Genomic DNA, 57,671 nt, shown 5'->3' on the forward strand with positions numbered 1-57,671 from the left:
TCTCGATGTGTACGACAATGTCGCGTTCGGTTTGCGGCTGAAGAAGGTGCGCGCCGATGAGATCGACTGGCGCGTGAAGCGCATGCTCGAACTCGTGCAGCTATCGGGCCATGCGAGCCGCTGGATACACGAACTAAGCGGCGGGCAGTCGCAGCGCGTGGCGCTGGCGCGCGCACTCGTCAACGAACCCGATGTGCTGTTGTTGGACGAACCGCTCGCCGCACTCGATTTGAAGATTCGCCATCACATGCTGCGCGAGTTGAAGCGGATTCATCAGGAAACGGGCACGACTTTCATCTACGTCACGCACGATCAGGACGAGGCGATGGTGCTGTCGGACCGCGTGGTGCTGATGAACCATGGGACCATCGAACAGCTCGCCGCGCCCGAGGCCATGTATGCGGCGCCGGAAACGCTCTTCTGCGCGCAGTTCTTCGGTGAGACGAATATCGTGGCGGGACGGGTAGAATCGGTCGATGCGAATCTGGCGTCAGTGTCGGCAAAAGGCGGCGGCACGATTCGCGGTGCGGCGCGCGGCAGCATGAGCGGCGACGACGTGTCCTTGTCCATCCGGCCAGAGTGCATCAGCTTGTGCGCGGACGATAGTGCAAATGTGCGGGCGCCGACCATTAATTCGATGCTTGGCACTTTGCAGGACATCGCGTTCATCGGCAGCCGCGTGGTGTACCGCGTGGAAGGCGCATCTGGCGATGTGATGACGTGTCAGACGGCGCGGCCTTCGTCAGGCATCGCGCTGGAGGTCGGGCATCGCGTGCGATTGGGGTGGAATGACGACGCGGTGGTGGTGTTGAGGCGCTGACTGGAGCGGGTTGAATGCCCCGGAGGCTTCCGGGGCATTGCATTGAGAAATCCCGAGCAGATTCCCTGCCCTGCCCCGATCACGCCCTTTACGCCACCGCCGCCGCTCCCGCCTTCGCCACTTGCGCATCCTGCGGCGCTTTTACTCCCGACACACCCACCGCTCCGACCACCTGTCCATCGACCACGACGGGCACGCCGCCTTCCAGCGCTCCCCGCAGCGGCGCACTGAGGAACGCCGTGCGTCCGCCGTTAATCATCTCCTCATAAACCTTCGATTCGCGGCGTCCGAGAGCCGCCGCGCGCGCCTTCTCGATGCAGATTTCCGACGAAACTGGCGTGCAGTTGTCGAGCCGCAGAAACGACAGCAAATGTCCGCCGTCATCGACAATTGCGATTGCCACCGGCCATGCATTGCGATTCGCCTCAGCGGCGGCTGCATCTAGCATGGTCTTCAGCTCGGCTTCGGTCAGAACCGGCTTGCTCTTCATTCACGTCCTCCATATACGAAAACGCCGTCGCGCAAGACACGCAACGGCGCGCGGTATTAACACCGCTTTATCGCTAAATTACAGTCTGCATTCGGCCCAAAGGAACGGCTTCACGTTTTCCTTCGCGAGCGTCACGCCGAGGCCCGGCTTGTCTTCCACCGCGAGACGGCCATCCTTGATGCGCGCTTCCGGCGGATTTTCGAGCACCTGTACGTAGTTTGGGGCATCGCTGAAATACGGGTAGATTTCGAGCGTCATGAAGTTGGCGAGCGTGACGGACACTTGCAGCGTGCCCGCCGTGCACAATGTGCTCGCGCAGTTGTGCGGCGCGACTCTCAGGTTGAAGGCTTCGGCCATCGCGGCAATCTTCTTGGTTTCCATCAGGCCGCCTGTGTTGCCGATATCCGGCTGCACGATATCCACCACCTGCGGCTCCAGCACTTTGCGGAAGCCATACCGTGTATAAAGACGCTCGCCCGCCGCGATCGACATATTGGTCGAATCGGCAATGCGCCTAAGCGCGCCAACATCAAAGGCATCGCACGGTTCTTCCAGCCAGCGGATGCCCAGGTCTTCGTAACGCTGGCACAGGCGGATGGTTTCATCGGTCGTCAGGCCTCCGCTCAGATCGAGCATGATCTCCACATCCGATCCGACGAACTCCACCAGCTTCTTCACGCGCTGATAAGCCAGTTCGGTGAATTCGCGATCGTGTGCGCGGCGGGTCACGTGCTTCAAGCGGCCCAGATGGTCCTGCGTGGCCAGCGGGTAGCACTTGAGCGCCTTGTAGCCGTCTTCGATCGGACGGGCAGCCGCTGTAGCCCATTCTTCCGCACCGAGGCAGTGATAATTCCAGCCGTTCGCGTAGACCGGCACGTCATCAAAAATCTTGCCGCCGAAAAATTCATACACCGGCAGGCCGGCCGCCTTTCCCTTGATATCCCACATCGCCTGCTCGATCGCGCTGATGCCCGCGAAGGTGATCGCGCCGCCGCCCTTAGCCCAGAACGACATATCGTACATTTCCGACCACAGTTGTTCGATGCGCGCCGGATCGTGGCCAAGCACCAAACGCTCGACGAGATCCTTGATCATCCCGGCCGCCGCCGTGCTGCCGATGCCGTAAGCAATTGCCGCTTCGCCGATGCCCGTCACACCCTCATCCGTCATCAGTTCGACGATGACAGGATTCACATATCCGCTCTTAATCAGATAGACATTTGCGCTTTGAATCTTCATAGTGCCTCAGGTTGTTGCCCGGTCCCACCGGCGCCACCCCACGCGGACGGGCAACGAGACCGGAAGATAATGTTCTGGGGTTGAGTGCTTGCGTTCGTGCTAACTCTTGCTTCTTGTGCTCAGGCGGCGAGCGCCACAACCGGCCGCGCGCAGTCAACATCGACGAACACGGGCTGGCGTATGTGCAGATCCGACAGAATTTGCGACATCACATCGTTGCCGCGCGCATACGCCTCGTTCATCTGCCGCACGCTGAGCGATAGGTTATCGCCGCGCGCATCCAGATTTAGCAGCAGCAAGACCGCCGCGTTTGATCCCGGCTGCGAGAACAAGGCCTGCGCAAGCCGGCCCTGCGGATCGAACAGTGAGGTGTCGATCCACGCAGCGTCCGCTTCGCGTGCTTCGAGGAACACGGCGGTCGGCAGCGCCGATGACGGACGGCCGCGCACCAGCGCGACATGTTCGGCGTGCGTCACGCCATCGCGGAACGTAATGCGCTCAAAGGAGCCGAAGTCGCTCATCACCGTGCGCCGAGCAGATACCCACACGCGCGCGTCGTAGCGCCTGCGATACTCGACAAGACTCTTGACGGTGCCCACGCGAATGCCGTGACGCTGCCCGAACTCGAGCAGATCCGGCAGGCGCGCCATGGTGCCGTCGTCGCGCATGACTTCGCAGATCACGGAGGCGGGCTCGAAACCCGCGAGCCGCGCGAGGTCGGTGCCCGCTTCGGTGTGGCCCGTGCGTTCAAGCACGCCGCCAGCCTTGGCGCAGAGCGGGAAAATATGGCCCGGACACACGATATCGGCGGGTGACGCGTTGCATGCGACGGCGGTAAGGATGGTGGTTGCGCGATCGTGCGCAGAAATACCGGTCGTCACGCCGCGCGCCGCTTCGATGGAGACCGTGAACGCCGTCTCGTGTTGCGAAGTATTGCTAGCGACCATTGGCTTCAGATCGAGCTGGCGGCAACGCTCCTGCGTGAGCGTCAAGCAGATCAGGCCGCGCGCTTCACGCGCCATGAAGTTAACGATCTCCGGCGTCACCGCTTCGGCGGCGATCACGAGATCGCCTTCGTTTTCGCGGTCTTCATCGTCGACCAGGATCACCATGCGTCCGCGACGAATCTCGTCGATCAGCACATGGGCAGGGGTGAGTTGGTTCAGCATAGGCATAGCTCGCTTCCGGTCTTAAGGCGCTTCGTTTCTCTTGGAGGACCGCCACGCGGCCCGGCGATGGTGATATTGCAAGGCCTATGCCAATTTGCCGGGCTAAGTCGCAGCACCGTTCACGCGCGCATTGCATCCGAAGCACGCGTTTCCGGGTCTCATTCATGAGACTTCACGCGATGCATTCGCACGACTGCGACGCGCTTCTTGTGTCCTCAGTGAGATCGCTGGAGTCGACAAGTGCATACGCGCTGTGGTTGTGAATCGACTCGAAGTTCTCCGCCTCGACCACGAACGATTCGATTCCCGCGAAGTTATAGAGTCGATGCGCGATATCGCGCACCAAGTCTTCGACGAACTTGGGATTCTCGTAAGCGCGCTCGGTCACGTACTTCTCGTCGGGACGCTTAAGCAAGCCCCAGAGTTCGCACGATGCTTCCTGCTCGGCGATCGCAATCAGTTCTTCGGGCGCGATATCGCCGGTTACGGTCGCGGTGATCGTGACGTGCGAGCGCTGGTTGTGCGCACCGTGCCGCGAGATCTTCTTCGAGCACGGGCATAGACTGGTCACGGGCACCAGCACTTTGAGCGTGATACGCGCGTCTTCACGCGTGATCTCGCCGGTCATCGTCACTTCGTAATCCATCAGACTCGATACCTGCGAGACTGGCGCGGCCTTCTCCAGAAACAGCGGAAAGCTCACGTCGATGCGGCCCGCGTGCGTTTCGAGCGCTTCCTGCATCGACGTCAGCAGCGCGAACAGACTGCGGGTCGAAAGCGCGGCCGTATGCCGTTCGAGTAGTTCGATGAAGCGCGACATGTGCGTGCCCTTCTGTGATGCGGGCAAATAAACATCCATATTCCAGACACCGACGGTCGTCGCGCTCGCTGCGCCGCGCATGCGTACGGCAACGGGACGGCGAATGCCGCGCACGCCGACGCGGCGTATCGCGATGCGGCGGTTATCGGGAAACGCCTGGACGTCGGGCATGAGGAAATTCGGATCGATGTTGTTCATGAGGATGGTTCCACGAGTGAATGCTTGCAAAACATGTTCTGCAAGATGTGGACCATTCGATCGGCGATGACCTAGTGCGATGAACATCAGTCCGTCTCAGCATCTGATGAGAAATCGTCGCGCCCGTGAGACAGGTCTTTTTGCACTCGTCGCGATCGGACGGAATTTGCCGTGTTTTCAGACGCTTACGCGCGAAAACGTGATTGGCATACGACTTGCCTTTTTCAGGGCAAGGCCCGGACGGCCTTGCATTCATCCAACCCGTTGCTCAAGGAACTAGAATGAAACTTGGCCTTTTCATGATGCCGCTTCATGACCCCAAGCGGAATTACACCGAACTGCTCAAGCAGGATCGCGAAGCGATCATCATGGCCGACAAGCTTGGCTATGCCGAAGCCTGGGTCGGGGAACACTATTCATGCAGCGCGGAACCGATCGCAAATCCTCTGCAGTTCTTCGCATCGCTGGTCCACGCCACGCGCGATATTAAGTTCGCGACGGGCGTGATCAATCTGCCGCAGCATCATCCCGCAGCCGTGGCGGGCGACGTCGCGCAATTTGATCATCTCTCGCAGGGTCGCTTCATCATGGGCGTCGGTCCCGGCGGTCTGGTCTCCGACATGGAGCTATTCGGGACCAGCGAAAAGAATCGCGCCGAGATGGTCGTGGATTCGGTCGAAATCATCCACAAGATCTGGTCGGGCGACGCACCGTACAACATCAAGGGCAAGTACTGGGACGTCGTGATCGACAAGAACGTGCATCCATCGATCGGCTTCGGTCCGATGCTCAAGCCGTATCAGCAGCCGCATCCGCCGCTGGCGATCTCCTGCATGAGCCCGAACTCGAGCAGCGCCAAGCATGCGGCCATGAAGGGCTGGGGCGTGGTCTCCGCCAACTTCATCCCGCCGGTACACGCGAAGTCGCACTGGGAACAGTACGCGCTGGGCTGCGAGCTGTCGGGCCGTCTCGCCGACCGTTCGCAATGGCGCGTGGCTCGATCAATTCTTGTCGCCGAAACCGACGAACAAGCAGCCGAGTATCTGGATGGTGAATCGAGCTATTCCTGGTACTACGACTACATTATCGAAGACATGGCGCTCTTCAATATGCTGGGCGTGCTGAAACCGAGCGCCGACATTCCCGACGCCGAAGTCACGGCGAAGAAGTGTCTTGACTGGATGGTGATGTCCGGCTCGCCGAAGACCGTGCTCGACAAGCTGGTTGCGTTCGTCGATTACGTCGGCGGCCCGTTCGGCACGCTCCTCGCCACGCAGAAGGACTGGGACCAGCCAGAAGTTCACAAGACGTCGATGCGCCTGCTCGCCACTGAAGTGATGCCGAAGCTGCGCGCATATTGCGCGGACCTCGAATCATCGACGGTGTAAACGGCTAGATTGAAGCAGGACACGCTGGCGTTCGCATCGGCGATGCGAACGCCAGCGTCGTTTAGAAGCGGCTTGCGCTGAACGGACGAATATCGATGGACGGCTCGCGGCCCGCGATCATGTCCGCGACGAGTTGCCCGGTTTTAGGCGCACCGGTAAGTCCGAGATGGCCGTTGCCGAACGCATAGAACACATTGTAATGACGCCGTGCACGATCGATCACCGGCATGGAATCCGGGAAACATGGGCGATTGCCCATCCAAGCCGTTGCATCGGAGGTATTCACGCCCGGCAGCAGGTCTTCGATGGTTCTGACGAGCGCATCCGTGCGATCGTAATTCGGCGCGGCCGCGAGACTGTCGAACTCCACCGTGCCCGCGATTCGCAACCCCGTCTCCAGCGGGCTGATGAAGCATTTCCGATCCACTGCGACCACCACGCGCCCTATGTTCACGTGCGGCGCGGGAAACGTGAGGTGATAACCCCGTTGCGTCTGCAGCGGCAAATCGTCGCCGAGTTGGCGGGACAGTTCGCGCGACCATGCGCCCGCCGCGATCACTACCGCGCGTCCCGTTACGCGCCCTGCATCCGTTTCTACACCGCGCACGACGCCCGCGTCGAGAAGAAAGCTCTTCGCTCGTGCGTGGATCAGCGTGCCGCCGGCAGCGGCGAAACTCGTGGTAAGGACATCGACGAGACGGGCCGGATTGACGACAAGACCCTCGTTCGGAAGGAACACCCCGCACGTGTAGCGCGGGCCGACCGCAGGTTCAAGATCGTCGATCTCCCTGCGGCCGACATAGTCGAGCGCCACGCCACAGTCGCGGCGCAGCGTCCACGCGCCGGCGTCTTTGTTGCGATACGCCTCGGACGGATAAAGCTGAAGCTGACCAGTTTCGGTGATCAGGTCAAGCGCGCCGATATCGCCGAGCAGGCGCTTGTAGAGCGGGATCGAGTCTTCGAGCAAGGGCTTGAGCGCGCGCGATATCCGCTCGACCCGCTCCTGCCGCGAGGCGAGCACGAAGCGCAAGAGCCACGGCATCACGCGCGGCCAGTAGCGCGTGGTCACGTGCAAGGGCGATTGCCGATCCAGCAGCCAGCCCGGCACTTGCTGGAACACGCCTGGCATGCCAAGCGGTGCGACCGAGCCGGCGCTGATGCTGCCCGCGTTGCCGAAGGAACATCGAGCATTGGCGATGCCGGGATCGATCAGTGTGACGGCAAGTCCATCGCGCAGTAGCGCGTGCGCGGTTGCCAGGCCGACCAACCCGCCGCCGACGACGAGGAGCCGGCCGGCGCGGCTCTGGCCGAGGACGGAGTCTTCATTTGGCAGCATCCGGTGAGGCTTCCCTCAGTTCGATGGTGGTGTCGCGCGTTTGCGTGCCCGCCATTCCGGCGGGCGGTCCCGGAAAGCGGCGGCGCTCCAGGCCAAACCAGCCCACCGCGAGCACCGCGAACAGACCGACGAAATAATGCCGAAGAATTTCGGTTGGCGGCTGCAAACCCACCCACACGATAAACATGCCCCCTACCACCGCGACGACGCCGCAAGGTTTCGACCAGACACCGAGACGAAACGGTCCGTAGCTGCGCTCCCTGGCGAACATCGCGGCGAGGATCGCCATGCCGTAGCAGATCTGATAGAAAAGCGCGGTGCCCGCGGTGAGCGCCGCGAAAGCCGGCGAGTATAGCGTGACCGCGACACCCGCGACCGCGCCCGACCAGATCGCCACGGCCGGCGTGCGGAACGAACGCGAGACCTTCGCACAGCTTTTTGGCAGGCCACCGTCGCGCGCGAACGAGTAAAGCGCGCGCGAAAATCCGGTCATGCAGCTCGCACCGCACATATAAACGGAAATCGCAATGGACAAGCCGACGAAGTGTTTGAGCCATTGCGGCGCCACTACTTCTTCATAGAGCCGGAGAAAGCCGTCGGGACCCTTGCGCGCAATCTCTGCGGGGTCGTGCATTGCGAGACCGAAGATCACGAACAGCACGAAGCCTAGAATGACCGAGAAAAGGACGGAGTTCTTCATCGCCTTTGGCACTGCGCGCGTCGCATCGACCGTTTCCTCGGAGACGTGCGCGGACGCGTCGTAACTGGTGACGAGCCACATCGGCAGCAACAGCGCGTAGCCGCAGACCAGCAGCAGATTCGTCGTGTGCGGCACCACATTGCCGCCCGCCTCGCCAGTGTTGTTCACGAAGTCAAACAGATGCGCGAGATTGGCAGGTTGAATGTTGTACAGCATGATTCCGCACAGTGCCGTCGCGCCGACGAACGTAATGTATGCGCCGATCTCCACGAGCCGCGACAGAGTGCGCACGCCGATATGGTTGAAGACGGCCCAAGTCAGCATGAGCACGGAGACGCCGAGCAATTGCTGAAAATAGCCCCATTGCGAGGTGTCAATCTTGAAGATCTCAGTAAGCACCATCTGGTTGAATACCAGATAGGTCGCCACCGCCGTGCCGCCGACCGAGAATACATAGGCAAGCAAATTAATCCACGAGGTTGCCCAGCCCCAGCCGCGGCCGCCTAGCACTGACGACCAATGATAAAGGCCGCCCGCTGTCGGTATCGCCGAGCTGATCTCGCCGAGTGACAGTGCGGTCGCGAGCGCGATCACGCCACCGACGAGCCACATCGCCGTGAGTCCGAACATGCCCGCGGAGCCAATGCCCTGCTGCATGTTCACGCTCACGCCAAAGAACACGCCTATCACCATGAACGATACTGCGAAGTTGCCGAACGCGGACATGCGGCGCGACAACTCCTGCTCGTAGCCGAACCGCTGCAAGGTTGCCGCATCCTCGCGCAAGATGTCTTCCGTCCGCTGATTGCTCATAACGATGTCTCCCGTTGCCTTCTGTCGTTCCACAGGGGAAGCATATGTTGCGCTAACCGCCTTGCGCAGTGCAATGCAACGGCCATGCCAAGCGCCTTCCCGCATGGCGGGCGTCCTGCGCGTGCCTCGCGAAGCCAGCAGGGACAAGGAAGCTAGGGTACATGCGATGCGACCGATGCCGCGGGGTCTCGGTGCGGCTGTCTCAGCGTTGAGAAATCTCAGGTGCGCTCAGGCGTACCGCTGCGACGTCCTTTCGCTCACCGCCGCATGTTTCGAAGACTGTTGGGCATTGCCCCTACTTCACTGGAGACGAATCGGGCTGGACTCCGGGGTCGTAGCATTGGAGGAACACAGGAGAACAGGCGCACGAGTTAGACAGCAAGTGGATGTCAGACCGTCCACACCTGCTCTACTGCTTTCGATGTCTTGTGCTCAATCCCGTTGATATAGCCGCCCCCCGGGTTGGAAGCGGATATGGCTCGACACCGACATCGCCGCCTGCGAGGTGCACTGAACAACACTCGAGCAATTTCCAGCAACCATTGCGCGGCGAGCACGAAACATGGATCGGCTGCTTATTCTGTTAAGCAAGTACCGGCAGAGGCTCCAAATCGCCTGACCTACGGTGTATCGCAGAATCAGTACACCCAGTAGCAGAATTAAAGCCCCTCATCAGCATTTAATCTCGACGGCACGTCGATCTTCATGTCGATGGGCGTGATGTTCATCGCTCACGCGTATGGCGTGCCGATCGCCCTGGATCACCAGATCGGCATTCTGCTGCTCATGCTGCTCACGTCGAAGGGCGCGGCCACAGTGTCGGGCGGCTCGTTCGTCGTCTTCGCGGCGACGGTCACGTCCACGGGCATCCTTCCGGTCGAAGGCCTCGCGCTGATCTTCGGCGTGTACCGCTTCCTGTCGATGGCGATCGCCACTTGCAATACCATTGGCAATAGCCTCGCGACGGTCGTGATCGCCAAGTGGTCGCGGACTTTCGATGCTGCTATCGCGGACGGCATCTGCACCCGGAGCGCTATCCTGAAACTGCGCGGGCTGACGAATACCTGGCCGACGGCAATTTGTCGCCCGAAGACATGAACAATCCGAATCGCATCCACACGGCATTCCGCATAAAGGTGCCCGCAACACGCCTTAACGTGAACTTGATGTCTCAACGGAGCGCGGACACGCCACCGCGCTCAACTCAAAAAACCCATGGGTCACATCATGACTGCACCATCGCGCGTCGAGCATGACGCTATCGGTTCCGTCGAGATCCCGTTGAATCGATAATGGACACGCAGACGCAGCGTGCCCTCGGTCCTAGGAAAGCGCAGGGAGCCATGCTGACGACACACAGTGGCCGTCGTGGCGCCTGTGCATCTCGGTTAAAGCCGAATATCTACGGGTTTTCGCGTTGTAGCCTATGCTACAGCGTGTTAAGGTGGCTAAACCGGCCGGCCAGGTAGCGCCCGCCGGTTTACCGTTAGCCGCCGATCAGCGCGATCAGTCGCACGACCCCGATACATAGGTAGGAAATGGCTTCAATCCATTCCTCCGCCGTAGCAGTTGCCATGTGCTTACCTCCACAGGTGGGTTCATGACACGGACGAGACCGATGCTGGCCCTGAGAAAGCATGCAATCGGTATCTCGTCCTCTTATCCGAAAGCCGGCCAGCGCCGGCTTTCTTCATTCTGGCAAATCAACTGCCCACAACAATCCTACTTGCTTTGCGCCGTAAAAACGTGGGGCCGCGCGCATACGGTCCGGCGCGACCACATCAATTAGAACCCGCCTCGGACCCAATAACAACTGGCCGATCAGGATAAGTCCGATCGTCCTCAGCGTGACACTCTTCATTTTTCCGCGTTTTCAGCGAAGCGCCGGTTGCCTGGTGCATCGTCACACCATGATGAGTCACCTGCTCCGAAGAAGCGACACGCTCGCCTTGTGTCCAGCGTGAGCACATTCGACCTGCGCATGTTTTCGAAAACGTCGAGGTTTTTTGCATCAGTACCGTCATCATGCGCATGACGCTGCTGCAGTTCCACGCGTGGGTTTTGCGTAATCGCGCGAACGACAACGCGTCAAAAGCTTCTTTGACTTCGCCCAAGGGCAGTTTGGAGGCAGGCGCCATGCGATTCGATGCTCTATCATCGAGGCGGTCGTTATCTCGTGAGCATCGTATGGAGAAGGCTGTACCGAACGTGCTGTATAAGTATCGCCACTTCGATGAGCGCTCGATGAAGCTTATCTGTGGCGACCTTGTTTATTACGCTGACCCGAACACGTTCAACGATCCCCTCGATACAAAACCATGCGTTGAAGCTGATTGTGACGTTCAGGTTTTGGAGCACGCCGTATCGGAGCTGGTCAGACGTCGCATCGAAAGCGCGTTGAAAGCAAATGCCCGCGCCATTCGGTATCGTGGACCGAGAACAATGGATCACATCGCGAAGCTTGCTCGTTCTGAGGCAGATCAAAATCTCAAAATGCTTCGTTACCAAGCCACCGATCCTGAAAATGTGAACCAGGCCGAAGCGTATGTTCACCTGCTCTCTTACGCTATGGAGCGTGAGCTTCTCCATCAGTCCGACAAGGGGATTTTGTCGCTTGCTAAGCGATATAACTGCCCGCTGATGTGGAGTCACTATGGCAATCAACATGGGGGACTTTGCATTGGCTATAGCGTGCCCGTGGAGTGTCGATCGAACATTCATCGCGTTATTTACGGCGGCAACCGAAAAGTTAGCGCAAAGGCAGTTGCACAGATGGTGTCAGGTGATGCAGACGCGCGCGTAGCCGTTGATGAGGCCGTGTTGTTGAGAAAGGCGCAGGACTGGCGCTATGAGAAAGAGTGGCGTCTGCTCGGACCACGGGGCGAACGCGACTCTCCCCTGGAACTTGTTGAGATCATTTTTGGAATGCGGTGTGATCAAACCGTGATTCACACGGTGGCGAGCGCGCTGGAGGGACGAGCGCGGCCGGTCAAGCTGTATCAAATGCAAGAAGTTGCCGGAACGTTCGGGCTAAAGCGCGCTAAGGTCGATCTTGACGAGCTCTCGGTGTATTACCCGCGGCGCGCTTTATCCGCTGGCGAAGGTTTCGAGGCCATCGAAGACGAACCATCGAAAAAAGATCCAACAGAATACGCCCGCGCAAGGCGGGCGCTGAACTGAGCCGTTCCAAGCACCGAGACGGCGCGGCGACTATACGCGAATCCAGTTACGGCTTCGCTGGATCGTCCGTGGCGCATCTTTCAGGTCCTCCTTGGCGTCACCGATGTCTTTGCGCACTTTGCCTTCGACCTGCTGCGCGTCGCCCCTTGCCTGTGCCAGATCGTTCGTCACTTTGCCGACGCTCTGGTTGATCTTGCCTTTGACCTTCTCCCCGACGCCCTTACCTTTGCCAAAAACCGCACCGTTGACAATGCGAGGAATCGCGGGTGCCATGCTTGACGGCGAGCACCTTGTCTCACCAGTGCGCGTTGGGCAAAAGACGATCCCGCCGGGGAAGTGGCCATGGCCCTCCCCCGTGAGAGGCCGGCGATCGTCTACCTCGCTGGGTCTTCACGAGTCGAGCCATTCCGGCAGCGCAGCCAGCTCATGCGCGCCGCACGTTCTCGGATGCGAAAATGCGCCGGCAGCCTCGGTCCTGAAATGACTTTGATGACTATTACCAAAACCATCAAAGCGGTCTCCGTAGGCGTGTAGATGCGTTATTCGGAATCTCTGGGCCCAAGCGAGATCGGCCACAGCCGGAGATCAGCTTTTTTTGGCCGGTGCCAAAGTCAAGCGAGCAGCGGCGTACCCGAAACGAATGCATTTCTCAATGGCAGAAGGTGGCCGATTGCCGAAGATAAAGACAGGTTCGCGGGATGCCGATGCGCCGCCGGCTTGAGCTGCCGTACTCGACCCGTTGCCGGCGTTCGGGCAAATCGCAGTCGAACGGCCGGTGTAGGAACCCTCCGGTCACGCGAGCCTACGGACGGTGTTGCCTCCACGCCGCTCGTAACCATGAAGCGAATCAGCCCAGCGCGTCTAGAAATCTTCGATCATCAAGGGACATCCCCTCGAGCCACTGTACTTCGCGCCCGGGTTCAGGAAGGACTCTACCGAATTCGACCATCTGCGACGGCGACAATTCCGACAGGTAGACCCTAACGTGGCGGCTAGGCGTCCGAGCCTCGTCAACCACGATAGTCACGATACGTTCGAGCAATCGTTGTTTTTGCTCGGACGTTCGGCCCGCTCGAATCTACCTGTGTACAAAAATGTGGTCCGACGCTTTAGGCTGACCCGCCAGAAAATGATTCCCGGCGGCGATATCCTGGAAGATCACCTGGGCAAAGAACGCCTGGGCGCCCGTCGCTTAACTGTGCGCCTGTGTGATGCCGGAAGCGATTGCTTGCTTCAGTTGAGCGTCCAGGCGGCCTCCCGCAGCCGCGACATGTAGGTTGGCATTGACAGTCTCCTTTAAATCGCTGTTCCAGCGCAAAGGATGGAGAGTAAGGTTCAATATCCGGCGGCTGCCCTGCGGCCCGGTTGCGAGCCAAGCGTCCCCGCAGCAGCCGAGTGAGGCTCGAGGACGGAAGCGATAACTTCGATAGCTTGCTGAATTTGCTGACGGGAGATGTTCAGGTACGGGATTGAGCGAACCGCATCAGCGCCTGAGGGAAGAACGTAGAGTCCTTTTGCATGGAGCTTCTCGACGAATTCTCCAGCGGGCAGCGATGTCACGCCGAAACGTACGATATTGGTTTCCACCGACGCAACGTCCAGTGCGATCCCGGGCAAAGATGCAATTCCACGGGCAAGCATTTGCGCGTGCTCATGATCTTCCACCAGACGGGTACGATGATTACGTAGCGCATAGAGTGCCCCTGCCGCGATGATGCCCGCCTGACGGAAGCCACCCCCGATTTGTTGCTTAAAACGACGCGCCCGAGCGATGAAGTCGCGCGGACCGGCCAGCGCAGAGCCGACAGGCGCGCCAAGGGCCTTTGAAAAACACACGCTGACCGTGTCGAAGTGCTTTGCGTAGTCGCGCTCAGGAATACCCGTAGCCGCCGTTGCATGCCACAACCGCGCCCCATCGAGATGCAGCGCCAGGCCTTTCGATCGGGCTGCATCGCAAACACTGACAAGCTGCTCAATCGGCCAGACTTTCCCCCCGCCGATGTTGTGAGTGTTTTCCAGACATAGCAGCTTGACCGGGGCGGGGATCGTAGCCGGAAAGAATCGATGCGGCACACCTAGTGCGTCCGCCACGTCCTTCGAGGAGAACACGCCGCGTACGCCAGGCAAAAGCCGCGGGAGCACACCTGAGAAAGCAGCTGGCGCGCCGCCCTCAAGAATATAAACGTGTGCGTTCTGATCGAACAGCACCGCGTCGCCCGGTTCCGTGTGAGCCCGGATGGCGACCTGATTGGTCATGGTGCCGGTCACCATATATACTGCGTCCTCCTTGCCCAGCAATTCTGCTACTTCTCGCTCGAGCTCCCTTACGGTCGGGTCGTCGCCATAGACGTCATCGCCTACCGGTGCGGACGCCATGGCTTCTCGCATGGCCGCCGTGGGCTGGCTGCAAGTATCGCTACGCAAGTCGATCATTTCGTGCTCTCTGGGATGATTGTCGTGCCCAGATTGTGTATCGCCGTAGGTGCATACTTTTGGACAAAGTTGCGCTTATTAACGGCGTGAGCGACTCGGCGGTACGCCGAAAAAGCGTCGGAATTCCCGGGTTAGATGTCCTTGGTCGCAGTATCCGACTTCGACGGCAACCTGCCTCAGCGGCTGTCCTTTGAGCAAGAGTTGCTTTGCCATCGCGACCCGGCGCTGGACCAGGTACGCGTGCGGCGCCATACCGACGGAATGCTTGAACACGCGAATGAGCTGATAGGAACTCATTCCGGCGACTGCTGCGATCGCGTCGAGGGTCGGGTTCTCGACGAAGTGCGCATCGATATATTCGCGTGCCCGTTTAACCGCACCCGGCAGCAACGTTGAAACGTCGGTTTGCGGAGCTGTCTGTGCGTGCCGCTGAACCAATTGGAACAACGCTGCGGTGAGCCGCGAGGCCGTTTCCAAAGGATGAATGTCGGTCGATTCCGAACAACGATGGGCTTCGTACAGCAACCGCATCGTCTGCGGATCGTCGATGACGGTTTCGGAGAAATGAAGCGTTCCTCTCAATGGCCGGCGCTCACGGTTCAGCATGTTCGTCAGGTCGGCGGTCGGCACATACATCATTCGATAGTCCCAACCACCCTCGAGCGCGGGTCGCCCTTCGTGCACGCTGCCGGGGTTGATGACGCAGATCGTACGTTCGGGCATCACGAGACGGTGTCCACGTGCGTCGAGGTATGTTTGGGCACCTCGCTCAATGACGCCGAAGGCAAATTCGTCGTGCGCGTGCGGCGGAAACCGATGAGTACGGTAGGTCGCCTGTAGCATCTCGATACCAGCGAAAGCAGGCTCCCGCCAAAACTTCGCCCGATTAGGAATGTGCGGCGATACTCGATCCATTTGACTGACCTGAAAGTTAGGGAGGTCCGGCCCGAACACGCGGCTGAAGCCTGCTTGCCCAGTCCGAACCCGTCCCTCGGTCCGCCGGGCCGACAACGACCGCTTCTTAGTTCAACGGACATGCGTTGACGCACGTCGCTATTCGGCCGTAGACGTGCCAGTCCTGATGTGAGTGCCGCTACCAGCGCCCCGACCGAGCTTTGTTGAATTATCCGCGGCGGCGCTTAATGCCGTTGTTCCCTTGTGCCACGGGGCGCTACCCTCTCAGCAAATAGGAAGCGCTCAATTCTACCTTTAAAAACGATATCCGATAATACGGAGGGATGAGGCGTGGAAGATTGATAGAAATTAACAATCAAACCTCTTTTCGAGACAAAAAGCTGCGTCGAACCTGTTGGTTCAGGCGAAATTCAGGCACTGTTCGCGATAGCGCAGCTTATTGCTTACACGATGTTCGCACCAGCCGTTCAGACTGTTCATGCCTTGCACCACACGCCGTTTTTTATCGACCTATTATCGAGCCCTTTGCCCCCGCCTTAACCATGCCGGTATCGAAAAAGCGCAAAAGGTCGTCCGAATCGAGAACCGTACAATCGCGCCGCAAAAAGCAGTTGTATTTGCCTCTAAAACAGCCGGAGTCTGACCGGTTGTGCTTACAAGCGCGCCTGTCGTTTCAGGCGATGCGGGAAGGCCGAGGCGATAGAGCCGCCGCCATGAACATGGCTTCGATCTCGCTTATGTGCGAGATGATCACGGCAGCCGGCCATGGTCTATTGCCGCTGCCTCTAATTCAACAGGCCCGAAAAGGTGCCTTTGATGCGTTAGATAATGGCGCAAGCAGTGGTGTGTGGACATTCACGGAAGCTCTAACCAGTCAATTCACGCTGGTTATCAACGAGTACGATCGCCAGATGCGCGAGACCCGACTGCACGCGATAATCGCGGCATCAGAGAAAGTCGAACACCTGCTTGCGAAGCAATGTCAATGGCGTAAGCAGGAGTGTCCAAGCGGAATCAGGGGAAATTAGTTGGCCTAAGTGCATAAATTAACCGAAATTGCGCTTCTAGGTAGTTGCCGTCCTTCAATAAGAAATTGCGGCCCGGTTCAACAGAGCGACGACCAAAAAAAACCCGCGAAACGCGGGTTAGATCCAGCTGGCCTCTTCGGCTCTTTGCTGGGCATGGCATACGCTTATGTCCGCGTTTCGGCCCTCGGGTCCTGCGAAAGACATTTCTGAGTGACGGCAGACTTTAGCCGAACTTTAGACAATTTTAATCTTTTTACGCCAACCATGAAGTGGTCAGGCAACGGCCTGGTGCTAAACGGCAGGTACGAGTCGGACGAGGCATTCGGATCGCCGCGTGGGCAATCAGCACTGCCATTAGATCCTGCGTGCCACGTGACTTTATCCGTGCTGAGATGATCATCGACGAGGTGTTTACAACCTCGCTTCCCAAGCAAAGCGGATAGTAGTTGCCGCGGGACGCAACGCGGTCTCCTGGCAGCTTAATGGTACGCCGGAAGGTCGGCATGTCCCCCTTGCGAGGTGCACGGAACATCACTCGATCGGTTTCCAGCAGCAATCGCGCGGCGAGCACGAAACATGGATCGGCTGCTTATCCTGGTAAGCGAAAACGAGCAGAAGCTCCAAATCGCCTGACCTACGGTGTATTAGCGGAATCAGTGCACCCAGTAGCGGAATTGAAGCGCCTCAACAGCAGTTGAAGCGCTCTCTTACGCTTTGGAGAACGGCGGCTGCGTCGAAAGGAAAACTGTATTCATGGGGTATCGCGCGAATCCGCTAGCTGGTTTGGTGGGACCGGGATCCAATCGCACGAGGTTGGCGCCTGTTATGCAACGTATCTCGCAAGTTAATTGGTATAACAGACAATCTAACGATTACAAGTCGTATAATATTTGTTCATGCACTTTAGAACGATCGGTCTTTCCTCTTTTTGTGGCCTCTCTCAGGTCCTGACTTGCTCGGATGGTCAGGACTTTTTCGCCGACCTCAAATGTCGGCGTTTTTTTGGGGCGTGCCCACACTGCAGCTGTGAGCAGGTTCGATCTATACGCTCTGCCCTCAATGCAACTATGTCAACTAAATCCGGAGCTTAAAACGATGGACGAACGGAATGAAGGTGTTGTAAGCAATTACCTAACGGAGTTCTAAAGTGCTGCGTTTAGGAGCGAGTCAGGTGAAGACGTTACTGAGCTGATTGTAAATTTGGTTGAAAATGCGAAAAAGCATTTGGACACTTGGAGTAGCGCGGCACCAACTCACAACAGACGCAAGTTGACCGCGCAACTCGGGAAGTGGGCTGAACTAGGAGCACAGTCATCCCCAACTGTTGCAAAGGTACTACTTGACGCGGCGGAGCAGTTGGCGCGGTGATTGTTGAGGTGCGTTGATTCCCCAACCCAACACCAGCAATGTCAACAATCCACGCGCCGGTGTCGATCGATCCGTACCGACCCCCTTCTGGTTCTGTGCAAGGTTAACCGTCATGGCGTGCTTTTCCAACGTTGGAAATTGGCCAACTGAAATCAGCGGGAAAACCGCTCGTCGCGATCTTCCAAGCCTAAGGGCGAGGAGCCGCAATCACCAAGCCTGAACTCTGCAAATGATGAGCTGGTCCATAGTTGATTACAGCACCATGTGCCGATATCGACCCTCATCGGCCATACGATGCGCCGTCGGACTGACGTCTTTTGATGAAGTACACCGGTCATTCGCCGGTCATCCTGAACGGGGAGCAGGCTGTTCCGCCGAAGCGTTGAGACTTCCCTCTGTTAGCTTGCGGGGTGGGCGCTTTTTCTCACCAACGGGTCCCGTTCTGACGACCGCGCGCATGACGACACGCGGCCGCGTGAGTACGCCTTCAGTTCTCTTCGGTCTGCACCGTCAGCTTGTTTCTGACTTCGACGACGCCGCTCACACCTTTGGCAACCTCTCCCGCCTTCGATGCCTCGATCGCCGACGGCACCGATCCCGCCAGCGTCACCACGCCATTCTTCACGCGCACACTGAGGGCTGCCATGTCGACGCCCCCCGCCTTCCTGATCGCGCGCCGGACGTCCTTTGCCAGTTCCCTGTCGGCGGGTCTCGCCTGCGCGCCCGATGCGGGAGCTTTGCCCGGCGCGTCGCTCGCCTGACCGGGACCTTGAGCCATCGCGAGTGCGGCGGATGCCATCACCATGCACGCGATACCGACTCTTGCTGCCGTGCGAAATTTCATGCTGCTCCTCCTGTGTCTCATCGTTGTGGGTATGAATTACGAGGGTTACGAGCGTTACGACGACGCTAGCGCAACGTGGCGCTCAAGTCGTCGAGTTGTCCTGCCAGAAGCGCCGCGTCACTGGAAACACCATAGACGTAGTGATCGGGCCGCACGATTGCAGCGCCGCACTGATGCTTTTCGAACCATCCCGCGAGCACGCCTTCAGTCTCCTGCACGACCTGTCCATCGAACCCCGCGTCGCGCGGATTCGGCTGCAAGCAGGACCAATGCACGCCCAGTTCCGCCGCTCTGGCGCGCGCGCCGTCGCTGACCAGCGATGGATCGGCGACCACGACGCGCCATCCGCCGCCGATGACTTCATCGAGCAACTTCACTGTGGCGTCGTCACGCACGCGGGGCTGCGGAAACAGCGTGCCGTTGGCCGGATGCGCCGTGCCGCTCAGCATGCCGTCGCGCAATCCGGGAACGATCTCCTGCCGCGTGACCGTGCGGATCGTCCCGCCCGCCTCGTCGATCAGACGTTGATCGCGTGCGCAAGCCGCCGCGGTATCGCGTTCGCAGATGACACGGCCGAGCGCTTTGATGCGCGTCGTCAACTCGCGAACATGCGCCTTGCGTTCCGTTTCGTAGCTGTCGAGCAGTGCATCCGACGCCGCGCCCCGCATGACGGCGTCCAGCTTCCAGATCAGATTGGTCACATCGCGGATGCCCTGACACATGCCCTGACCGATGAACGGAGGCTGTTGATGCGCCGCATCGCCGGCGATGAAAACGCGCCCGCGCCGCCACGCTTTCGCGACCAGCGCATGGAAGCGATAGCTCGCCGCGCGCCACAACTCGCCGTCCTCGGGCGTCATCCATCGTTCGAGCAGCTTCCAGACCTGCTGCGCCTGCTGCATGTGCGCCGGATCTTCGTCCTCCTGCAACATGATTTCCCAGCGCCGATGCCCGCCCGGCCCGACGATATACGTGCACGGGCGGCTCGGCTCGCAATACTGGATGGCAGTCTTCGGCAGCTTCGCCAGGCCTCGCTCGTTGACCTTCACATCGACGACAAGCCACGGCTCATCGAATTCCAGGTCTTCATACGCGATGCCGAGCGACGCGCGCACCGTGCTCGACGCGCCATCGCAACCGATGAGATACCCGCATGTCACGCGCCGAATGCCGCCGTCCTCCGCACGAAGTTCGACATGCACGCTATCCCCTTCCTCGGAAAAGCCGGCAAGCTCGGTCCCGAGCGCGACCTCGACACTCGGATACGATGCCGCATGCTCGCGCAACGCCGCTTCCACGGGAGGCTGGGTGAACACCATGGTCGGCGTGTAGCCGAGCGGATACGGCTGCGGCACGGTGTCGATGCGCTTGATCAGACGGCCATCCACGCCATAGAACTCGGAAGCCGGAAACGCCGCGACGTGCTTCATCACGCGATCCGCGACGCCCATTCCCTGGAACACCCGCATGATCTCGTGATCGACGGCGATCGCGCGCGGCTTGTCGTACACCTCCTTCGCGCGGTCGACGCAGAGCGTGCGGATGCCCTTCTGCCCCAGCAATCCGGCCGCCACCGCCCCGGACGGACCGAAGCCGACGACGACCACATCGAACTGTTCATCGTTGGCCGTCATTGCGTCCGCGCCTCGTCTTGCACCACGTTCTTCAGCACGCCGATGCCATCGATCTCGACAGCGACCGTGTCTCCGTGCTTAAGCCACACGGGCGGATTGCGCGCCCAGCCGACGCCCGCGGGCGTGCCCATCACCACGACATCGCCGGGTTCGAGCGTCAGGCATTCGGTCAGCAGCTCGATGGTTTCCGCGACGCTCCAGATCATGTCCGACGTGTTGGCGCGCTGCATCACCTCGCCGTTCAGACGCAGCCGCAGATCCAGACCTGCCGCGCCGGGCGGAACCTCGTCGGCGGTGACGAGCCACGGGCCGAACGCGCCGGTACCATCGAAATTCTTGCCGATGGTCCATTGGCTCGTGCGCTTCTGATAGTCGCGCACGGAGACATCGTTGAAGCAGGCATAGCCGAACGCGTAGTCCAGCGCGTTCTCGCGCTTCACATGCCGCGCACGCTTGCCGATCACCATCACGAGTTCCGCTTCGTAATCGAGCTTCTCCGACACTTGCGGACGAATTACCGGATCGCCATGCGCGATCAGCGAGCTGGCTCCACGGAAGAAGATCAGCGGATATTCCGGCTTGAGATTGCCGCCTTCCTTCGCGTGGTCGTAGTAGTTATGACCGAGGCAGACGATCTTGCCCGGCTCGGGAACGAGCGGCGCGAGTTCGAGCGATGCCATCGGCATGCGTTCGTTCCCGCTGTCGTCCAGCGCCTTGCGCGCCGCCGCCACGATATCGACGCCGGCACGCAACGCCTCGCGCAGATCGGCGGGAATCGACGCGTCCGCCTTCGCCAGATCGACGACCTGTTCCTGGTCCAGCACGCCGAGGCGATATCCCGCTTCGGTCTTGTATGTGATCAGCTTCAACGTAAGAGTCCTCAAAATGAATTCGAAATTGTCCAAGGCGTCGAAACGCTCAGGCCTGCAACGCGCTGTCTTGCGCAAAGAAAATCGCCTTCTGCGCGGCTTTCAGCCGGGGCGACGGCGCTTTGCCGATGCCCCATTGATCGATGCGTCCCGGCGGCCATTTCCAGTCTTCCGGTCCGCCGGTTTTGTAGGTGTCGTCCACCTGCTGCACTTCCGCCGTGTACTCGATGACGAAATCGAACGGCCCCACGAAATAGGCGAACGCGTTGTTGCCCGGCCCGTGCCGCCCGACGCCCCATTCGATCGGATAGCCCGCGTCGTTCATGCGTCCGCCGCCGCGCATCACGGAGTCGAGATCGGGCATCAGGAACGCGACGTGGTTGAGGCTGTTCTCCTCGGCATCCGCCAGCGCGATGCTGTGATGGTCGGAACCGCAGCGCATGAACGCCATGATTCGCGTCCGGTCGGAAAGCCGGAAACCGAGCGCGTCCTCGAAGAAGCGCTGCGCGACCGCGACGTTCTCGCTGTTGAGCACCACATGCGTGATCTTCACGGGACGGTCGGCGGCGGCTTGCGTATCGGCATGACGCGCGTCGCCGGTCACGAAGCGAAAGCGCCGCCCTTGCGGATCGCGCGCGACCAGTTCGACGCCGCCCGCCGGATCCGCCGATGCCTCCGGGCCGCTCAGGATCGCGCCGCCATACTCGGGGATCGTGCGCGCCAGCGTGTGCAGCGCCTCGATGGACGGCACGCCAAACACCACGGCGCGCACCTGCGGCGTCTCGCTGCGATGCAGGGCGAGCACGTGATGTGCGTCGCCGGTGCCGCGCAGATAGACCGTATCGGCATCGCGCGCGGCGACGGACAGCCGCCATGTCCCGGTGTAGAACTGCGTGGCCAGATCGAGATCCGGCACGCCGATATCGATCCCGCGCAATGCGGTGACGAGGCCCTGTGTCATCTGTGACTCCTTCATTGCAGGCCGAGAAAGCACTCGGCGTTTCGATGGATCAGGCGCTCGCGAACGTCCTCGTCCGGCACGGCGCGTTCGATGCGTTCGCGCGCGGCGGTATCGGAGAAGGCGAACGGATAATCGGTGCCGAGCATGATTCGCGTATCGCCGAACATCGTCCGCAAATGCGCGAGCGTCGGCGCGTCGAACACGAGCGCGTCGTAATACATGCGGCGCGCCTGTTCGACGGGCGTCATCTCGATGGCATCGCCGAGCGGCGCGAACACCGTGTGAGCCTGTTCGAGCCTCGGCAGCAGCGATGCGAGCGTGCCGCCGCCATGACTGAACGCGATCCGCAGGCGCGGTCGGCGCACCATCAGATTCGTGCAGATGGCCGAAGCCGCCGCGAGCCCGACATCGGTCGGATAGGCGAGCGCCTGAACCAGTTGCGGCGGACCGATGAGCCGTTCCTTGCCCGCGGGCCGCAGCGCATGCACGAACACGGCCGCGCCGAGCGCTTCGGCCGCTTCAAAGAACGGATCGAACTGCATTGCGCCGATGGGCGCGCCGTTCACGTTGCTGCCGATCTCGACGCCCGCGAAGCCCGGCTGGCGCATCAGCCGCTCCAGTTCAGCGATGGCCGTATCGACGTTTTGCAGCGGCACCGCGCCGAGTCCGATCATGCGGCCGCCGCTTTGCGCCACCATCTCGCCGATGACGTCGTTCACGTAGTGCAGCAACGGCAGCGCGTCGGCTTCGCTCATCCAGTACGAGAGCAGCTCCGGCATCGGCGAGAGCGCCTGCAGGCCGATGCGCTGTGCGTCCATATCGGCGATGCGGCGCGGCACGTCCCAGCACTGCTCGGAGACGGTCCGGTAGCGCTTGCCGTCGATCATCACGTGACGATGGCACGCGTGCGCGGGCTCCATCGAAGGCCAGCCATCCGGTACGCGTCCCGCGACGCTCGCCGGAAACGATGCGGGCACGACATGCGTATGGATATCGACGCCGCCCTTCGCGCATGAGCAATGGATCGTGTGATGCATGGGCGCCTCAGCGATGCGTGAAGCCAGCCGCTTCCACGCCGGCGATGCAGATGGCTTCGTCCTCGTCGCCCGTACCGCCGCTCGCGCCGACCGCGCCCAGCATCTGCCCCTCGCCGCCGACGATCACGACCGCACCCGTTTGCGGGACGAACTTGCCCTGCGCGGTCGCCGAGAGCGCGCCGAAGAACGCGGGGTTCTCCTTGGCGCGTTCGAGCAACGCGCGGCTCGCGACGCCCATGCCGGCAGCCGCATACGCCTTGCCCTGCGCGATATCGAAGCGCAGCATGCTCCCGCCGTCTTCGCGCTGCATGGCCTTCAGATGCCCGGCGTCATCGAGCACGACGATTGTCATCGGCTTGTGATTGCGCTTGCGCGCGGCGGCGAGCGCGGCTTCGATAATGCGGCTGGCATCGGCGAGACAGAGGCTTTGCATGATGTCGTCTCCTCGTTGCGATCAGAGCGTGGCGGGCTGAGTCGGCGGCTTCGCGCGCTGCACGAACTCGATCAGGTTGCCCGCGTTGTCGCGCATGAAAAGATTCGAGCCGAAGGGAAACTTCTTGACCCAGACGATATCGGCGCCGCGCGCCTTGAGTTCGTCGGCAAGCGCGAACACATCTTCCGCCGCGAACGAGACGTGCTTGTTGCCGAAGGTCTTGAGGTCTTCGTTCGGCAGGCTGCGGTCTTCCGCGGGCGGCTTGGCGCCCGGCACCTGAAACAGTTCGAGGCGCAGGTTGCCGTTGATCAGGATCGCCACTTCGGCGGGAATCGATTCGATGGTGTTGCGGCGCTCGACGGTGAAACCGAGCACGCCTTCGTACCAAGCGATCGATTCGTCGAGATTGGGCACGCTGATGCCCGCATGGTCATGCCAGAATTCGATGCTGCTCATTGAACGGGTCTCCACGTAGTGTTCATGCTCTTCATGCGTTCGGAACGGTCTCACGCGCGGCCGAGCGCGCGCGCTGAAACCGGGCGTCGTGAAATTCGAGCGCTTCACGATTGAGCGGCTCGCCTGCTTCGATGCGATCGCCGAAGCGCATCGCGAGCGGCGCTTGCGGCGTGAAGGCGGGCCATGCGGGCAGGCCGTCGACATTCGGATTGCCGGTGCGCGCGAAAGCCACCCATCTGCGCGACATGTGATGCGCGATGAGCGCGTCTTGCGCCGTCCACGCCCAGGGCTGCTGCTTCAGGGTATCGAACACATACCAGAGCTCCGCGCCGTGATACGCGCCGTAGCCGTGCGGCGGCGCCGGTTCGTGAAAGCGCGCCGTCTGCGGCAAGGGAACGTCACGCTCGAAATTGAAGAGCCAGGTATCCGCGATGCCCGCGCGCGCCGCAAACTGCGCGTACTTGTACGGCTGATAGGCGAACGCCGTGTCGCGCCGGAGCAGATAGCTGGACTGCGCGGCCTCTTCGTCCGTCGCATGCGGATAGAGCCGCAGGAAAGCCTCGGCGTCGTCGCCATAAGTATTCGATGCGTGACGCATGAAGCCTTCGCGCGTATGCAGATCGGTCTGCGGATACGGCGCGGCTTCATTCGACGTATAGCCCGTGAGCACGGGCACGCGCGTTTCGCCGCCGCGTTCGAACACGGCCTGCACGCTGTCGGCGAGAAGCGTGCCGTCGATGATCGGATTCCACATGCCGCGCGGACCCGTCATGGCATCGGCGGGCATGTTGCGCAGTTCATCGAGCGAGCGAGCGCCGAGGCTAGCGAGTAGACGTTCGCCGTCCTGTTCCGCTTCGGCGAGCGTTTTCATCGGCGCGCCCATCGGCCCGCCTGCGAAGCGCCCGGAGCTATGCACGATCACGCGATGAAACAGCCCCCGCGCGCGCGGCGACGCGGCAAGCACGTTCACATGCGCCGCGCCCGCCGATTGGCCGAAGAGCGTCACGCAGGAAGGATCGCCGCCGAACGCGTCGATGTTGCGCCTCACCCATTGCAACGCGGCCACGAGGTCGAGACCAGCGTAGTTGCCCGACGCGCCCGACTCGCGCGTCAACTCGGGATGCGCGAGATAGCCGAGCGCGCCGAGCCGGTAGCTCACCGACACGACGACCGCGCCGAGCTTCGCGAGCTGAGTGCCGTCCGCGACAGGATGCGACGCGCTGCCGACCCGATGCCCGCCGCCGAAGATCCACACGATCACGGGCCGCTTCTCGCCGGAAGCACGCGCGCCGGCCCATACGTTCAGATACAGGCAATCTTCGCTGATGCCGCATTCGGGCGGACTCGCGAACGAGAACTGCCGCATGATGCTGTCGCCCGCGATGAGCGGCTGCACCGGCGCGGGGCCGAAGCGATCGGCGCGCCGCACGCCCTGCCACGGCTCGACCGGCTGCGGCGCGCGCCAGCGCAACGGACCGACGGGCGGCGCGGCGAACGGAATGCCTTTGAACACGCGGCAGGCGCCGTCTTCGCTGACGAGACCTTCGATGCGCCCGCTGTCGATCTCGACGATATCCGTGCGCATCATGAGCGGTCTCCGCCGAACGTCACCGCCTGCTTTGCTTGAACGCCGAACGCGTTGATCGTCATCGAGATCAGCGTGTAGTAGCCCGCCAGGCCGACGAGATCGATCACCGCGTCCTGCCCGAGCACCTCGACGGCGTGCGCGTACAGTGCATCGGAGACGGCGCGCTCGCGATGCAGCGCGGTCACGAAGTCGTGCACGGCCTGCTCATCGCACGCCGTGAAGGCCGGCGTGACGCCATCGCGAATGGCATCGACGATATCGGGCGCGATGCCCGCCTGCAACGCGAGCGGCGCGTGCGCTTCCCACTCGTACGGCGATTGCCAGATCGCGCCCGTCACGATGATGGCGAGCTCGGACAACCGCGCGGGCAGACAGGTTTCGTAGCGGCAATACTGGCCCAACGCCTGCGCATGCATGGCCAGCTTCGGCCGACGTAACCACACGGCCAGCGGTCCACGCACGCCGCCGCGCGGACCGGCCGCGATGGCCGCGTGTACTTGCGCCTGTTCCGCGTCGAGCGCGGATACATTGAGATCGGCGATTCGTTTCATGGGTGTTGGTCGTGAAGTCATGTCAGCTCCGCGACGAAACATCGGAGCACGTCGTTGAATGCGTCGGGGCGTTCGAGATTGGGCAGATGGCCCGCGTCGGGAATCGTCATGTAGCGCGCGTCAGGGGTTGCGTCGCTCATTTGCCGCATCACGGCGGGGAGCGCGCCATCGTTCGCGCCGGCGACATAGCGCACCGGCACGCGCAGATGCGGATAGTCCGCGCGAAAGTCGTACGACTGCATCGCGCGGGCGGCGGCGATGTAGCCCGCGGCGGAGGTCGCGCCGATCATGCGTCGCGCGTGCAGCACGCCATCCGTCGCGTGGGCGAGCGAGCCTGCCGTGAACCAGCGCGACACCGTGGGTTCGACGAGCGCCGCCATGCCTTCGTCCATCGCGATGCGCATGCGTGCGTGCCAGGTCTCGCGCGCGCCGGATGGCGCGGCCCACTGACCATCGCAGGCGAGCACGCCCGCCACGCGCGACGGATGCAATGCCGCGCAACGCAGCATCGTCACCGCGCCCATCGATACGCCGACGAGCAGCGCGCGTTCGACATCGAGCGCATCGAGAACGGCCACGACATCCTGCGCGAGCGTGTCGAAGGTCACTTCATCCGACGACACGGGCGTCATGCCGTGTCCGCGCTGATCGTAGCGAATCACGTTGCATCGATCCGCGAGCGAAGCGGCTTGCGCGGACCACAGCGAAAGATCGGTCGCATGGGAATTGCTGAAGACGATCGCGGGACCATTGGCGTTGCCGTCCAGTCTGACATTCAGCGGTCCGCGCGGCGTGTGCAGGTGAAAGCATTCACCCCGGCGCGATGCATGAAGCGTGGTCGTGTTGCTCATGCCGTCAGCCTCGCGTGTAGGGAACGTACAGGTTGAACACGTTCGCGCCGTGTCCCTTCAGCGCTGCCAGCGGCTCGTGAAGCGCCGTGGCCGAGATCGGCGCATTGAAGCCGACCATCAGCCAGAGCGACGTGGCGTCGTCCTCGCGCGCTTCGAAGCCACGAACATGCACGACATCGTCGCGCGCGCCGAGACGTTCGTGAGCCTGCGCGAGCAGCGCGTGCGACTCCTTCACGCGTGGATAGCAAGCGATGAGCAGGCGGGATACCGGACGGTCATCGCAGTGCGGCGGATTTGCGCTCAAAGCCGTCGCGATGACCCTGCGACGTCCACACGTGCGCGGCAGCATGCGCTTGCTCCACGGCGTGGACTGCGCGCCGGATGCGGCGAGATAGGCGTCGCTGCGCAGCGCATCGGGCGATTCGAGATCGTAGAGCGCGCCATAGCGCGGCCAGCCATCCACGCACACCCAGCGAGATGCCGACTCGAAGCCCGGCATCGCGCGGCGCTGCGGAAAATGCTCGGTGTCGTACCAATCGTTGAACTCTTCTTCGAGGGCCGCGGGCGGCTCCATCAAAACGAGCAAGAGAGCGTTTGACGTCATGCGTGTACTCCGGGATGCGCGCGGCGGTCACGCGTGAAGTCGAGAATGTGCCGGGCGAGTTCATCGGGCGCCTGGACCGGCATCACGTGAGCGCAATCGAGCTCGGCGTAGCGCGCATCCGCGAAGAGCGGCACCAGCGACCGCACGTAGGAAGGCGGACGCAGCGGATCGCGTCTGCCCGCCAGCAGCAGACACGGATAGTCGATTGATGAAAGCCGATCATCGAGCGTGAAGTCGATCAGCGCGCGATTGGCGAGACCATAGGACACCGGATCGTTGGCGAGCCAGCGCGCGCGATACGTGTCGAAGCGCTTGTCCGCGCGTTGATCGGCGGGATAAGAACGGTCCAGCGATGCATCGGCGATGGCGCGCATGCCGGATCGCTCCGCTTGCTGCATGCGCGCTTCGAGATATGAACGGCGCGCGGCATCCGTCGAAAGCGCGGGCGCGCAGAGCACGATTCCCGCGACGCGATCCGCGAAACGCGCGGCGAATGCCAGCGCGGCGGCCGCGCCCGCCGCGACGCCGACGAGCCACAGCCGCCCATCGAACTCGATATGCCGCGCGAGCTGCATCGCATCGTTCGCATGATCCGTCATGCAAAAGTGACGGCGCACCTTTTCGGACAGGCCGTGTCCGCGCTGATCGAAACGCAGCACGCGGAACCGCGCGCTCAACGCGTCGATCACGCCGTCCCAGCTATGCACGCTGCCGCCCAGTTCATGGAACAGCACCATCCCTGCCCCGCTGCCGCGCACGTCATAGCGCAGGCTCACTTCGCCGGTATCGTGAAAGCCGCTCGCTTCTGCCTGGTACAAGACTCGTCTCCCTTCGTGCATCGTTTAGAGAGACTGTATGCGAGCGTTTTGCGCCTGCCTACGCCACGCCCGGCAAAGCAGCTATGAGCAAACGGGAACGGCTGCCGATAAACCGCTCAATCGGCGTCGAGCGCGCCGTCTTCAGGCGCGAGATCGAGACCCTCTGCGGGAAAGGTCCAGCCCATCGCGGGCGCGAGCTCCTGCGCCGCTTCGCGGATCAGCCGCGACACATGACGCACCGCGACCGTCGAAGGCCGTGTCGATGATGCGCTCAGGTAGATCGGCCGCTCCAGCACGGGCTCGACGATGCACGCGGCGCTCAGGCGTCCGCGCTGAATCTCGGGCAGCACCGAGGCCATCGAAAGCACGCCATAGCCGACGCCCGCGATGACCATCTCCTTCGTCAGCGCGACCGACTCCATCTCCGCGACCACGTTCCAGCTAAAGCCATGCTGACGCGCGGTGTGCTCCAGGCTCAGGCGCATCGCGTTCGGCGCACCGGGTTGAAGCACCGGCACGCCCGCAAGCCGCGCGAGCGGAATGGTTTCATCCTGCGTGAGCGGATCGCCGGGCGGACCGACGAGGCAAAGCTGAATCTTCGCGACGGGCTGCTCGAACACGCAGCCCGCGCCTTTGCGCAGCACGAAGCCGAGATCGCAGACGCCCGTCGCCAGCCATTGTTCGATGTTGCCGCTTAAGCCCTCCGACGCGTGAATGATCACATCGGGCAGCGCCTTTCGCGCCTCGCTAACGACCTTGGTCATCAATGAACTGGCGATGGACGGCAGGCAGGCGATGCGCACGGTGCCGCGCACCGTGCCCGCGCTCTCGCTGATTTCGGCTTCGAGCGATTTGGCGTCATTGAGCAGCGCGCGCGCTTTCGGCAGGATGCGTTCGCCCAGTTCGGTAAGCGAGACGCCGCGCCCCGTGCGATGCAGCAGGCGTCCACGGCATTCCGTTTCCAGCGCGGACAACTGGCGGCTCAGCGCCGACGGCACGAGCCCGTAACGCGCGGCGGCTTTCGACAGGCTGCCGAGCTCCGCGACGCAAGCGAACGCCTCCAGTTTTGCGAGGTCCATCGATGTCTCCGGCCGTTCGTGCTCTCGTATTGCAGGACAGACAGTATAGGCGCGGGCCGCGCGAAGTCTCCATTCGCAACAACCCGCGAGACGCATGTCAGCGCGCGAATTCCGCCGTTTCGCTCACCTGCCGCGCGGGCGCGGGCGCCTTGCGGAACGCGCCGTCCTTCATGATCGCGAGCAGCTTCGCGCGGTCCTGAAGAATCGTGACGTCGTCGAGCGGATTGCCGTCGACCAGCAGCAGATCGGCGAGAAAGCTCTCCCTGATCTGCCCGAGTTCGGAACCCATGCCCATGAGATCCGCGCCCCATTGGGTCGCGGCGACGAGCACGTCCTTCGCGGGCCACGAGAACAGCTTGACGAAGAGTTCGAGATCGCGGGCGTTCTCGCCGATCGGATTCCACGGAAAACCGTAGTCGCCGCCCGGCAGCACGCGAATGCCGCGCTTGCGCATGCGTGCATAGACCTCGATGTTGCGTTCGAGCGCATCGAAGTAGCCGTTTTTCTCCGCCACTTCGCGCGTGAAGCCGAACGCTTCGCCGAGATACGCCTTCGCATACACGATACCGATGGCCGGCGCGGTGAAGACATCGTCGCGGCGCGCTTCGAGCAGATCGAGCGCTTCCTCGTCCGCGTGCGTGCAGTGATAGATCACGCGAAAGCCGTGGCGCGCGGCCATCTTCACGGCCTCGGGCGCCTGTGCGTGCGCGGCGAGCCAGATGCCCTGCCCGCGCGCGGCGACGCCCGCCGCGGCCACTTCCTCGTCGGTGTATTCGACATCGAGCGAGCCGCCCTTGCCGAACGCGTCGTCGCCGGACAAGAGCAGCTTGACGGACTGCACGCCGTCCTGCGCGGCATGCGCGATGAACTGCGCGAGCGCTTCGGGACCGCTGCGCGACTTGTCGGCATCGGCGGCGCGTTCGAACGTGGACGGCACGAGGCGCGGTCCCGGCAGATAGCCGCCGTCGATCTCCTTCTTCAGCGCCACTTCGAAGCGCGCGCCCTTCGAGCCCGCCGAATACGCGCTCGTGAAACCGCTGTCGAGCAGCACGGCCGCGTTGTGCGCCGTGATGAGCAGATGCTCTTCCGCCGGCAGAGTGCGCTCGCGAATGATGCGCCCCGTCGACGATGCGAACGACAGATGCGCGTGCGCCTCGATCAGGCCGGGCATCAGCGTCGCGCCGTTGCCGTCGATCACGCGCGCATCGCCTTCGTCGACGGGCTGCGTGCCGCGCGTCACGCTCACGATGCGCTGCCCCTCGACGCGCACCGCACCGGCGAACGGCTCCGCGCCGCTGCCATCGAAAATATTCACGTTCCTGAACAAGACTGAAGTCATCTGGCCTGGCCTTTGAAGACGTTTGGAAAGACGCGCGGCGCATGCTTCCCGCGCCCGGTCGATGGCACCAGTCTAACGAGCGATATCGCGTGTTTTAAGGGGTTCGCGCTGCAAACCAGTTGTGCTTTGCATGCACACGTGAAGCCCTTGATGCGTTCAATGAACGCGTTCACGCGACGGCTCTATGCCCTCCGCATCCTGCGCAAAAACAGCGGGCGGCAGCGCGCGTCCGAGCAGCAGATCCGCCGCTTTTTCCGCGACCATGATGGTCGGCGCATTCAGGTTGCCGCTGACGACATTGGGCATCACGGAGGCATCGGCGATGCGCAGTCCTTCGATGCCATGCACACGCAAGTGCGGATCGACCACGGCATGACTGTCGATGCCGATCGCGCAGGTGCCACACGGATGACACGCGGTGCGCGCGTTCTGCCGCAGAAAGGCCTGCAGATCGGCATCGCTCGACCGGGCCGGACCCGGCGCGACTTCATCGTCGACGAGCGCGCGCAGCGAGGGCATCGAGAACAGCTCGCGCGTCTGTCGGATCGCGCGCACGAGCGACTCGCGGTCCTCGGCATCCGCGAGCATGTTCGACACGACCTGCGGCGGCGCCGCCGGATCGCGCGACTGAAGCCGCAGCACGCCCCGGCTCTTCGGCCGCAACAGCGCATTGCGCGCCGTCACGATGTTGGAGGTCGGGCCGCGCACGCCGGGAAACCAGAGGCGCGCATCCATCGATACGGGGCTGAAGAAGAACTGCACGTCCGGCCGTTCGAGCGTCGGCAACGTCTTGCGAAACGCCCAGCAGGACAGCGGAATCTGTGCGAACGCGCCGGTGCCGAAGAGCTTCCATTGCAGCACCGCCCGCGCCGCGCGATCGAAGCGCAAGAAGCGGTTGAAGGTCACGTCGCCGAGCGCGCGATACATCATCGCGACGACGACGTGATCCTGCAGATTGCGCCCGACGCCCGGAAGGTCCGCGACCGGATCGATGCCGAGCGCGCGCAGTTCGTCCGCCTGGCCGATGCCGGAGAGCATCAGCAATTGCGGCGAGTTGTACGCGCCGCCCGCGACGACGATTTCGCGCTCCGCGAACACGCTCGCCATGGCCCCGTCGCGTCGATACTCCACGCCCACGGCGCGCCGCCCGGAAAACAGGATGCGGCTCGCGAGCGCATTGCATTCGACGGTGAGATTGGGCCGCCGCATCGCGGGTCGCAGATAGCGCTCCGCCGTGCTCGCCCGCCTGCCTCCGCCGATGGTGAACTCGACATTCGCGAAGCCTTCGAGCGACGGGCCGCAGTAGTCGTCGTTGATGCGCTCGCCGAGATGCGCGGCCGCCTGCATCATCGCGGGATGAAAGGGATCGTCGACGGGCTCGCCACGGCTCACCGCGAGCGGCCCGCTGCCGCCGTGCCAGGGCGTCTCGCCGCGCCAGCTCGACTCCGCGCGCCGGAAGTAAGGCAGCACGTTCGCGTAGTCCCAACCCGTCGCGCCGGCCGCCGCCCAGTCGTCGTAATCCTGGCGATCGCCGCGCGCGTATGTCATGCCGTTGATCGCGCCCGTGCCGCCGAGCACCTTGCCGCGCTGAAGCGGCAGCGCGCGGTCGTCGGCATGCGGTTCGGCCGCGCTGCTGTAGCCCCACATCAGCGACGGCTCCTTGAGCAGCGCATAGAACGCGGCGGGCATCGGCATGTAGCGATGACGGCGGTCCGGCCCGGCTTCGAGCAACAGCACGCGCACGGAGGCATCCTCGGAGAGCCGCGCGGCGAGCGCGCAGCCCGCCGAGCCGCCGCCCACGACGATGTAATCGAAGCGGCGCGATGCAGGCAGGCTGCTCATCAGCGCGTCTCCGCCGTCAGGAAGGACAGGAACACGCCGTTTGGATCGTGCTGCGCGCGCAGACGTTCGAGCTTGTCGCTGACTTCGTCGGAAAGATATTTGTCGGGGCGTGCGAGCATGTTCTCGTCGTTCATCTGACCGCCCGCCGAAAGGTCTTCCAGCTTGCGCATCTGCTCGACGGGCCACGCATCCATCGCGGCGTCCTCCGATGGATCGCTCCAGATCGAATACGCGCCCAGATAGATATCGCCCTGCACCGACAGCACCAGATCGCCGAGCGGCTTCACCGGTCCCCAGTTGAACCAGAACACATGGGAGCGCGGTGTCGGCAGCGACGTGAAAAGCTCACGCATGCGCGGAATCAGTTCGCCCGCCGGCGCGTTCGTGTAGAGATTGTCGCAGGCGTAGCGATAGCCCACGGGATCGGCGGCCGTGCCGCTTACGTAACGCTCGGTCAGGTTCGTCGGCTGGAAGGTTTTGCGTTTGGTCGCGCGATCCACCACCGGGCACCGCTCGAACATCGCGAGCGCTTCGTCGGCCTGTTCGTCCGTGTTGGTGATGGCGAGCGCGGAGAGCGTCAGACGCACCGGCGCCCAGTTGCCGTCCGGATCGTGCGCCGTCGATGTAATCACCAGTTCGACGAACGGCGGCACGTCGTTCGCGATCTCGCGCGCCCAGGTGAGCAGCTCTTCGAGCACATCGGCGGGATAAACATAGACGCTGCTCTTCATCACGGCGGGTAGCGGATGCGCCGTCAGCCTGAAGCGCGTCACCACGCCGAAGTAACCCGCGCCCGAGCCGCGCACGGCCCACCAGAAGTCGCGGTTCGTATGCTCGTCCGCGTAGATGATTTCGCCTTGCGCTGTCACCACCTCGACACCCGCGATCTGCGCGCAGCCGTTACCCCACAGACGCGAGTTCCAGCCGAAACCGCCGCACATCAGAAAGCCGCCGACCGCGACCGTCGAATGATGGCCCGTCGGCACGATGAGACCGTGCGGCTTGAGCGCGTCGTTGACCTTCTCGCCCTTCGCGCCGGGACCGACCCAGACATGACGCGTTTCGGTATCCACGTCGATGCTGTTGAGCCGCGACACGTCGATCAGCATCGCGCCGTCGCGCAGATGCGGCGAGGTCCAGCTATGCCCGCCCGAGCGCACACCGACCTTCAGGCCATGCTTCGCGGCATGGCGCACGGCGATCGCGACTTCAGCGGCGCTTTCCGCCACGACGATCACCTTCGGATAGCGGTTCGGCTTGTTCGCGCGCCACACCGCGGCGCCGCGCGCGTCTTCGTATCCTTCGTCGCCCTGCCAGAACACCTTGCCTTCGAGCGCATCCAGTTCATTGCTTTCGTTCACTGCGATATCCATCCGTCTTCTCCAAATCTCTTTCGTTGCGCGATCGCGTCAGGGATGCGCCGAGCCCGTTTCGAGCCGGCTATCGACCTTCATGAAAAGCGGCTCCTGTTCCGCGGGAAAGCGGCGGAAGAACATGAGCAGCGCGGCGGCGGCGAGCAGCACGACGACCAGCGTCCACAAAGCCGGGCCATAGCCGCCCGCGCCCTGCCCGATATGCGCCGTGGTGACCGGGCCGATGCCCGAGCCGAGCGCGAACAGCGAGAAGCACGCCCCGTAGATGCGGCTGTAGTGCTTTAGTCCGAAGTAGCGGCTCGCCATGTACGCGAAGGTGTCGACTTCCGCGCCCGCCGCGAGACCGATCAGCATCGCCGCGACGAAGGCCGACGACCCCGTCGCGCCGGTGGCAAACATCGCCGCGCCGATGACCGGCAGCAGCAGGAAGGCCATCGCGACGCGCGCCGCGAAGAAGCGGTCGAGCAGCCAACCGGTGATGATCCGCCCGAACACGAGCGCGCCCCACAGCGACGCCTGGATGATGCCCGCGATGTTGGCCGGATCGCCCGCCTTCTTCACGATGGGCACGAGGTTGAACATGATGCTCTGCACGCCGAACGCGACGAGGAACGACACCGCGAGCAGCATCCAGAACTGCCGCGTGCGCGCGGCCTCGTGCAGGCTCATGCCCCAGTCGCGGTTGATGGTCGTGTCGCTGCCTGGCGCGCCGCCATCGACGCGCAGGCCCATCGAAGCGGGCTCGTCGCGCAGGATCATGTACAGCATCGGCGCGGCGAACAGGCCGATGAAGGCCGCGAACCAGCCGAACGACGCGCGCCAGCCGATCGACGCGAACATCGTGCTGACCGCGAGCGACCACAGCACGCCGCCGAGCCCCGTGCCCGCGAGCGCCACGCCGAGCGCGAGGCCGCGCCTGCGATGGAACCAGCGCGAGATCATCGTCGTGAAGCCGATCGCGGTGCAGCCGCTGCACAACAGCGCGAAGGCGGCGAAGCGCGCGTAGAACAGCACGAGCGAATCGCTCATGAAGCGAAACGACAGAATGATGAGCGCCTCGATGACGAACGAAGCGATGATGACCTTGCGCGCGCCGAGCCGGTCGACGAGCGCGCCGATGAACGGTCCGACCAGCACGCCCGCCGTCGTCGTGAAGATGTTCGCGGCCATGACCTGCTGCACGGACCAGCCGAACTCGCGGTTGAGCGGGCCGGCGAGCAGGCCGAGCGTCGCCGGAATCAGCACCGCGAAACTGCAGGCGATGCCGAATCCCGACGCGAATGTAATGATCCAGCCGTAGAAAAAGCGTGACTTCATGGGTGTCGATCCTCTGTGTCGTTCTGATTTGCCGATTTCGGTGCGCATCGTGTCTCCTCTTTGCGCATCCGGCAGGGACGCGTTAGCTTCAGCCGGCCATCACACCTCCGTCAACGGGAAAATTGGCGCCGGTCACCCAGCCCGATTCGTCGGAAGCGAGATAGACCGCGCACCACGCGATGTCTTCCGGGCGGCCGAGCCGTTTCATCGGAATGCGCGCGAGCAGGCGCTCGCGCACTTCGCCTTGCGTGGCGCCCGCGTATTCCGTCGCGGGCGTGACGATGAGGCCGGGCGAGATGGTGTTGGCGCGGATCGTCGGGCCGCCTTCGAGCGCGAGCTGGCGCGTCATCGCGAGCACCGCCGCCTTTCCCGCGCAATGCGCGGCCATGCCGAAGCTCACCGACGCGCGAAACGCCGACACCGACGCGAAGTTGATGATCGAGGCCGCCGCGCTGCGCTGGAGATATGGCCACGCGAGCTTGCAGGCGAGAAACACCAGATCGACCTCGCCGACCATCGTCGGGGTCCACTGGCTCGCGTAGTCCATCTCGGCCACGGACGCCATGTGGGGCGGGATCGCCGCCGCGTTGAGCAGCACGTCGATGCGTCCGTAACGCTCCCCCGCATGCTCGATGAAGCGCCGCACGTCTTCCGGTTGGGTAAGATCGCACGGCGCCACGGCATCGATGGACAGACCGCGCTCGCGTGCCTCGTCGGCGGTGGCGGCGGCGGTGCGTGCATCGATGTCGCAGCCGATCACGGTCGCACCTTCCTGCGCGAACAGCATCGCGCATCCTTTACCGATGCCGCCACCGATACCCGTCACCAGCGCCACCTTGCCGCTCAGTCTTCCTGCCATGTCTCGCTCCATGTTGTGGCCGCCCGCGCCGCCCGTGCCTCGTTCGTCCCGGCCAGCCGGTTTCGCCCGGTTTTCGGAAGACTGTAGGGGCGCCGAGCGCCCTTGCCTATCGCCAAACCGGCAAACCAGTTGTGCGTCGGAAGGAACGCGCCGCGTCGCCAATCCCGCACAACTGGTTTGCTCCTCTAGCAATGGTTTTCCGAGTCCCACTCCATTAACTTTCGCTCGTGGCAACTCGACGAACTGGATTCACGGCGCCGCCCACTGCAGGCGCGCCATGTGAAGCGAATAAAACAACGATGTCTGGAGACTGGATGAGATCCCAACGACTCGCCGCCGTCGCGGCGCTTGGCACCTGCGTTTCCCTCGGCGCGCATGCGCAAAGTTCGGTTACGCTCGGCGGATATGTCGATAGCTATTTTCAGCACGCCATCACCGGGCAGGGCACGGTGAACGGACTCGGCAACGGCGCGCTCAATCAAAGCCGCTTCTTCCTGTCGGGCGTCGAAGACCTCGGCGGCGGCACGAAAGCACTCTTCGATCTGGAAGCGCCGTTCAATCCGAACACTGGCGTGGGCGCGACGTCCTTTTTCAGCCGCAATGCCTATCTGGCCCTGCGCAACGACGCATACGGTGAATTGCGCATGGGCCGTGTGACGACGCTGCAAAACGACATTTTGTCGAGCTTCTGGATGGCGCGCTGGGGCGCTTCCGAGAACGCGTTTCTGTTTCAGGGCTACACGGTGATGAACACCAACAACACGGTGCGTTACGAATCGCCTTCGCTGTACGGCCTGGTGCTCGATGCCCAATATTCCTTCGGCGCCAATGGCAACGCCGCGGGCAATCTCTGGGAGGTGAAGGGCCAATACGATTTCGGCGGGCTGCGCGTGGCAGGCGGCTTCTATCGCTCGAAATCGCCGCATGACGTGAATTTCCCCAATTCGATGCTCTCGATGGTCACCGCCGGCGCGAGCTACGCCTTCGCCTATGCCATTCCCTACGTGCTGTATCAGCGCGTCTTCACCACCGATGCCACCGGCACGGCGGCGGTGAACCGCTATAACGTCGACTTTGCGCTTGCCATTCCGTTCGGGGCGACGTCCGTGCGCTTCGACTACGGCCTCACGCGCGATCAGGCCGTCGCCAATGCAAACGCCGATTCCGCGAGCGTGCGCGTGGACTACAGCCTCTCGAAACGCACCATCGTGTATGCGGGCGTAAGCAAGGTCTGGAACGGCGAGAACGCCTACTATCAGGCGACCAGCGCGTCGGGTAGCACACCGGTTTCGACCGTGACGACCGCTTACCTCGGAAAGAATTCCACCTCGTTCATCGTCGGCATGCGTACGGCGTTCTAGCGGCACGGTGCTCGTGGCGCGCTGCCCTGTCGGCGCGCGACGATCCGCAGGTCGCCAGCGTGTTCGTTGTTCCACGGGTAAACCCCCGAGCGCGTCATTGCGTATTGAAAGGCCAGTCGGCACGCGCTAAATTACCATCGATAGTAATAAAGAGCAAAGGAGTCGGAGAGCATGGATTTCAACGGGAAGGTGGTGCTTATCACGGGCGCGGGGCGCGGCATCGGCGAGGCGCTCGCGCACCAGCTCGCAGGCGAAGGCGCACGCGCCGTGATCGCCGATATCGATGCGGCGCGCGCGCACGCTGTGGCCGCGGCGCTCGCCGAAAGTGGCGCGCAATCGCTCGCCGTCACGTGCGATGTCGGCGATGCAGCGTCCATCGAAGCGGCGCGCGGGCGCATCGTCGAGCGCTTCGGACGCGTCGACGTGCTCATCAACAACGCCGCCGCACAGCAGTTCGGCCCCGGCGACGTGCGCACGATCGATCTTGACCGTTATCGTCAATCGTTCGAGATCAACGTGCTCGGCGACGTCCGCATGGTCGAGGCGTTTGTGCCTGACATGATCGAGCGACGTAGCGGCTACATCGTCAATACGGCTTCGTCGCTCGTGATCCGGCCGAATCCGGTCGTGCAGCATTTGATGCCCTACGTGACATCGAAAGGCGCCGTGCTGGCGTGGACCTATGCGTTGTCCTGCGCGATGAAACCGCATGGCATCGGCGTGTCGCTGTTCTGCCCAGGACTCACCGCCACGCGTCCCGATGGGCTCACCTATCCGCAACGCATGGGCTGGTTCGAGCGCACGCCCGGCGAACTGGCGACTCCCGGAAGCATGACCGATTGCGCGACGCGCCTGCGGCAAGGGCTGCGCGAGGAACGCTTCGCAATTTCCTCCGAGCCCGACTACGAAGAGGCGCTGGTGGACTTCGCGCGCGCCGGCCTCGATCCCAACTTCTATTCCGCTTGATCCGGAACACCGATTCATCAGGAGACATGTAATGCCGCAATTCGATGTCGTCGTCATGGGCGCGGGCCACAACGGGCTCGTCGCCGCCGCTTATCTCGCCAAGGCGGGCAAGAGCGTGCTCGTTCTGGAGCGCGCGTCCTTCTACGGAGGCGGCGTGGTCACTCGCGAGATCACCTTGCCCGGATTTCATCACGACACGCACTCGTCGTCGCACGTCATGCTGGCCGGCAATCCGATGATGACCGAGGACGAACTCGGCCTTTTGTCACGCTTCGGGTTGAAGTACGTCGCGATGGACAAGCCGCAAGCCACACTCTTCGCCGATGGCAGCCACATCGTCACGCATCGCAACTCGGACCAGACCTGCGAGTCGATCGCGAAGTTCTCCGAGAAGGACGCCGAGACCTATCGACGCTTCGCCGCGCAAAGCGAAAAGCTCCTGCCGATGTTCCTGCAGGGCATGTACGCGCCGCCCGCGCCGACCGGCCCGTTTCTCGCGATGCTTTCGCAAAGCCCTGAAGGCCGCGACATCTTCCAGATGATGACGCGCAGCCCGCTGGACTTCGTCGACGACATGTTCGAGAACGAGCAGGTGAAGATCCACATGCTGAAGCCTTCAGCCGAACTGCTGCACTTTCCCGACGAAGGCGGCACCGCGATGGGCCTGTTCCTGTTCCCGGCACTGATGCACAAGTTCGGATCGCCGAAACCCATCGGCGGCAGCGGCAAGCTGTCGGATGCGCTCGTGCAATGCATTCGGCACTTCGGCGGTGAAGTGGTCTGCAATCGTGAAGTGCGCAAGGTGCTCACGAGCGGCGATCGCGCGGTCGGTCTCGAGACCACCGACGGCGAGCAATACATGGCGCGCGATGCGGTCATCGCGGCGATTCACCCGAAGGTGCTCGACCGCTTCGTGGATGGCCTCGCGCCGCCGCTCATCAAGCGCGCCAAAGCCGGCAAATTCTCGTCGTTCAATGTGCTTCAGGTGCACATGGCGCTCGACCAGCCGCTCGAATTCCGCGCGGGCAAGTCGCTCGAAAGCTGTCAGATGGTTCAGTACTGCCATACGGACAGACTGTCGGAGTTCCTCAAGGAATACGATCCGCTGCGGCACGGCGAGATTCCCGCTAACCAGATTCTTTCCGGTCAGGACCAGACGCGTATCGATGCGACGCGCGCGCCTGCCGGCAAGGGCATCGCGTTCACGCAGGCGTTCGTGCCGTATCGGCTCGCGGAAGGCGGCGCGGCGCGCTGGGACGAAGTGAAGCACGAGATCGGCGAACAGGCGCTCGAAGGCGCCCGCAAGTTCGTAAGCAATCTCGATGAGGGCAACATCCTCGCGCGTGAAGTTCAAAGCCCGCTGGATCACGAACGCGATTCACCCAACAGTTTCGTCGAGGGAGATATTCACGGGCTCGGCGGCAACTTCTTCCAGAGCGGCGGCAATCGCCCGACGCCTGAGCTCTCGGACTATCGCGTTCCGGGCGTGAAACGCCTCTATCTCGTCGGCCCGTTCATGCACCCTGGCGGCAGCGTGTTCGGCGCGGGACGCAACACCGTGATGAACGTATTCTCGGACATCGGTCTCAACTTCGATCGCGTACGCAAGGCGGCTGTATGAAAATTTATTCTTCGGATGGTCAGGAAATGATGACGGTGACGTCGTTCGAACGCGAGGGGTCCAGCCTCGTCGTAAAAGGCATGATCTTCGGCGCCATGCCGATGTCGGCGGAGTTGCGGCCGGAGGAGGCGCGCGCGGCGCTCAAGCTGCTCGACTTGAAAACGCTCTGGCTTTTGCTGACAATCGCCTTCCGGCGCAGCAAGTCGGAAGCGCCTTCCGTCGCGGCCCGGGAAGGTCTGTAAAGCGCCGCTCTCCAACTTTCAGACGCGATGCCAAAGCCAGCCACTGTCACACCGCAAGCCGGAACGAAGCGCAAACCACGCGCGGTCAAGCGACCGAGTGGACGTCCGGGCGCCGACGCACCGGCGATCGGACGTGACACCATCGTCGAATGTGCGTGCGAGCTTCTGCGCAAGCTTCCTCCAAGCAAGATCACGCGCTCGGAGGTGGCGCGTCTTGCGGGCGTCGACCCATCTCTCGCGCGCTATTACTTCCGCGACGGCCAAAGCATGCTGCTCGCCGTCGCCGAAAGGCTCACAGAGCAGTTTGCGCATCGTGTCGATCGCTTCGTCGCCGCGTCCGATGGCACACCACAGGAGGCGCTGAAGGCACGGATCAGGTCGCTGATGGCGCTGCAGGTCGAGTATCCCTTCTTTCACCAGCTCATCGCGCAGGAGGTGATGGAGTCTGCTGATCCGACCGCACGGCGCCTGATGGAAAGGCTGACCGACAGTGGCATGCGCGCCTATCAGGCGATCATCGACTCCGGGGTCGCTGACCAGTCGATGCGCGCGGTCGATGGGCAGCAGCTCTTTCTCGCGGTCGTAGGCATGTGCGAGTCCTTCGTCACCGGTTTGCCCATGCTGCGCTTTGCTCGTGCAAAGACGATCGACGTCCTGGCCGAAAGCAGACGCTACGAAGAATTCATCTGCGAACTCGTGCTTCGTGGCGTGCTCGCGCGGTCATAAAAGTCCACGGCGGATGGCGAGGTCGACCACGCCCACTCGCGCGCGCAGTGGTCGTCATCGCCCCGGTGCCAAGATCCACGGATCAAATGGAGCATCTTGTCGAAGAACGCGCTCGTGAGACTCTACCCCACGTAACCATTCTTTAGCCATCCAGAGTAAGCCGGTGTATCCCGCACATATTCCATGTTCACATCCGTGGGCTGAAGATCGGCTTCACACGTGTTCAGTGAAGAGCGAAACACTATTCTGAACAACTTCCACGACCCTGGAATTCGTATGGCCGGTTAGACGAGTTGAGCAGCCGATCGAGTGTCCAGCGCCACCCAATGCCGAATGACCGGAAGTGGCCGACAAGCGCACGCTCGTCGGCCACGGAAACTAGACTTCCGTTTGCTCAGCCATCTCAAGTGCGTCGTCTACCTCGATCCCAAGGTACCGCACCGTGCTCTCGATCTTTGTGTGGCCCAATAGCAATTGGACTGCGCGCAGGTTCTTGGTGCGGCGATAGATCAACGACGCTTTTGTTCGTCGCATTGTGTGCGTACCGTAAGCGCTGTCGTCCAATCCGATCGACGCGATCCAACGATGAACGATGCGCGCATACTGACGCGTTGACACATGCGCTGAGGCATGCAGCCGACTTGGAAACAAATAATCGGTAGGCTTCAACCCTTGAGCACAAATCCAAGCCGAATCACTTTGACGAGTCTGCTCTGTTATTTCAAACTGAACCGGTCGATGTGTTTTCTGCTGCATGAATGTCGCGCGAGCTACAACATGCCCTCCCATGCAGATATCTTGGACCTGCAGTCGCGTCAGATCGCATGCTCGGAGCTTACTGTCGATAGCCAAGTTGAATAGCGCCAACTCGCGAGCGTTGGATGACATCTGGAGTCTTGTCCGAATCGCCCAGATCTCACGAAGCTTCAACGGAGGCTTCTGTCCGGTCAGCCTCCCCTTATTCCACGGCACCCGACGAGCGGGCGAACAATTAAGCGCTTCCATGGCAACCTCCTCTTCGATGAAGGGAGATCAATCTTGCGCTCACGCCAGCGGTCGCTGTTCGACCCGTAAGAGACGATCGCACCGGTCCGGCTCGATGGCCGTTTGCTAAGCTACTGCGGCCATCTGTGCGTCGACAACCATCTGTCCGACGTTCCACCGAAATCGTCTATGTCTCCCGATCCAGCGGTCCATTATGAGTGAGGTGCGTGCGGGGGCAATCTACCCGCGCGGGCAGCGAGTATCGGGACCACGGGGTTTGCGCCAACGCGCTCAACCCGCCATCGCTGGTTTCAACTTCGCGCGAAGACGTTGCTCTGCTTCCTTGACGAACCTCAACCGTACAACGAGTATGCCGGCGGCGACGAGCGTCAGGCTCACGAACGTCAACCCCGCGTAGATGGAACCTGTCGTGTCTTTTATCGCACCGAACGCAACCGGGCCAACGAAGCCACCCAAATTGGCAATTGAATTGATCGCCGCAAGGCCAACGGCCGCCGAGGAACCGGTCAAGAAAAGTGACGGCATCGCCCAGAAGGGGCCATACGGTGCGTAGATGGCAGCGGTGATAACGACGAGCAGCGCGACGGAAACCCAAATATTGCCCGCCGAAAGCGCCATCAAAACGAGGGCAGCACCCGCCACCAAGAGCGGCAACGCAACGTGCCACCGTCGCTCGCCAGTCCTGTCCGAGCGACGGGCCCACCACACCATCACAACGGTCGCCACTGCGTAAGGCAGGCCATTCACGAAACCCACTGCGGTGCTGCTGAGCTCTTGTCCCAAGCCCTTGACGATTTGAGGGGAATAGAACGCGAGCACATACACCGCAACAGACTTGGCGTAATAGATAAATGCAAGCAGCCAAATGCGCGCGCCACTCAGACTACTCCAGAACGATACGTCTCCATGTTGCTTGACCTTCGCGGCAGCCTCAGCTTCGAGGACGCCTACCAGCCAGGTCTTCTCTTCTTCGCTCAACCATTTCGCATCGCGCGGATGGTCGACCAAGATGCGCAGCGCGAGGAACCCGACAAGCACTGCAGGCAGTCCTTCAAGGATGAACACCCAACGCCAGGAAGCGATGCCATTCCAATGGACGTGGTCGAGGATGATGCCGGACAGCGGGCCTGCGATAAGCGTCGCAATCGGTAATGCGATCATGAAGAGCGCCACCACCCGAGCACGCTGCCGCTCCGGAAACCAATACGTCAAATACAACAGCACGCATGGGAAAAATCCCGCCTCCGCGATGCCCAGAATTGTCCGAATAACGGCAAGCTGCACGTAGCTCTGCACGAGACCCGTGCAAGCGGCGACCGCGCCCCAGGTGAACAAGATGCGCGCAATCCACTTACGCGCACCGTATCGATGCATCAATATGTTGCTCGGCACTTCGAACAAGAAGTAACCAACGGTGAAAAGGCCCGCTGCAATGCCGAACTGCGTGGATGTAATCCCTAGGTCCGGGTTCATCTTGAGCGCAGCAAACCCGATGTTGGAGCGATCGATGAAGGCAATGATATAAAGCACGACGAGAAAGGGAAGAATTCGCCATTGAATTTTCCGAATCGTCGCCTGATGGTGGTCGGTCTGTGCTGCGGTGGACATGCTGTGTCTCCCTCCTGGGACCAGCGCTCTCGATCTTTCGATGAGCGCGCGTGCGCCAGGGTTGATTGATTACTGCTTCAACGACGGTTCGTCCTACTTCGGGCCCCACTCCGACGCTTGCTTACGTCTCGGCGCGGGACGCGTCGCCGGCTACCTCTTCCGATTGCTTCATGAATCGAGATTCAGGCAAAAAGAAGAAACCGATGACCGCAACAACGCCCGCAACTACTGTCGGGTACCAGAGGCCGAAGTAGATGTCGCCTGTCGCGGCGACCATCGCAAAGGCTGTCGCGGGCATAAATCCACCAAACCATCCGTTGCCGATGTTGTACGGAAGCGAAGTAGCTGTGTAACGGACCTGCGGCGGGAACAATTCGACCAGCCACGCGGCGGCGGGACTGTACACCATGGTCAGGTAGATGACCGGAATCATGATGAGCAGAATTAGCATCGGCTTATTGACGGCCGATGGATCCGCACTCTTCGGATAACCGTGCTGCACAAGTGCGGCAGTCAGCGATTCAGTGAACGCCTTGATACGTTGAGTGACCTGCGCTGCGCTAAGGCCCTGAAGGCTACCAAGTTCGACAACCTGGCTGCCCACGGTCACGACCGTGGCTGGCCCGCTCGACTGGGACGCGGTGTAATTCACTGCATTTTTCGCCAGTGCCGCTTTCGCCACGTCGCACGGCTTGTTGAATGTGCTCGTGCCAACAGGGTTGAACTGGAAGCTGCAGTCGCTCAGATTCGTTTCGAGTTTCACGGGCGAGGTAGCCTGTGCGTACTCCAGTGCCGGATTCGCGTAGTGCATGATTCCCTTGTAAATCGGGAAGTAGGTCAGCGCGGCAATTGCACAGCCGGTGAGAATCACCGGTTTGCGGCCGATACGGTCGGACAACCAACCGCACAACACATAAAACGGAAGGCACAGGACCAGCGCGATGGTCAGGACCTCATTGGTCAACTTTCCGTCCAGCTTCACCGCTTGCAGCAGGAAGAACTGAATGTAGAACTGTCCCGTGTATGCAACCACGCCGAGCCCTGCGGTGCAGCCAAGCAGAGACGCAATCACAAGCTTTCTGTTCCTGGCGTTGCCGAACGTGTCACGTAGCGGCGACTTGGATTGCTCCCCTTTATCCTGCATCCGCTTGAATTCCGGACTCTCGTTAAGCTTCACGCGAATCCACAACGAGATGCCGAGCAGGACAATGGAAAACAGGAACGGAAGACGCCATCCCCAATCTCCGAACGAGTCTTCGCCGACACCGGAACGCACGCCCAGAATAACGAAGAGGGAAAGGAGCAGACCGAGCGTGCCAGTCGTCTGAATCCACGACGTGTGCAAACCGCGTTTTTCGGCGCTCGAATGTTCGGCCACATAGGTCACCGCACCGCCATACTCACCGCCCACGGCAAGGCCCTGCAGCAGTCGGAGCACGATGAGCAGAATTGGAGATGCGATCCCAAGGGTTTCATACGAAGGCAGCAGCCCGACAATAAAAGTCGGCAAACCCATCAACACAATGGTGACGAGGAAGGTGCGCTTTCTCCCAGCGATGTCGCCAATGACGCCAAACACGAGCGAGCCGAACGGCCGAACGATGAACCCTGCTGCAAATGCAAACAGGGCGAAAATAAAGCCGGCGGTTGGATTCACGCCAGAGAAAAACTGCTTCGCGATAATCGCGGAGAGCGAACCATAGAGATAAAAGTCGTACCACTCGAACATCGTCCCGAGGGACGATGCAATGATGACCTTCCTTCGCTCACTCGACGACGTTTGGGATTTCAAGGCAAGCATTCCAGTCTCCTACTATCTCGTTCAGGAGCCGGAACCTGCGGCTTCCAACGGTTCCGGCGGGGTCGTTGCGCTGACGACTATCCGATGGCCTCTGTCAGCAGAGCGCTACTTAAACCATCCTGAACTTTTCCAGCTTGTCTCCCAAGCCGAGCAGCTCGACCATGCTCTTGCCAGCGGCGATTCCTTCGCGGATTCCGTTTTCCTTGTCCTCGCGCGCGCGGCTGAGGCGAATGACCTCTTCGACTTCGTCCTGTGCGACGACGACCAGTCCGTCGCGGTCACCGACTACGATGTCGCCTGGATTCACGACAACGCCGCCGATGGTGACGGGAACGTTGACCTTCCCGGGTTGATTCTTATTGGTGCCTTTGATGGACAGGCCGCGCGAGAACGTCGGAAAGCCCAGCTCGATGATGGTATTTGCGTCACGAACAGAACCGTCGATGACCAACCCGACAATGCCCTGTTTCTGCGCAGCCAGCGTGAGGAGATCGCCCCACGGACCTGCCTCGATGAAGCCTTTGGCATCTATCACGAGCACGTCGCCTGGCTTCGCCTTCGTCAGCGAGTAGTGAATCGCCAGGTTATCGCTGGGGCGAATGTCAACGGTCAGCGCGCGGCCAGCCAGACGCACCGTCGGGTCGATGGGGCGCAGTGCGCCGTCAATTGCGCCTTTCTGGCCTTGCGCTTCGTGAATCGTTGCGGTGCCGAGTTGCTTGAGCGCTTCGATTTGTTCATTGGTAACGGACATGACCTTCTCCAAAACAATAGGGTGAGCAGGGGCCTGACAGCCGCACTGCCAAATGGACTTAGGGATTTCGTTGGGGCTAAGCTGCTGCTTTCTCAGGCTCTGACGAGAGCCAGGTAAGCGCATCGGCCAGCGCGGGCTTCTCGGTGGGAAGCGGAAATGCGTCGAGCTTGTCCGCGGTTCGTGCAAAGCGATGCTGCACACCGTCAAGAACATCCGACACGATGCCGATCGCAGCAAGTTGGCGCTCTGCCTCTTCGACTTCATGCTGACGGCGACGAGCATGGATAACGTGCGTCGTCACCAGCATCTCGAGGAACTGCGGCAACGAGGCCTTATCGATGTCCTGTAGCACCTCGTAAAGCGCCGGGCGCAGCCCTTGTCGTTCCGCTGCCATCAACACCTCAACGGCCAGCGCCTCCATACCCTTCGTAAATACGCTGCGCAAGATCTTCAGCGACATCGCGTCCCCGGCACGGCCGTCCGGAAGGACTCGCGGCGCCACACCTGCAGCTTCGGCCAGAATGGCTGAAAACAAGGTCGCACCATCCCCTGAGCAAAGCAGCGGGGTACGTGCGCCAAAAAGTGCAATCGCCCCCATGATCGCCACGTCGGCGTATGCGATTTTCTGCGAATTCGCGAGGGCCTCCCCCTGACGCTTCGTCTCCGGAGATGCTGTCGTGAAGTCGGCGAACAATGCTCCTGGCTTCATGTACTTGAAACAGCTCTGGGCAACCTCATGCGATTTCGTCCCTACAACACATGAAAAAACGCAGTTGGCCTCGGAAAGCCACGGCCCCACTGCCTCGTTGATAGGCCAATTGACGTCGCTTGCAAGCTTTGCCGCCAGTTCCGATACCCGCTGCTCGCACAGCATCAACTTGTTTTGAGCCACGCCCGCAAGTGCGCTCGCGTAGCAACGCCCGACCTCACCCAACCCCACGATTGCAATATTCATGAACTCCTCCTTGTGACGGGTTAACAGTACAAATAAAATACAATCGTCACAAGTGGACTTAGTGGAATGCCGGGAAAACCCCTAAACTATGGCATTCTTGACGAGTGGCAGGGCAGGTCCGGGACAATCGAAAAACAATGTATGATGTAGAATCACTAAGGGCAGGAGACGGTGCATCTGATGGGAGTGGTTCGCCAAACGGGTAGTCGGGGCGGACCGACTGCCGGTCGAGAGAGCTACACAAGATGAAAAAAGGAATGGAATCCGCCTACGACACGATGCGTAAGCGCATCCTGTCGGGCCAGTACGAGCCGGGCACGCAGCTGAAAGAGGAACACCTCGCTGAAGAACTTGGCATGAGCCGAACGCCGGTAAGGGCCGCGCTGAAGAAGCTGTCTGACGACAAACTGGTCTCCGTCGAGGCAAACCGCGGTGTGTTCGTTGCGGGATGGACGCGGTGGGACATCGAAGAGATGTTCAGTCTTCGCGCCCTACTGGAGCCGCACGCCGCGCGGCTTGCCGCCGGGCATGCCACGGATGACGACATCGATGAATTGAATCGAATCAACGCTGAGATGGCCAGCGCGATTAAGAGCCAGTCGGAGGATGCAGTTCTGCGGATACAAGCAGCCAATCGAGCGTTTCACATGCAGCTACTCGATTGCGCCAAGTCCCAGCGCCTGAAATCGATGCTGGTCACGCTCATCGACATGCCGGTCATCACACGGTCCTTCTTCCTCTACTCTGCACCGGACTTCGCACGAAGCCTCCAGCAGCACGAGGACATCGCCTACGCTGTGCAGACACACGACGGCCAACTGGCCTGTAGTCTGATGGAGTCGCACATTCGCTTGTCGTATCGTCGCTTCATGAAAGAGCGAATTGACTCCGGCCAGAGGCTGAATCAGGCACAGACGCCGCATGAGCATTAACTTGCGCAAGGCCGGCGCTCAGACAGCCAATACAAAGAAAGAACAATCCAGTGGTGAGCATTTCGACATGATCCCTTTCTCTGCCGGCGATAGTCGCCCTACTGTCGCGCTGCCTGAAGACGCTTGCGACTGCCACATGCACGTTTTCGATGACCGGCTGCCCCCAGTTGCTGGCGCGCTACTTACACCGCCCACCGCAACGATTGACGACTATCGAAAACTGCAGGCAAGGCTTGGATGCAGCCGTCATGTGCTCGTGCAGCCTTCGACGTACGGCACTGACAACAGCTTAATGGTGTCGGTCCTCCGCGACAATCGCACCATGACTCGAGGTGTTGCGGTCGTCAATGACAGAGTGACCGACGTTGAGCTTCTCGCGCTCGCCGATGCTGGCGTCGTCGGCATCCGATTCAATCAGGTGCAAGCCGGCGCGACGTCACTCGACATGCTGCATACGCTCGCTCCCCGAATCGATAAATTGGGCTGGCATATCCAGCTTCATCTGACTGGACAACAACTCATCGAGAGCGCACAGCTGCTATTGGCACTCGACGTTCCGGTTGTCCTTGACCACTATGCGCGGTTGCATCTTTTCCCAAGACTGGCGAGCGAAGTGACAGAAAGCCTTCTAAGGCTCATGGATTCTGGTCGCGTCTGGCTCAAGCTCTCCGCGCCGTACCTGTCGAGTCAGGGCCAACATCCGCCATACACCGACTTGGGGAAGGCTCTTGAATTTCTGACGCACAGATTCCCAGAACGGCTCGTATGGGGTTCTGACTGGCCTCATGCGACCGAACAAAAAAAGCCGGATGACGCCAAGATGTTGGATTGGCTGGCGGGGCAGACATCCATTTCGATGCTGAAGAAATCTGTATTTGTCGATAACGCCGCCTCGCTGTACGGTTTTTAGTTGGCTCGTGCGTCGGAGTCACACGCCGACGCGTATCGATAAGCAGACTTCCGGCTGGCTGATCACGAAGCCTGCATTGGACGACAGATGCGATCCCTTGGCCTGGTCCGGCAGACTGCTATCGGTATGAAGCTGCCATCTGAATGTCCGAGCGACGCTAGTATCGAACGTCTCAAAGTGGGCCGACCACGGTCCCATGCCAATAGACCGCTTGCCCAGGTCGGCTCGCGTCGGACCGCGACCGGACCCAAATCGGACTGCCAACGCTTCGACATAAGGACAGCCCTTTACAAGTGAAGCCGGCGATCATCAAATGTAATCTTACTATTATCGAAGGCGGTGTCCGCGACCGGCGCTTCCGGAAACGCCCGCGCGCCGGCGATTGGGCGCGGTTCGTCGAACTGTAAGAATTCCTCGGAGTTTTTCGATGATCCGCGCCCTAACGTTGTTAATCGTCGTCCTGGCTGTTTCGATTGTTGCGCTGGCATCGCTCGGCCTTGCCTATAAGTGGCCAGAGGCATCGTATGGCCTAGCAGCGTGGGTTCAAGCCATTGGTTCAATTTAGCCATCGTCGGAGCGTATCTCATCGGCGAGCGTCAAGCATCCGCAGCGCAACGTCAGAACGATGCGAACGTACAAGCACGCGAGCAAGCACGCCGGCTCGCCTACATTGAGATCGGTCGCGTCGCAATGGACGCGGCGAGAGAATACAACGAATCATTTGAAGCCGGATCGACAGGCTCCTTACTTCTTTCGCTGACGGCATCACCCGGCAGGTTGCTGGACGCTGCAGATGCTCTCAAGCAAATTCCGCTTCACGAAGTCGGGTCGGCCGAAGCTATATCCGCGATCGCCGGGCTCCGCGCCACGTTACTGAGCCTTGAAGACAAAATGGCCGCTCTAACAGCGGCCTTGCGCTCCGCGGGTGATAGAGGCAGCAAGGAGTCACGTGACGCATACCCTTACGCCCACGAAATGCGCGGTCTCATTCGCCACGCTGAACATCAATTCGCAAGACTTGAGTCGGCATTGAATGGCTCAAACGCATAACTGCCGCGAGACGGCGCTCTCAAAGGGGAACTTACGACCCCTTCTCTGCCGCTCAACAGTCGACGATCTCAATGTCTCTTACCACGGCTGAACCGCCGGACGGTTGAATTGCTGAAGCGACGTGTGGCAATGGCCGGTGCCCTTCTGTGCCTGATGTAACAGCGTCTTGTTCGTCGCGCTCCCTGTGTCGGCCAAAACCTCGCTCAGCTATTCTTTTCTCACAAGGCTCGTCGCAACCGCCTCATCCGCGCATTGCCGCAAGCCCTGAATTAGGCGCGCCCGTGGCGATGCCCGTTGCCACACCATGCCGAACCGGCGCGGTTCCGTGCGAACCGGCAGTGCGAGCCGTGCGACGGAAAGCGCCGACGTCATCGGCGAGACGATATCCGGAACGAGCGACACGCCTAGGCCACGGTCCACCATCATCGCAATCGCCATCAGCGCATTCAGCTCGAACAGCTCGCGCGGCACGATGCGGGCTGCCCGCAGATACTGATCGGCCTGCTTGCCGCCGCCCAAGGTCCGGTCGTATCGGATGAACGGCTCACGCCGCAGCAGCTCGTGTGAATCTTCCTGAGCAAAGCGCGCAGGCGCGAGCAAGACGAGCGGTTCTTCGCGCAGCAGATGCCAGTCGTACGCCTTCGGCAGCGCAAACGACGGGTGCAGACAGATGGCGACATCGAGATCGCCACGATGCAGCGTGTCATACAGTTCCATCGACGTGCCCGCGCGAATCAGCACCTTCGCACGCGGAAAGCCGCGCGCAAAGTTCGCGAGCACATCGGGCAACAGGCTCAACAACGCCGTGGTGATCGTGCCGATGCGCAGTTCGCCCGCCGCCTCGCCTTCCAGCGCGTGCGCTTTCAGATCGGCGAAATCCGCGACGAGTCCGCGCGCCCGCTCGATGAGCCGATGCCCCGCTTCCGTCGGCGTCACCGTGCGCCCCGAGCGCACGAACAGCGTCACGCCGAGTTCCCGCTCCAGCGCCGACATCTGCTGCGCAATCGCCGCGGGCGTCACGCCGACTCGCCGCGCGGCCTCCGCCATCGAGCCGGTATCGACGACCAGCAGCAGATTGGCCAGAAATGCCGTATCCACTGGATAGATTTCCTTTGGTTTGAAGATAGACGCAGATAGTTTATCTAAAACGTCGGCGCTCATACACTCCGAGTCATGTCGAAGAAGTTCGGGAGACACATGAGAAGCAAGCTGTTCGTACCGGCATCGCGCCCGGAACTATTCGCTAAGGCGCTCGCCAGCGCCGCCGACGCCCTTTCATTCGATCTCGAAGACGCCGTCGCGCCCGAGCGCAAGCCGCAGGCGCGCACCGACCTACGCGCGTTGCTCGAAACCAGCGAAGCGCTCGCCAGCACGAAGACGCTGATCGTGCGGGTCAACGCGCTCGACACACCGCATTTCGCCGCCGATATCGACGCCGTCGCGCGCAACGGCGTGTCGCTCGTCAATCTGCCGAAACCGGAAACGCCGGATGACGTGCGCGCGGCCGCAGCCGCACTCGAAGCCGCCGAACGCGCGAACGGCGTCGGCGCGCCGATCGGCTTGCTCCTGAACATCGAATCGCCGCGCGCGTTGCGCATGGCAGCGGAACTCGCGGGCGCGCATCCGCGCGTCGCGGGTCTGCAACTGGGACTCGGCGATCTGTTCGAGCCGCTCGGCATCGCGCGACGCGAAACGTCGGCGATTCAACAGGCGATGTTCGCGTTGCGTGTTGCAGCGGGCGAAGCCGGCGTGTTCGCCTACGACACCGCGTTCGCCAACATCGAGAACGCTGACGGCTTTCGCGCCGAAGCAGAGATGGCGCGCGCGTTGGGTTTCGTCGGCAAAAGCTGCATTCATCCGAGCCAGATCGCGATTGCAAACGACGTATTCCGTCCATCCGACGACGACATCGCGCATGCCGTGCGCGTGGTCGTCGCCGCGCGCGATGCGGACACGGAAGGCATCGGCGCTTATGTCGTCGATGGCCGCATGATCGACCCGCCTTTCGTCGAGCGCGCGCGCGTGCTGGTGAACGAGGCAGCGCGGCTCGAACTGCTTTCGCCCGACCAACGCACGTCGCTCGCGCTGTAAAGCCAACAAGGAGAATCATTCATGGAACACAACGTTGGACGCGGCGGGCCGCTCTCCGGCGTGCGCGTGCTCGATCTGAGCGCGTATATCGCCGGTCCGTACGGCTGCACGCTGCTCGCCGACCAGGGCGCCGAAGTCATCAAGATCGAACCGCCCACGGGCGACAACCTGCGCAAATATCCTTCGACACTCGAAGCAGAAAGCCGCGCGTTTCTCGGCGTGAATCGCGGCAAGCGCGGACTCGTACTCGATCTGAAGCAACGCGAAGCGCTCGACGTGCTGCTCTCGCTCGTCAAACAGGCCGACGTGCTCGTGCACAACTTCCGCCCGAGCGTGCCGGCGCGGCTCGGCATTGCCTATGAGCAGTTGCGCGAGATCAATCCGCGTCTGATCTATTGCGCGGTGACGGGCTACGGCGAAACGGGACCGAACAAGGACAAGGCCGGTTACGACCAGGTGCTCCAGACGATGACGGGCATGTGCACGCTGCAAGGCCCGAGCGAAGGTCCGCCCGAAGTGCTGTACGGCTCGGTCGTCGATTACTACGCGGCCGCATTAGTTGCATCGGGTGTGTCGTCGGCGTTGTTCGCGCGCGAGAAGAGCGGCGAAGGACAGTACGTCGGCGTGTCACTGCTGCGCAGCGCGCTGACGATGCAATCGGCCCGCATGATCTGGGCGGACAGCGAACCGAAAGACGTCGGTCGCGACATGCGTTCGGGCGGCATCACGGGCATTCATCCGACGCGCGAAGGCTATCTGTATCTGTCCGCGAATACACCACATTTCTGGAAGTCGCTGTGCGAACTCACTGGCCTCGACGCCCTCGCCACCGATGAGCGCTACGACACCGTGCGCAAGCGCGCGATACATCGCGACGAGATTGTGCCGCTGTTGCACACGGCGCTTGCGCAACGCTCCGCGCTGGAATGGGAAGCGCTGTTCGGCGATGCTGTTCCGTGCGCCGCCGCGCGAAGTGTCGAAGACATGTTCGACGATCCGCAAGTGCTCGCCGAAGACATGGTCGCGCGCTTCGACTATCCGGGCGTGGGCGCGTATCGCGGAATCAAGCATCCGGTGCGCTTCGGTGGAACACCGCTGCCCGAGCCGTTCGCCGCGCCCGCGTTCGGCGAGCACAGCGTAGCGCTGCTGCGCGAAGCGGGTTGGAGCAACGCGGAGATCGACGGATTACGCGCGACACGCGCCGTGCTGTGACAAACGTTCGCTCGTTAATAAAACACGGAGACACATCGCGATGAAATGCGATTCCCATATTCACATCTACGACCGTGCGTTTCTCGAGCAAACCGACACACCCGGTTTCGTCGAGAACGCCGATGTCGCCGCGTATCGCAAGGTGCAGGCGCGCATCGGCACGCAGCGTGTGGTGATCGTCACGCCGCGCATTTACGGCACGGATAACGCCGTGATCGTCGATGCCATCCGTCAGTTCGGCATCGACAACGCGCGCGGCATCGCGGTGCTGCATCCCGATGTGACGGATGCGGAACTGGACACGTTGAATCAAGGCGGCATTCGCGGCATCCGCTTCACGCTCTATACGGCAAAGAACGCTGCCGTCGGCTTCGAAATGGTCGAGCCGCTCGCGCATCGCATCGCCGAACTCGGCTGGCATGTTCAGCTGCATTGGACCGCCGAGCAAGTCGTCGAACATCGCGCGATGTTGCAGCGTCTGCCGTGCACGATGGTTTTCGATCATCGTGCGCGTCTTCCGTTGCAACAGGGCGTGAATCACGAGGCATTCGCCATCGCGCGCGAACTCGCCGATGCGGGCCGCGCGTGGATCAAGCTATCAGGTCCGTATCTCGACTCGGCGGACGGACTTGCAGGCCAATACCCGGACATCACGCCGATGGCGCGCGCGTGGGTCGATGCCGTGCCCGACCGGCTCGTGTGGGGCAGCGACTGGCCGCACGTGACGGAGAAGCACAAGCCCGACGACCTGATGTTGCTCGATCTGCTGTCCGACTGGGCGCAGGACGAAGCCACACGCGACAGGATTCTCGCGACCAATCCCGCCACGCTCTACGGCTTCGCGAACTGAAAAATATAAACAGGAGACACGCATGAAACCCACCGCCGCGCCATCGACGTCCGCGCGCAAAACGAGCTTCACAGAAGCCACCATCCGTCTGTTCGAGCGCACGATTCCCGATCCCTTCGTGCTCGCGATAATGATCACGGCCATCGTCGGCGCGTTGTCCGCGATCTTCGCGCCGCACGCGACGCTGCCGAAGATGATTTCCGGCTGGTACAAAGGCTTCTTCGACATCTTCACGTTCGCGTTCCAGATCACGCTCGTGCTCGTCACGGGTCACGCGTTTGCGCACGCGCCGCCCGTGCAGCGCCTGTTCAAGATGCTCGTGTCGATCGCGCGCACGCCGGCGCAGGCGGGCACGCTGACCTTCGTGCTGGTCGCCGTGACGTCGTTCTTCAACTGGGGCATGGGCCTCGTGGTGGCGGCGTTGCTGGCGCGTGAAGTCGCAAAGCGCATGCGTGTCGATTTCGCGTGGATCGTCGCGGCGGGCTTCTCGGGCTGGGTCGTGTGGGCGAGCGGCATTTCAAGTTCGATCGCGCTCGCGCAATCGACGCCCAGCAGTTCGATGAACGTCGTCCAAAAGCTGACGGGCGCGGTGCTGCCCTTCGGCGAAACGGTTTTCACGCGCTTCAATCTTGTGCCCACGCTCGTCATGCTCGTCGCGATGCCGTTCGTGCTCGCCTGGCTGCGTCCGCGTGACGGCGATGCCGTGCCGCTCGATACCGACAAACATCCCGACGAACCGATCCGCAAAAAACCCGAAGGCAAGCTGAATTTCGCACGTAAGGTCGAGCATTCGTGGATAGGCAGCGCGTTCATCGGCGCGGTGGGCATCGGTCTGATCGTGCTGACGCAGTTTCAGCACATCGCGTTTTCCGGCGTGAACTCGGTGATCTTCGTGATGTTCATCGCGGGCGTGATCCTGCACGGCTATCCGCTCGCGTATGCGGACGCGGTCAAGAACGCCGCGAAGCAGACAGGTCCGATGATGCTTCAGTACCCGCTCTACGGCGGGATCATGGGGATGATGGACGCAACGGGTCTGCCCGATGTGATCTCGCACTTCTTCATCGCGATTTCGAATGCGCACACGCTGCCCTTCTGGAGCTACGTGTGTTCGCTGATCGTAACGTTCTTCATTCCGAGCGGCGGCGGTCATTGGGCCGTGCAGGGTCCGTTCGTCGTGCCCGCTGCGGTCGCGCTGCACGCTTCCGTTCCCGCGACGACGATGGCCGTCGCGATGGGCGAGCAGGTCTCGAACATGATGCAACCGTTCTGGGCCGCGCCCGTCGTCGCGATGGCGGGTATCGGTGTGCAGCGGGTACTCGGTTTTACGGCCATGACCTTCGCCGTCGGTCTGATCGTGTATGGCGCGGCGCTGCTGATTTTCGTATAAGGGGAGACAGCACTATGGAGACAACGACGCATCAGGCACACGGCGAGAGCGCCGGCCTGAAAGAACGCTGGTGGCGCGTGTTCGATCTTCGTGTCGGCGCCCTGCCGCTGCCCGTCTATCTGCTTCTGGTCGCCGTGCTTGGATTGATGACAGCGCACGGCAAGCTCGCGGCGGACCTGCCGACGGGCATCGCACTCGTGGCCGTCGGCGGCTTCACCTGCGCCGAACTCGCGAAGCGCATTCCGTGGATCCGGCATATCGGCGCGACCTCGATCTTCGCGGCCTTCATCCCGTCGATGCTGGTCTACTACAAGCTGATGCCCGAGCCGATCGCCAAAGCGGTGACGACCTTCACGAAGCAATCGAATTTTCTGTACCTGTTCATCGCGGCGATCATCGTCGGCAGTGTGCTGAGCATGGACCGGCAGACGCTCGTCAAAGGCTTCGTGCGCATCTTCGTGCCCGTTGCGGCGGGCTCAATCGCCGCCGCGTGCGTCGGCACGGCCGTCGGCACCTTGCTAGGCCTCGATATCAGGCACGCGCTGTTCATGGTCGTCGTGCCCATCATGGCGGGCGGCGTCGGCGAAGGCGCATTGCCGCTGTCGGCCGGATATGCGCAGATTCTCGGCGTCGAACAGGGGCCGCTCTTCGCGCAGGTGCTGTCGGCCGTGATGCTCGGCAATATCGTGGCAATCTGCTGCGCGGGCTTGCTGAGCTATCTCGGCGCGCGCCGGCCGCATCTCACGGGCAATGGGCGGCTGACCGTTACCGAAGGCGACGACGATGTGACGGGCGCGAACCCGCTTTCGTTCGAATTCGATGTCAGTTCGGTTGCCGCAGCAGGCGCGACGGCCATCGCGCTTTATCTGGTCGGTGTGTTGAGCCATCAATATTTCGACTGGCCCGCGCCCGTCGTGATGCTCGTGATGGTCGTCGCGGCGCAGTTCTTTCAGATCGTGTCGCCGCGCGTGCGAGGCGGCGCGCGTTTCATGTACGGCTTTTTTTCGACGGCTGTCACCTACCCGTTGATGTTCGCGATCAGCGTCGCCATGACGCCGTGGGGCGAGATCGTCACGGCGTTCCATTGGGTCAACATCGTGACGGCCGTTTCGACAGTGCTCACGCTCGTTGCGACGGGCTTTCTGGTCGCGCGCTGGACGGGCATGTATCCCGTCGAAGCGGCGATCGTCAACGCCACCCACAGCGGCCTTGGCGGTACAGGCGACGTGGCCATTCTGACCGCCGCGAACCGCATGGAACTGATGCCGTTCGCGCAGATCGCGACGCGCATCGGCGGTGCAATCACGGTCATGCTCGCGCTTGCGGCCTTCGCGTGGCTGCGCTGAGCGATCAAGGCTTCCTTTGCGCTAGACACTCGCGCGCAGGACACTGTGCTCCTCCAAGGTTTGAGCGCTGAGCACAATCTTGCGGTTTCCGAGTGGGACGATGTGATCGTTGGTTGACGGTAGTCGCCATCGTCCGTCCGGTATGAAGGTGTTACGGCCGTCCCGATGACGCTGTACTCCTTCTCGCGAATGACCGGAAGTGGCCGTGTGCTGCCCGACGCGTCAGGCACATCTCGAACCATCTGAGGCATCCCCCGATTCAATCGATCGGCCAGTTCCAGACTCTCAACGGACAATCGCAAACCTTCAGCGCTCACAAGCTATACGGCAGCGAGTGCATGAATCTGGCTACCCGCTTGGCGAGCATCCTCTCGCGACGCATCAGGAGGGTTCGGTGAATCGCCCGCAGTGTTTCCGCTGGTTGCGAAACACCAAAATCCAGTGTGTTTTCCACCGACCCGTTGCTACGTCGTTTATTGGATTTTTTTCACCTACCTGACGC

Annotated in this window: 50 protein-coding genes and 1 pseudogene; 18 read left to right on the plus strand and 33 right to left on the minus strand. The window is 61.8% G+C overall.

The window, feature by feature from the left end; all coding sequences use genetic code 11:
* The coding region (locus tag P9250_RS30510; RefSeq protein ID WP_310396946.1) for an ABC transporter ATP-binding protein at nt 1-820 on the plus strand (820 nt) is incomplete at its 5' end.
* 88 nt (nt 821-908) lie between these two features.
* Here P9250_RS30510 and P9250_RS30515 read toward each other — a convergent pair.
* The 4 genes from P9250_RS30515 to folE2 form a co-directional block, all read right to left on the minus strand.
* On the minus strand, nt 909-1,310 hold the full coding sequence (locus P9250_RS30515; RefSeq protein ID WP_310396948.1) for a heme-binding protein: 402 nt from the start codon (nt 1,308-1,310) through the stop codon (nt 909-911).
* Between the two features lie 78 nt (nt 1,311-1,388).
* Complete coding sequence (locus P9250_RS30520; RefSeq protein ID WP_310396951.1) at nt 1,389-2,549, minus strand: mandelate racemase/muconate lactonizing enzyme family protein; 1,161 nt, start codon at nt 2,547-2,549, stop codon at nt 1,389-1,391.
* 119 nt (nt 2,550-2,668) lie between these two features.
* Complete coding sequence (ribB, locus tag P9250_RS30525) at nt 2,669-3,718, minus strand: 3,4-dihydroxy-2-butanone-4-phosphate synthase (RefSeq protein ID WP_310396953.1); 1,050 nt, start codon at nt 3,716-3,718, stop codon at nt 2,669-2,671.
* Between the two features lie 172 nt (nt 3,719-3,890).
* The gene (gene folE2, locus P9250_RS30530) at nt 3,891-4,736 is read right to left on the minus strand and encodes a GTP cyclohydrolase FolE2 (protein WP_310396955.1); all 846 of its coding nucleotides are present in this window, start codon (nt 4,734-4,736) and stop codon (nt 3,891-3,893) included.
* Nucleotides 4,737-5,017: 281 nt separating this feature from the next.
* On the opposite strand from folE2, the gene P9250_RS30535 reads away from it, so the two are divergent.
* Nucleotides 5,018-6,124, plus strand: coding sequence for an LLM class flavin-dependent oxidoreductase (locus P9250_RS30535; RefSeq protein ID WP_310396957.1), 1,107 nt, complete (start codon nt 5,018-5,020; stop codon nt 6,122-6,124).
* A 61-nt stretch (nt 6,125-6,185) separates the two neighbouring features.
* On the opposite strand, the gene P9250_RS30540 is transcribed toward P9250_RS30535, so the two are convergent.
* Both P9250_RS30540 and P9250_RS30545 read right to left on the minus strand, forming a co-directional pair.
* Nucleotides 6,186-7,460 carry an FAD-dependent oxidoreductase gene (locus P9250_RS30540; RefSeq protein ID WP_310396959.1) on the minus strand — a complete coding sequence of 425 codons (1,275 nt, stop codon included), beginning with the start codon at nt 7,458-7,460 and terminating at the stop codon, nt 6,186-6,188.
* Nucleotides 7,447-8,973 carry an amino acid permease gene (locus P9250_RS30545; protein WP_310396961.1) on the minus strand — a complete coding sequence of 509 codons (1,527 nt, stop codon included), beginning with the start codon at nt 8,971-8,973 and terminating at the stop codon, nt 7,447-7,449. The genes P9250_RS30540 and P9250_RS30545 overlap by 14 nt, the downstream gene beginning before the upstream one ends.
* 675 nt (nt 8,974-9,648) lie before the next feature.
* Between P9250_RS30545 and P9250_RS30550 the strand changes: the two are divergent.
* Together P9250_RS30550 and P9250_RS30555 are read left to right on the plus strand one after the other, a co-directional pair.
* A pseudogene (locus P9250_RS30550) lies at nt 9,649-10,129 on the plus strand (cation:dicarboxylate symporter family transporter); the annotation flags it as partial.
* Nucleotides 10,130-10,998: 869 nt separating this feature from the next.
* Nucleotides 10,999-12,153: a DUF2971 domain-containing protein gene (locus P9250_RS30555; protein WP_310396963.1), complete on the plus strand. Its 1,155-nt coding sequence runs from the start codon at nt 10,999-11,001 to the stop codon at nt 12,151-12,153.
* 30 nt (nt 12,154-12,183) lie between these two features.
* On the opposite strand, the gene P9250_RS30560 is transcribed toward P9250_RS30555, so the two are convergent.
* The 3 genes from P9250_RS30560 to P9250_RS30570 form a co-directional block, all read right to left on the minus strand.
* Entirely contained in the window at nt 12,184-12,426 is a 243-nt protein-coding gene (locus tag P9250_RS30560) for a CsbD family protein (RefSeq protein ID WP_310396965.1), read from the minus strand.
* 1,062 nt (nt 12,427-13,488) lie between these two features.
* Nucleotides 13,489-14,586 carry a GntG family PLP-dependent aldolase gene (locus P9250_RS30565; RefSeq protein ID WP_310396967.1) on the minus strand — a complete coding sequence of 366 codons (1,098 nt, stop codon included), beginning with the start codon at nt 14,584-14,586 and terminating at the stop codon, nt 13,489-13,491.
* 78 nt (nt 14,587-14,664) lie between these two features.
* Nucleotides 14,665-15,501 (minus strand): AraC family transcriptional regulator, encoded by an 837-nt coding sequence (locus P9250_RS30570; protein WP_310396969.1) that lies wholly within the window; start codon nt 15,499-15,501, stop codon nt 14,665-14,667.
* 542 nt (nt 15,502-16,043) lie between these two features.
* Here P9250_RS30570 and P9250_RS30575 point away from each other — a divergent pair.
* A complete protein-coding gene (locus P9250_RS30575; protein ID WP_310396971.1) occupies nt 16,044-16,529 on the plus strand; it encodes a hypothetical protein in 486 nt (161 codons plus the stop codon).
* A gap of 1,855 nt (nt 16,530-18,384) precedes the next feature.
* Here P9250_RS30575 and P9250_RS30580 read toward each other — a convergent pair.
* The 18 genes from P9250_RS30580 to P9250_RS30665 all read right to left on the minus strand — a co-directional run bounded on the left by P9250_RS30580 (nt 18,385) and on the right by P9250_RS30665 (nt 36,352).
* Nucleotides 18,385-18,741, minus strand: a complete 357-nt coding sequence (locus tag P9250_RS30580) for a BON domain-containing protein (protein ID WP_310396973.1) — start codon at nt 18,739-18,741, stop codon at nt 18,385-18,387.
* Nucleotides 18,742-18,806: 65 nt separating this feature from the next.
* The gene (locus tag P9250_RS30585) at nt 18,807-20,375 is read right to left on the minus strand and encodes a bifunctional 3-(3-hydroxy-phenyl)propionate/3-hydroxycinnamic acid hydroxylase (RefSeq protein WP_310396975.1); all 1,569 of its coding nucleotides are present in this window, start codon (nt 20,373-20,375) and stop codon (nt 18,807-18,809) included.
* On the minus strand, nt 20,372-21,244 hold the full coding sequence (locus P9250_RS30590; protein ID WP_310396976.1) for a fumarylacetoacetate hydrolase family protein: 873 nt from the start codon (nt 21,242-21,244) through the stop codon (nt 20,372-20,374). The genes P9250_RS30585 and P9250_RS30590 overlap by 4 nt, the downstream gene beginning before the upstream one ends.
* 49 nt (nt 21,245-21,293) lie before the next feature.
* Entirely contained in the window at nt 21,294-22,205 is a 912-nt protein-coding gene (locus tag P9250_RS30595) for a VOC family protein (RefSeq protein WP_310396977.1), read from the minus strand.
* An 11-nt stretch (nt 22,206-22,216) separates the two neighbouring features.
* Complete coding sequence (locus tag P9250_RS30600; protein WP_310396979.1) at nt 22,217-23,242, minus strand: amidohydrolase family protein; 1,026 nt, start codon at nt 23,240-23,242, stop codon at nt 22,217-22,219.
* A gap of 7 nt (nt 23,243-23,249) precedes the next feature.
* Nucleotides 23,250-23,675 (minus strand): heme-binding protein, encoded by a 426-nt coding sequence (locus P9250_RS30605; RefSeq protein WP_310396981.1) that lies wholly within the window; start codon nt 23,673-23,675, stop codon nt 23,250-23,252.
* Between the two features lie 21 nt (nt 23,676-23,696).
* On the minus strand, nt 23,697-24,131 hold the full coding sequence (locus P9250_RS30610; RefSeq protein ID WP_310396983.1) for a VOC family protein: 435 nt from the start codon (nt 24,129-24,131) through the stop codon (nt 23,697-23,699).
* 31 nt (nt 24,132-24,162) lie between these two features.
* Complete coding sequence (locus P9250_RS30615) at nt 24,163-25,719, minus strand: carboxylesterase family protein (RefSeq protein WP_310396984.1); 1,557 nt, start codon at nt 25,717-25,719, stop codon at nt 24,163-24,165.
* Nucleotides 25,716-26,270, minus strand: coding sequence for a carboxymuconolactone decarboxylase family protein (locus P9250_RS30620; RefSeq protein WP_310396985.1), 555 nt, complete (start codon nt 26,268-26,270; stop codon nt 25,716-25,718). The genes P9250_RS30615 and P9250_RS30620 overlap by 4 nt, the downstream gene beginning before the upstream one ends.
* A gap of 17 nt (nt 26,271-26,287) precedes the next feature.
* Entirely contained in the window at nt 26,288-27,121 is an 834-nt protein-coding gene (locus P9250_RS30625; RefSeq protein ID WP_310396987.1) for an alpha/beta fold hydrolase, read from the minus strand.
* Between the two features lie 4 nt (nt 27,122-27,125).
* Nucleotides 27,126-27,725 (minus strand): DUF4286 family protein, encoded by a 600-nt coding sequence (locus tag P9250_RS30630; RefSeq protein ID WP_310396989.1) that lies wholly within the window; start codon nt 27,723-27,725, stop codon nt 27,126-27,128.
* Nucleotides 27,722-28,543 (minus strand): alpha/beta hydrolase, encoded by an 822-nt coding sequence (locus tag P9250_RS30635; RefSeq protein ID WP_310396991.1) that lies wholly within the window; start codon nt 28,541-28,543, stop codon nt 27,722-27,724. The genes P9250_RS30630 and P9250_RS30635 overlap by 4 nt, the downstream gene beginning before the upstream one ends.
* 116 nt (nt 28,544-28,659) lie before the next feature.
* Nucleotides 28,660-29,622 carry a LysR family transcriptional regulator gene (locus P9250_RS30640; protein WP_310396993.1) on the minus strand — a complete coding sequence of 321 codons (963 nt, stop codon included), beginning with the start codon at nt 29,620-29,622 and terminating at the stop codon, nt 28,660-28,662.
* A gap of 97 nt (nt 29,623-29,719) precedes the next feature.
* Nucleotides 29,720-30,961 (minus strand): amidohydrolase family protein, encoded by a 1,242-nt coding sequence (locus P9250_RS30645; protein ID WP_310396995.1) that lies wholly within the window; start codon nt 30,959-30,961, stop codon nt 29,720-29,722.
* A gap of 156 nt (nt 30,962-31,117) precedes the next feature.
* On the minus strand, nt 31,118-32,803 hold the full coding sequence (locus P9250_RS30650; protein ID WP_310396997.1) for a GMC family oxidoreductase N-terminal domain-containing protein: 1,686 nt from the start codon (nt 32,801-32,803) through the stop codon (nt 31,118-31,120).
* Nucleotides 32,803-34,176 carry an FAD-binding oxidoreductase gene (locus P9250_RS30655; RefSeq protein ID WP_310397000.1) on the minus strand — a complete coding sequence of 458 codons (1,374 nt, stop codon included), beginning with the start codon at nt 34,174-34,176 and terminating at the stop codon, nt 32,803-32,805. Before P9250_RS30655 ends, P9250_RS30650 begins: the two co-directional genes overlap by 1 nt.
* Before the next feature lie 36 nt (nt 34,177-34,212).
* Nucleotides 34,213-35,493, minus strand: coding sequence for an MFS transporter (locus tag P9250_RS30660; protein ID WP_310397002.1), 1,281 nt, complete (start codon nt 35,491-35,493; stop codon nt 34,213-34,215).
* Between the two features lie 88 nt (nt 35,494-35,581).
* The gene (locus P9250_RS30665; protein ID WP_310397003.1) at nt 35,582-36,352 is read right to left on the minus strand and encodes an SDR family oxidoreductase; all 771 of its coding nucleotides are present in this window, start codon (nt 36,350-36,352) and stop codon (nt 35,582-35,584) included.
* A 314-nt stretch (nt 36,353-36,666) separates the two neighbouring features.
* On the opposite strand from P9250_RS30665, the gene P9250_RS30670 reads away from it, so the two are divergent.
* The 5 genes from P9250_RS30670 to P9250_RS30690 all read left to right on the plus strand — a co-directional run bounded on the left by P9250_RS30670 (nt 36,667) and on the right by P9250_RS30690 (nt 41,268).
* Entirely contained in the window at nt 36,667-37,713 is a 1,047-nt protein-coding gene (locus tag P9250_RS30670) for a porin (RefSeq protein WP_310397005.1), read from the plus strand.
* 171 nt (nt 37,714-37,884) lie between these two features.
* Nucleotides 37,885-38,679: an SDR family NAD(P)-dependent oxidoreductase gene (locus P9250_RS30675; protein WP_310397007.1), complete on the plus strand. Its 795-nt coding sequence runs from the start codon at nt 37,885-37,887 to the stop codon at nt 38,677-38,679.
* A gap of 31 nt (nt 38,680-38,710) precedes the next feature.
* On the plus strand, nt 38,711-40,300 hold the full coding sequence (locus P9250_RS30680) for an NAD(P)/FAD-dependent oxidoreductase (protein ID WP_310397009.1): 1,590 nt from the start codon (nt 38,711-38,713) through the stop codon (nt 40,298-40,300).
* The gene (locus P9250_RS30685; RefSeq protein WP_310397010.1) at nt 40,297-40,542 is read left to right on the plus strand and encodes a hypothetical protein; all 246 of its coding nucleotides are present in this window, start codon (nt 40,297-40,299) and stop codon (nt 40,540-40,542) included. The genes P9250_RS30680 and P9250_RS30685 overlap by 4 nt, the downstream gene beginning before the upstream one ends.
* Nucleotides 40,543-40,569: 27 nt before the next feature.
* Entirely contained in the window at nt 40,570-41,268 is a 699-nt protein-coding gene (locus P9250_RS30690) for a TetR family transcriptional regulator C-terminal domain-containing protein (protein ID WP_310397012.1), read from the plus strand.
* 378 nt (nt 41,269-41,646) lie between these two features.
* On the opposite strand, the gene P9250_RS30695 is transcribed toward P9250_RS30690, so the two are convergent.
* From P9250_RS30695 to P9250_RS30715, 5 genes are all read right to left on the minus strand, one after another.
* On the minus strand, nt 41,647-42,273 hold the full coding sequence (locus P9250_RS30695; protein WP_310397013.1) for a tyrosine-type recombinase/integrase: 627 nt from the start codon (nt 42,271-42,273) through the stop codon (nt 41,647-41,649).
* Nucleotides 42,274-42,543: 270 nt separating this feature from the next.
* The gene (locus tag P9250_RS30700; RefSeq protein WP_310397015.1) at nt 42,544-43,881 is read right to left on the minus strand and encodes an MFS transporter; all 1,338 of its coding nucleotides are present in this window, start codon (nt 43,879-43,881) and stop codon (nt 42,544-42,546) included.
* 121 nt (nt 43,882-44,002) lie between these two features.
* Complete coding sequence (locus P9250_RS30705; RefSeq protein WP_310397018.1) at nt 44,003-45,682, minus strand: MFS transporter; 1,680 nt, start codon at nt 45,680-45,682, stop codon at nt 44,003-44,005.
* Nucleotides 45,683-45,791: 109 nt separating this feature from the next.
* Entirely contained in the window at nt 45,792-46,445 is a 654-nt protein-coding gene (locus P9250_RS30710) for a 4-carboxy-4-hydroxy-2-oxoadipate aldolase/oxaloacetate decarboxylase (RefSeq protein WP_310397020.1), read from the minus strand.
* Nucleotides 46,446-46,509: 64 nt separating this feature from the next.
* Nucleotides 46,510-47,388 carry a DUF1932 domain-containing protein gene (locus P9250_RS30715; RefSeq protein ID WP_310397022.1) on the minus strand — a complete coding sequence of 293 codons (879 nt, stop codon included), beginning with the start codon at nt 47,386-47,388 and terminating at the stop codon, nt 46,510-46,512.
* A gap of 257 nt (nt 47,389-47,645) precedes the next feature.
* Here P9250_RS30715 and P9250_RS30720 point away from each other — a divergent pair, with 257 nt between their 5' ends.
* From P9250_RS30720 to P9250_RS30730, 3 genes are all read left to right on the plus strand, one after another.
* Nucleotides 47,646-48,320 (plus strand): GntR family transcriptional regulator, encoded by a 675-nt coding sequence (locus P9250_RS30720; protein ID WP_310397024.1) that lies wholly within the window; start codon nt 47,646-47,648, stop codon nt 48,318-48,320.
* Complete coding sequence (locus P9250_RS30725; protein WP_310397026.1) at nt 48,310-49,230, plus strand: amidohydrolase family protein; 921 nt, start codon at nt 48,310-48,312, stop codon at nt 49,228-49,230. The genes P9250_RS30720 and P9250_RS30725 overlap by 11 nt, the downstream gene beginning before the upstream one ends.
* Before the next feature lie 537 nt (nt 49,231-49,767).
* Complete coding sequence (locus tag P9250_RS30730; protein ID WP_310397028.1) at nt 49,768-50,280, plus strand: hypothetical protein; 513 nt, start codon at nt 49,768-49,770, stop codon at nt 50,278-50,280.
* Nucleotides 50,281-50,487: 207 nt separating this feature from the next.
* Here P9250_RS30730 and P9250_RS30735 read toward each other — a convergent pair whose 3' ends face one another.
* Nucleotides 50,488-51,378: a LysR family transcriptional regulator gene (locus P9250_RS30735; protein ID WP_310397030.1), complete on the minus strand. Its 891-nt coding sequence runs from the start codon at nt 51,376-51,378 to the stop codon at nt 50,488-50,490.
* A 99-nt stretch (nt 51,379-51,477) separates the two neighbouring features.
* Here P9250_RS30735 and P9250_RS30740 point away from each other — a divergent pair, with 99 nt between their 5' ends.
* Genes P9250_RS30740 through P9250_RS30760 form a run of 5 tightly spaced genes read left to right on the plus strand, consistent with a single transcriptional unit; the run spans nt 51,478 to nt 57,169 of the window.
* A complete protein-coding gene (locus P9250_RS30740) occupies nt 51,478-52,371 on the plus strand; it encodes a CoA ester lyase (RefSeq protein ID WP_310397031.1) in 894 nt (297 codons plus the stop codon).
* Nucleotides 52,372-52,392: 21 nt separating this feature from the next.
* Nucleotides 52,393-53,583: a CoA transferase gene (locus P9250_RS30745; protein ID WP_310397033.1), complete on the plus strand. Its 1,191-nt coding sequence runs from the start codon at nt 52,393-52,395 to the stop codon at nt 53,581-53,583.
* A gap of 40 nt (nt 53,584-53,623) precedes the next feature.
* A complete protein-coding gene (locus tag P9250_RS30750) occupies nt 53,624-54,433 on the plus strand; it encodes an amidohydrolase family protein (protein ID WP_310397035.1) in 810 nt (269 codons plus the stop codon).
* A 22-nt stretch (nt 54,434-54,455) separates the two neighbouring features.
* A complete protein-coding gene (locus tag P9250_RS30755; protein ID WP_310397037.1) occupies nt 54,456-55,823 on the plus strand; it encodes a TIGR00366 family protein in 1,368 nt (455 codons plus the stop codon).
* A 14-nt stretch (nt 55,824-55,837) separates the two neighbouring features.
* A complete protein-coding gene (locus P9250_RS30760) occupies nt 55,838-57,169 on the plus strand; it encodes a 2-hydroxycarboxylate transporter family protein (protein WP_310397039.1) in 1,332 nt (443 codons plus the stop codon).
* Nucleotides 57,170-57,671 lie beyond the last annotated feature (502 nt).

This window comes from Caballeronia sp. LP006, from assembly GCF_031450995.1.
Lineage (GTDB): Bacteria > Pseudomonadota > Gammaproteobacteria > Burkholderiales > Burkholderiaceae > Caballeronia.

What these genes read in the sequence shown, in the direction of transcription:
- P9250_RS30515 (WP_310396948.1), bottom strand. Translation starts at nt 1,310, where the DNA reads ATGAAGAGCAAGCCGGTTCTGACCGAAGCCGAGCTGAAGACCATGCTA.
- P9250_RS30520 (WP_310396951.1), bottom strand. Translation starts at nt 2,549, where the DNA reads ATGAAGATTCAAAGCGCAAATGTCTATCTGATTAAGAGCGGATATGTG.
- ribB (WP_310396953.1), bottom strand. Translation starts at nt 3,718, where the DNA reads ATGCTGAACCAACTCACCCCTGCCCATGTGCTGATCGACGAGATTCGT.
- folE2 (WP_310396955.1), bottom strand. Translation starts at nt 4,736, where the DNA reads ATGAACAACATCGATCCGAATTTCCTCATGCCCGACGTCCAGGCGTTT.
- P9250_RS30535 (WP_310396957.1), top strand. Translation starts at nt 5,018, where the DNA reads ATGAAACTTGGCCTTTTCATGATGCCGCTTCATGACCCCAAGCGGAAT.
- P9250_RS30540 (WP_310396959.1), bottom strand. Translation starts at nt 7,460, where the DNA reads ATGCTGCCAAATGAAGACTCCGTCCTCGGCCAGAGCCGCGCCGGCCGG.
- P9250_RS30545 (WP_310396961.1), bottom strand. Translation starts at nt 8,973, where the DNA reads ATGAGCAATCAGCGGACGGAAGACATCTTGCGCGAGGATGCGGCAACC.
- P9250_RS30555 (WP_310396963.1), top strand. Translation starts at nt 10,999, where the DNA reads ATGCGCATGACGCTGCTGCAGTTCCACGCGTGGGTTTTGCGTAATCGC.
- P9250_RS30560 (WP_310396965.1), bottom strand. Translation starts at nt 12,426, where the DNA reads ATGGCACCCGCGATTCCTCGCATTGTCAACGGTGCGGTTTTTGGCAAA.
- P9250_RS30565 (WP_310396967.1), bottom strand. Translation starts at nt 14,586, where the DNA reads ATGATCGACTTGCGTAGCGATACTTGCAGCCAGCCCACGGCGGCCATG.
- P9250_RS30570 (WP_310396969.1), bottom strand. Translation starts at nt 15,501, where the DNA reads ATGGATCGAGTATCGCCGCACATTCCTAATCGGGCGAAGTTTTGGCGG.
- P9250_RS30575 (WP_310396971.1), top strand. Translation starts at nt 16,044, where the DNA reads ATGCCGGTATCGAAAAAGCGCAAAAGGTCGTCCGAATCGAGAACCGTA.
- P9250_RS30580 (WP_310396973.1), bottom strand. Translation starts at nt 18,741, where the DNA reads ATGAAATTTCGCACGGCAGCAAGAGTCGGTATCGCGTGCATGGTGATG.
- P9250_RS30585 (WP_310396975.1), bottom strand. Translation starts at nt 20,375, where the DNA reads ATGACGGCCAACGATGAACAGTTCGATGTGGTCGTCGTCGGCTTCGGT.
- P9250_RS30595 (WP_310396977.1), bottom strand. Translation starts at nt 22,205, where the DNA reads ATGACACAGGGCCTCGTCACCGCATTGCGCGGGATCGATATCGGCGTG.
- P9250_RS30600 (WP_310396979.1), bottom strand. Translation starts at nt 23,242, where the DNA reads ATGCATCACACGATCCATTGCTCATGCGCGAAGGGCGGCGTCGATATC.
- P9250_RS30605 (WP_310396981.1), bottom strand. Translation starts at nt 23,675, where the DNA reads ATGCAAAGCCTCTGTCTCGCCGATGCCAGCCGCATTATCGAAGCCGCG.
- P9250_RS30610 (WP_310396983.1), bottom strand. Translation starts at nt 24,131, where the DNA reads ATGAGCAGCATCGAATTCTGGCATGACCATGCGGGCATCAGCGTGCCC.
- P9250_RS30615 (WP_310396984.1), bottom strand. Translation starts at nt 25,719, where the DNA reads ATGATGCGCACGGATATCGTCGAGATCGACAGCGGGCGCATCGAAGGT.
- P9250_RS30620 (WP_310396985.1), bottom strand. Translation starts at nt 26,270, where the DNA reads ATGAAACGAATCGCCGATCTCAATGTATCCGCGCTCGACGCGGAACAG.
- P9250_RS30625 (WP_310396987.1), bottom strand. Translation starts at nt 27,121, where the DNA reads ATGAGCAACACGACCACGCTTCATGCATCGCGCCGGGGTGAATGCTTT.
- P9250_RS30630 (WP_310396989.1), bottom strand. Translation starts at nt 27,725, where the DNA reads ATGACGTCAAACGCTCTCTTGCTCGTTTTGATGGAGCCGCCCGCGGCC.
- P9250_RS30640 (WP_310396993.1), bottom strand. Translation starts at nt 29,622, where the DNA reads ATGGACCTCGCAAAACTGGAGGCGTTCGCTTGCGTCGCGGAGCTCGGC.
- P9250_RS30645 (WP_310396995.1), bottom strand. Translation starts at nt 30,961, where the DNA reads ATGACTTCAGTCTTGTTCAGGAACGTGAATATTTTCGATGGCAGCGGC.
- P9250_RS30650 (WP_310396997.1), bottom strand. Translation starts at nt 32,803, where the DNA reads ATGAGCAGCCTGCCTGCATCGCGCCGCTTCGATTACATCGTCGTGGGC.
- P9250_RS30655 (WP_310397000.1), bottom strand. Translation starts at nt 34,176, where the DNA reads ATGGATATCGCAGTGAACGAAAGCAATGAACTGGATGCGCTCGAAGGC.
- P9250_RS30660 (WP_310397002.1), bottom strand. Translation starts at nt 35,493, where the DNA reads ATGAAGTCACGCTTTTTCTACGGCTGGATCATTACATTCGCGTCGGGA.
- P9250_RS30665 (WP_310397003.1), bottom strand. Translation starts at nt 36,352, where the DNA reads ATGGCAGGAAGACTGAGCGGCAAGGTGGCGCTGGTGACGGGTATCGGT.
- P9250_RS30670 (WP_310397005.1), top strand. Translation starts at nt 36,667, where the DNA reads ATGAGATCCCAACGACTCGCCGCCGTCGCGGCGCTTGGCACCTGCGTT.
- P9250_RS30675 (WP_310397007.1), top strand. Translation starts at nt 37,885, where the DNA reads ATGGATTTCAACGGGAAGGTGGTGCTTATCACGGGCGCGGGGCGCGGC.
- P9250_RS30680 (WP_310397009.1), top strand. Translation starts at nt 38,711, where the DNA reads ATGCCGCAATTCGATGTCGTCGTCATGGGCGCGGGCCACAACGGGCTC.
- P9250_RS30685 (WP_310397010.1), top strand. Translation starts at nt 40,297, where the DNA reads ATGAAAATTTATTCTTCGGATGGTCAGGAAATGATGACGGTGACGTCG.
- P9250_RS30690 (WP_310397012.1), top strand. Translation starts at nt 40,570, where the DNA reads ATGCCAAAGCCAGCCACTGTCACACCGCAAGCCGGAACGAAGCGCAAA.
- P9250_RS30695 (WP_310397013.1), bottom strand. Translation starts at nt 42,273, where the DNA reads ATGGAAGCGCTTAATTGTTCGCCCGCTCGTCGGGTGCCGTGGAATAAG.
- P9250_RS30700 (WP_310397015.1), bottom strand. Translation starts at nt 43,881, where the DNA reads ATGTCCACCGCAGCACAGACCGACCACCATCAGGCGACGATTCGGAAA.
- P9250_RS30705 (WP_310397018.1), bottom strand. Translation starts at nt 45,682, where the DNA reads ATGCTTGCCTTGAAATCCCAAACGTCGTCGAGTGAGCGAAGGAAGGTC.
- P9250_RS30715 (WP_310397022.1), bottom strand. Translation starts at nt 47,388, where the DNA reads ATGAATATTGCAATCGTGGGGTTGGGTGAGGTCGGGCGTTGCTACGCG.
- P9250_RS30720 (WP_310397024.1), top strand. Translation starts at nt 47,646, where the DNA reads ATGGAATCCGCCTACGACACGATGCGTAAGCGCATCCTGTCGGGCCAG.
- P9250_RS30725 (WP_310397026.1), top strand. Translation starts at nt 48,310, where the DNA reads ATGAGCATTAACTTGCGCAAGGCCGGCGCTCAGACAGCCAATACAAAG.
- P9250_RS30740 (WP_310397031.1), top strand. Translation starts at nt 51,478, where the DNA reads ATGAGAAGCAAGCTGTTCGTACCGGCATCGCGCCCGGAACTATTCGCT.
- P9250_RS30745 (WP_310397033.1), top strand. Translation starts at nt 52,393, where the DNA reads ATGGAACACAACGTTGGACGCGGCGGGCCGCTCTCCGGCGTGCGCGTG.
- P9250_RS30750 (WP_310397035.1), top strand. Translation starts at nt 53,624, where the DNA reads ATGAAATGCGATTCCCATATTCACATCTACGACCGTGCGTTTCTCGAG.
- P9250_RS30755 (WP_310397037.1), top strand. Translation starts at nt 54,456, where the DNA reads ATGAAACCCACCGCCGCGCCATCGACGTCCGCGCGCAAAACGAGCTTC.
- P9250_RS30760 (WP_310397039.1), top strand. Translation starts at nt 55,838, where the DNA reads ATGGAGACAACGACGCATCAGGCACACGGCGAGAGCGCCGGCCTGAAA.